This window comes from Undibacterium sp. GW821-FHT11H02 (assembly GCF_058808015.1).
This window is the reverse complement of record NZ_JBXARG010000025.1, coordinates 1-48,786: the sequence shown is the minus strand read 5'-3', so window position 1 is coordinate 48,786 and position 48,786 is coordinate 1. Positions and strand designations below refer to the sequence as shown.

At 46.3% G+C, this 48,786-nt stretch carries 36 protein-coding genes, 2 tRNA genes and 1 riboswitch; of the genes, 36 read left to right on the top strand and 2 right to left on the bottom strand.

Annotation, left to right across the window (positions count from 1 at the left end):
- The 8 genes from AC1RR2_RS19125 to AC1RR2_RS19090 form a co-directional block, all read left to right on the top strand.
- Window positions 1-227 (top strand): hypothetical protein (locus AC1RR2_RS19125; protein WP_493223874.1); only part of this gene is annotated, 227 nt, incomplete at its 5' end.
- 150 nt (window positions 228-377) lie between these two features.
- On the top strand, window positions 378-962 hold the full coding sequence (locus AC1RR2_RS19120; RefSeq protein ID WP_493223873.1) for a GspH/FimT family pseudopilin: 585 nt from the start codon (window positions 378-380) through the stop codon (window positions 960-962).
- A 140-nt stretch (window positions 963-1,102) separates the two neighbouring features.
- A complete protein-coding gene (locus AC1RR2_RS19115; protein ID WP_493223872.1) occupies window positions 1,103-1,669 on the top strand; it encodes a GspH/FimT family pseudopilin in 567 nt (188 codons plus the stop codon).
- Between the two features lie 15 nt (window positions 1,670-1,684).
- Window positions 1,685-2,251 carry a type IV pilus modification protein PilV gene (pilV, locus tag AC1RR2_RS19110; RefSeq protein WP_493223871.1) on the top strand — a complete coding sequence of 189 codons (567 nt, stop codon included), beginning with the start codon at window positions 1,685-1,687 and terminating at the stop codon, window positions 2,249-2,251.
- Between the two features lie 8 nt (window positions 2,252-2,259).
- Complete coding sequence (locus AC1RR2_RS19105) at window positions 2,260-3,237, top strand: PilW family protein (protein ID WP_493223870.1); 978 nt, start codon at window positions 2,260-2,262, stop codon at window positions 3,235-3,237.
- Entirely contained in the window at window positions 3,237-3,800 is a 564-nt protein-coding gene (locus AC1RR2_RS19100; RefSeq protein WP_493223869.1) for a pilus assembly PilX family protein, read from the top strand. Before AC1RR2_RS19105 ends, AC1RR2_RS19100 begins: the two co-directional genes overlap by 1 nt.
- 58 nt (window positions 3,801-3,858) lie before the next feature.
- Window positions 3,859-7,533, top strand: coding sequence for a pilus assembly protein (locus tag AC1RR2_RS19095; RefSeq protein ID WP_493223868.1), 3,675 nt, complete (start codon window positions 3,859-3,861; stop codon window positions 7,531-7,533).
- A gap of 88 nt (window positions 7,534-7,621) precedes the next feature.
- Window positions 7,622-8,086 (top strand): type IV pilin protein, encoded by a 465-nt coding sequence (locus AC1RR2_RS19090; protein WP_493223867.1) that lies wholly within the window; start codon window positions 7,622-7,624, stop codon window positions 8,084-8,086.
- A gap of 86 nt (window positions 8,087-8,172) precedes the next feature.
- Here the strand turns inward: AC1RR2_RS19090 and nrdR are convergent, their stop codons facing one another.
- Both nrdR and glyA read right to left on the bottom strand, forming a co-directional pair.
- Entirely contained in the window at window positions 8,173-8,625 is a 453-nt protein-coding gene (gene nrdR / locus AC1RR2_RS19085) for a transcriptional regulator NrdR (RefSeq protein WP_493223866.1), read from the bottom strand.
- 117 nt (window positions 8,626-8,742) lie between these two features.
- Complete coding sequence (glyA, locus tag AC1RR2_RS19080) at window positions 8,743-9,990, bottom strand: serine hydroxymethyltransferase (RefSeq protein ID WP_493223865.1); 1,248 nt, start codon at window positions 9,988-9,990, stop codon at window positions 8,743-8,745.
- Between the two features lie 101 nt (window positions 9,991-10,091).
- A riboswitch (ZMP/ZTP riboswitch) is annotated at window positions 10,092-10,226 on the bottom strand.
- 389 nt (window positions 10,227-10,615) lie between these two features.
- Here glyA and AC1RR2_RS19075 point away from each other — a divergent pair.
- The 28 genes from AC1RR2_RS19075 (at window position 10,616) to AC1RR2_RS18940 (ending at window position 48,677) form a co-directional block, all read left to right on the top strand.
- Window positions 10,616-11,362: an SDR family NAD(P)-dependent oxidoreductase gene (locus tag AC1RR2_RS19075; protein ID WP_493223864.1), complete on the top strand. Its 747-nt coding sequence runs from the start codon at window positions 10,616-10,618 to the stop codon at window positions 11,360-11,362.
- A gap of 72 nt (window positions 11,363-11,434) precedes the next feature.
- Entirely contained in the window at window positions 11,435-11,866 is a 432-nt protein-coding gene (gene ybgC / locus AC1RR2_RS19070) for a tol-pal system-associated acyl-CoA thioesterase (RefSeq protein WP_493223863.1), read from the top strand.
- A 136-nt stretch (window positions 11,867-12,002) separates the two neighbouring features.
- Window positions 12,003-12,698 carry a protein TolQ gene (tolQ, locus tag AC1RR2_RS19065; RefSeq protein WP_493223862.1) on the top strand — a complete coding sequence of 232 codons (696 nt, stop codon included), beginning with the start codon at window positions 12,003-12,005 and terminating at the stop codon, window positions 12,696-12,698.
- 14 nt (window positions 12,699-12,712) lie between these two features.
- A complete protein-coding gene (locus AC1RR2_RS19060; RefSeq protein ID WP_493223861.1) occupies window positions 12,713-13,156 on the top strand; it encodes an ExbD/TolR family protein in 444 nt (147 codons plus the stop codon).
- A gap of 215 nt (window positions 13,157-13,371) precedes the next feature.
- Entirely contained in the window at window positions 13,372-15,105 is a 1,734-nt protein-coding gene (locus AC1RR2_RS19055; RefSeq protein ID WP_493223860.1) for an autotransporter assembly complex protein TamA, read from the top strand.
- 15 nt (window positions 15,106-15,120) lie between these two features.
- Window positions 15,121-19,548: a translocation/assembly module TamB domain-containing protein gene (locus AC1RR2_RS19050; RefSeq protein ID WP_493223859.1), complete on the top strand. Its 4,428-nt coding sequence runs from the start codon at window positions 15,121-15,123 to the stop codon at window positions 19,546-19,548.
- A gap of 185 nt (window positions 19,549-19,733) precedes the next feature.
- Window positions 19,734-20,573 (top strand): cell envelope integrity protein TolA, encoded by an 840-nt coding sequence (tolA, locus tag AC1RR2_RS19045; RefSeq protein WP_493223858.1) that lies wholly within the window; start codon window positions 19,734-19,736, stop codon window positions 20,571-20,573.
- 5 nt (window positions 20,574-20,578) lie between these two features.
- Window positions 20,579-21,847: a Tol-Pal system beta propeller repeat protein TolB gene (gene tolB, locus AC1RR2_RS19040; RefSeq protein WP_493223857.1), complete on the top strand. Its 1,269-nt coding sequence runs from the start codon at window positions 20,579-20,581 to the stop codon at window positions 21,845-21,847.
- Window positions 21,848-21,925: 78 nt separating this feature from the next.
- Window positions 21,926-22,453: a peptidoglycan-associated lipoprotein Pal gene (gene pal, locus AC1RR2_RS19035; protein WP_493223856.1), complete on the top strand. Its 528-nt coding sequence runs from the start codon at window positions 21,926-21,928 to the stop codon at window positions 22,451-22,453.
- 145 nt (window positions 22,454-22,598) lie between these two features.
- Window positions 22,599-23,360, top strand: a complete 762-nt coding sequence (gene ybgF / locus AC1RR2_RS19030; protein WP_493223855.1) for a tol-pal system protein YbgF — start codon at window positions 22,599-22,601, stop codon at window positions 23,358-23,360.
- Between the two features lie 53 nt (window positions 23,361-23,413).
- Window positions 23,414-23,489: transfer RNA gene (locus AC1RR2_RS19025), tRNA-Lys, on the top strand.
- Window positions 23,490-23,593: 104 nt separating this feature from the next.
- Window positions 23,594-23,669, top strand: a tRNA-Lys gene (locus tag AC1RR2_RS19020).
- Window positions 23,670-23,839: 170 nt separating this feature from the next.
- Window positions 23,840-24,907 carry a LacI family DNA-binding transcriptional regulator gene (locus AC1RR2_RS19015; protein WP_493223854.1) on the top strand — a complete coding sequence of 356 codons (1,068 nt, stop codon included), beginning with the start codon at window positions 23,840-23,842 and terminating at the stop codon, window positions 24,905-24,907.
- Window positions 24,908-25,544: 637 nt separating this feature from the next.
- The gene (locus AC1RR2_RS19010) at window positions 25,545-27,863 is read left to right on the top strand and encodes a TonB-dependent siderophore receptor (RefSeq protein WP_493223853.1); all 2,319 of its coding nucleotides are present in this window, start codon (window positions 25,545-25,547) and stop codon (window positions 27,861-27,863) included.
- 106 nt (window positions 27,864-27,969) lie between these two features.
- Entirely contained in the window at window positions 27,970-29,901 is a 1,932-nt protein-coding gene (locus AC1RR2_RS19005) for an alpha-amylase family protein (RefSeq protein ID WP_493223852.1), read from the top strand.
- Window positions 29,902-29,991: 90 nt separating this feature from the next.
- Window positions 29,992-30,978 (top strand): PfkB family carbohydrate kinase, encoded by a 987-nt coding sequence (locus tag AC1RR2_RS19000; RefSeq protein ID WP_493223851.1) that lies wholly within the window; start codon window positions 29,992-29,994, stop codon window positions 30,976-30,978.
- A gap of 41 nt (window positions 30,979-31,019) precedes the next feature.
- Window positions 31,020-32,339 (top strand): MFS transporter, encoded by a 1,320-nt coding sequence (locus tag AC1RR2_RS18995; protein WP_493223850.1) that lies wholly within the window; start codon window positions 31,020-31,022, stop codon window positions 32,337-32,339.
- A gap of 126 nt (window positions 32,340-32,465) precedes the next feature.
- A complete protein-coding gene (locus AC1RR2_RS18990; protein ID WP_493223849.1) occupies window positions 32,466-33,350 on the top strand; it encodes a class I SAM-dependent methyltransferase in 885 nt (294 codons plus the stop codon).
- A 256-nt stretch (window positions 33,351-33,606) separates the two neighbouring features.
- The gene (locus AC1RR2_RS18985) at window positions 33,607-35,064 is read left to right on the top strand and encodes a Ppx/GppA phosphatase family protein (protein WP_493223848.1); all 1,458 of its coding nucleotides are present in this window, start codon (window positions 33,607-33,609) and stop codon (window positions 35,062-35,064) included.
- 195 nt (window positions 35,065-35,259) lie between these two features.
- A complete protein-coding gene (locus AC1RR2_RS18980; RefSeq protein ID WP_493223847.1) occupies window positions 35,260-35,856 on the top strand; it encodes a hypothetical protein in 597 nt (198 codons plus the stop codon).
- A 626-nt stretch (window positions 35,857-36,482) separates the two neighbouring features.
- Window positions 36,483-39,320 carry a TonB-dependent receptor gene (locus AC1RR2_RS18975; protein ID WP_493223846.1) on the top strand — a complete coding sequence of 946 codons (2,838 nt, stop codon included), beginning with the start codon at window positions 36,483-36,485 and terminating at the stop codon, window positions 39,318-39,320.
- A gap of 221 nt (window positions 39,321-39,541) precedes the next feature.
- A complete protein-coding gene (locus AC1RR2_RS18970) occupies window positions 39,542-41,053 on the top strand; it encodes a tryptophan halogenase family protein (protein WP_493223845.1) in 1,512 nt (503 codons plus the stop codon).
- A gap of 59 nt (window positions 41,054-41,112) precedes the next feature.
- Window positions 41,113-42,441: an MFS transporter gene (locus tag AC1RR2_RS18965; protein ID WP_493223844.1), complete on the top strand. Its 1,329-nt coding sequence runs from the start codon at window positions 41,113-41,115 to the stop codon at window positions 42,439-42,441.
- Window positions 42,442-42,545: 104 nt separating this feature from the next.
- Complete coding sequence (locus tag AC1RR2_RS18960; RefSeq protein ID WP_493223843.1) at window positions 42,546-44,249, top strand: alpha-amylase family glycosyl hydrolase; 1,704 nt, start codon at window positions 42,546-42,548, stop codon at window positions 44,247-44,249.
- An 11-nt stretch (window positions 44,250-44,260) separates the two neighbouring features.
- Window positions 44,261-46,747 carry a glycoside hydrolase family 31 protein gene (locus AC1RR2_RS18955; protein ID WP_493223842.1) on the top strand — a complete coding sequence of 829 codons (2,487 nt, stop codon included), beginning with the start codon at window positions 44,261-44,263 and terminating at the stop codon, window positions 46,745-46,747.
- Between the two features lie 146 nt (window positions 46,748-46,893).
- Window positions 46,894-47,892, top strand: a complete 999-nt coding sequence (locus AC1RR2_RS18950; RefSeq protein ID WP_493223841.1) for a substrate-binding domain-containing protein — start codon at window positions 46,894-46,896, stop codon at window positions 47,890-47,892.
- Between the two features lie 117 nt (window positions 47,893-48,009).
- Window positions 48,010-48,231, top strand: coding sequence for a DUF6500 family protein (locus AC1RR2_RS18945; protein WP_493223840.1), 222 nt, complete (start codon window positions 48,010-48,012; stop codon window positions 48,229-48,231).
- Entirely contained in the window at window positions 48,228-48,677 is a 450-nt protein-coding gene (locus tag AC1RR2_RS18940) for a hypothetical protein (protein WP_493223839.1), read from the top strand. Before AC1RR2_RS18945 ends, AC1RR2_RS18940 begins: the two co-directional genes overlap by 4 nt.
- Window positions 48,678-48,786: the final 109 nt, after the last annotated feature.

Here is a 48,786-nt window from a genome sequence, read left to right as displayed (position 1 = left end):
TCCCGAACAGGACCGTGAAACGACTTTGCGCCGATGATAGTGCTGCAACCAGTGTGAAAGTAGGTCATCGTCAGGCTCTTATTCCAGCAAGCCCCGTATTCTCCACAGAATACGGGGCTTTTGCTTTTTGCGATTCGCAACAAAATACACTACTCACTTATCTCTATGCCGGAGGTCGATACATCCATCGGGAACGAATAGTTGATGTTGCTTCTCCACAGGTATGACCTCCCATAACTAAATTTTTGTACATATTCAGGTACATGCAGTAGTTAATAGTCGAAAAAGAACAACAAAGTAATAATTAAAACTCCCTACATATCGATTTTTATTTATACTAAGTCTATATTTATTGGTATATTAAAATAGGTGCTACTATGCGGTGTACTTTGAAGCGTATTGAAGATGGTGTAACTTTGGTGGAACTTATGATAGTTACTACGATAGTCGCCTGCCTAGCTACAGTCGCTATCCCAGCTTTCGGAGACTTGCTTATTAAGTCTAGAATTTCGGCCGCAACCACCACCTTACAAGCGGCTTTCCTATTTGCTAGAGCGGAGGCGATCAAGCGCAATAAAAACGTAATCGTTTGCCGCAGTCTGAACTCGAATAGTTTGACGCCAACATGTGCTAGCAATGGAGGTAATGTAGGAAGTGACGCTGGTTGGGCAGATGGTTGGATTATTTTTGTCGATGAAGACTCAGATAAGAAATTCACAAAAAGAGACATACTGGTTCAAGTACAAGCTGCAATTTTTAGTAATTCTGCCGAAGGTGCCATTATTCCTACACCAAATCGCAGTTATTTATCATTTAACCCTACGGGTCAGACCTTTGGCAGCTACATTCGTTTCACAATTCGCAGGCCAGAAAACAATAATAATCCAACGCATGATAGATACCTTTGTCTCGCTTCAGGCGGGCGTGCGAGAGTCGACGATCACCTGTGTGTTACCAAATAACAGACTATATTTTTTAAAGTGATAAATCTCTATTTGGTGGCGCTCCGATTATCCAAAAATGAATTCCACTCATCTGAAAGAGATTGCAACTGCCTCATCTGTTACAGTAAGGTGTAACTTAACTGAAATGGGGAGTCAGAATGAAATACGATATGCCACGCACGAGACAATATGCTGGTGTGACCTTGATTGAATTAATGGTTGTGTTGGTACTTATTGGTTTGCTATCAAGTATAGCCATACCATCTTATCGACACATGATGGTGTCTAGTCGTACGTCGAATTTAGCTAGTGCTCTTCATTCCACTATTTTGTTGGCGAGATCTGAGGCTTTAAAGCGCGGTAATCGTTTAGTGCTTTGTAAAAGTTCTAATGCAGATAGCGCTACAGCTACTTGTGATTTTGGCGCAACAGCCATGGGCTGGGCTCAGGGATGGATATTATTTGTCGATCTAGACTCGAATAATAATAGAGACCCAGCAGAACTTTTAATACGCGCTCAAGGCCAGATGCTGAAAGACGTCGCCGAAGGCTCGATTTTGCCAAGTAATGGGATTAATTTCGTGGCTTTTAATGCGACGGGGCAAATTTCTACTCCAGTAAATTTTGTCGTTGCCGGACCGTCCGACTATTCGGCTATAGATCGTGCGGTTTGTATTGGCATTGGTGGTCGCGCTCGCATAGGCAATGCGCCAGCTTGTGGTTAAACCGGAGGAATAATGTTGAAATTGCAAAGGAAACAGGCAGGTACCAGCTTAATTGAGATCATGGTTTCAATTGTGGTTATCGCCATTGGTTTGTTAGGCTTGGCGAGTTTGCAGATGAATGCCTTAAAATTTCAAAAGACCGCCAGCCAACGCTCTGAAGCAGTGCAAGCCGCATATGACCTCGGAGATAGAATGCGGTCAAATTTCGTCTACACGTTGCCTGAGTTGTTTGCCGTTGAGCGTACAGCAAATGAAGCTAAATATACGTCAGTTGGCAATTACACGACCAAACAGGCTGCGACTTATGCTCCTGCGAGTAATTGTACTCTCGCCCCCCCTGCAGCGGCATGTGATACTAACCAAATTGCCGCTTATGATTTGGCGGATTGGCAGCGTAACTTGCAACGTCGCTTAGCAGGAGGTGCTGGTTATGTTGTACCTGTCGCTGGTGCCTCAAATTCAACTTTCGATGTGACGGTGATGTGGCAAGAGCCCTCGCTTAATGCGGTAGATGCAAATTGTCCAGCTGCAGTGGCAGCGCCTATTGGTATCAGATGCTTTACTGTGAGACTTACTGTATGAGGCAGATTATGCATGTTCCATTAAGGAATCTAAGGAAGAACGAAGGACGTTCCTTGGTTGAGGTGATGATTTCCTTAACTATAGGTTTAATGATTGTTTTGGCGCTTACATCGCTATTTGCGGTTAATCGTCAAACTTATCGTGCGACCGATGATAAAAGTCGCTTGGATGATGAAGGTCGGTTGGCACTTAACTTAATGGCTCATCACGTACGCATGGCTGGCTTTGGGAATTTATTGTCAACGAATGAGTCTGGTGTGAAGGAAAAATCTCCTGATAACTTGACATCAATTAATGAGACTTATTCTACACTTTATAGTGATTTTGCCGACGGTGCTGGTAAGAGTGATAATGCGATTCAGGGATGTGCAGGGGGATTTATTGATCCATCAAGTACAGTCTCACCGATTCCATGTGCTTCGGGTGCAGGTGCCGATGCATTTCGAGTTAGCTATGTCGTGGATGCAAATAGTGCAAATACAACAGCTGGCTCGATTCCGACGGACTGTTTAGGAGCTGCGTTAGTGATTACCACGACTCCAGCGGAAGGCAAGAAGCCAGCTGGCGCTGACAAGTATGTAGTGGATAACCGTTTTTTCGTGAAGATGAATAATGGTGTTCCTGAGTTGTATTGTCAAGGTAATGGAAATACCCCCCCTGGTGCACCTAATTTAGTGAATCCTGCGCAACCTGTTGCCGAGAATGTTGAGCAGATGAGAGTGACCTATGGCGTTTCTAGCACCGAAGGCCAAACGATAGATCGTTATATTCCGGCAAATTCGGTAACGGATTGGGCTTCTGTTATCTCTATAAAGATTTGCCTGATTATGCGATCCACCAACGATAAAGTTGCGTCTGAAAAGCAAACTTACCGGGATTGCAATGATACTTTGACGACAGCAACTGATTATCGTCTGCGTGGTGTCTTTTCCACTACGATCAGTATTCGTAGTCGTTCAACTGGCGCAACCTCGGGAGCAAGCTGATGTCTAATTATTTCCGCCACAAATCGCATCGTGAAAAAGGCTTCGTTTTAGCCATTAGTATGATTTTTCTGATTGTCATGACTTTACTTGCCGTTGCTGCAATAAAAAGGGCGACGCTCGATGAAAAAATTACGGCCAATTTACGTACTCAAAATTTGTCGTTTCAAGCAGCAGAAAAGGCTCTACGTTTTTGTGAGCGTTTTTTGGATCTGGCGGCGGGTTCAGTGACTATCTGCACTGCCAAACAACCATCTAAAGTCATACTAGACCCAGAGCCAGGAACTAAAAAACCTAATGCGTGGGAAAATGACAACAATTGGAAAGAGGGGGGCTTATCGCAACAGATTCCCGACGCCGGTCCAGATACTATCGCCGGCTTGGATGCTGCGAGCCAGCCACGTTGCATGGTGGAAGAGTGGCGTTTGAATCCTGCCAATGGCAATAAACAACCTTCTTGGATTATTACCGCGCGCGCCGGCCCCAAGATCGATGCAAGCCCTAGTGAAAAAAGTGAGAACGCTGTGATTTGGCTGCAAGAAGTGATTCGCTGCGGAAATTTTTAGTATTTTTAGCACTTGTAACTTAGCACAAGTTCATTGAACGTTTATTACGAGGTTTACCATGAAACGCATGTCTAATCACTTATTGCGTCCTTTAGCACTGCTACTCGCAACTGCTCAAATTTTGTTGCCTTTGAGTGCGAGTGCGGGTATTTCGCAATTGCCCCCCTTGGTAAAACCAAATGTGCCGCCCAATGTTTTTTATACTTTGGATGATTCTGGTTCGATGATGTTTGAAGTTTTGCCTGAGACTTTGACTCCGTATGGAGATGGTCGCGATTTGGCAAATGGCGGTGTTTCTGGGAAGACTTGGACCACCACAGATATTTCGAATTATTGTTCTTCAGGTAGCGCTTGTGCGGTTCGCTTCACTTTTCCGCCTCCGGCAAATGTATATTCCCCAAGTGGCGGTTACACTGGTCGCAACGGTGCTACAGTGGTGGGATTTAGTGATGTTATTACTGTTGCCAGATGGCGCTCTGCCTACACCAATAAAGCCTATTATGATCCTGCCATTCGTTATGATCCTTGGGTTGATACCACAAAAATTGATTCAAATAATCCTTATGGGCTGCCAATGCCAGCTGCCAATATCGCAGCAGCAAAATTTAATCCAGTAGCCCCAACTGGTGGTTCGAATTCAAGCTCGATTAATTTGACTGTCAACAACACAACTACTGCTTATTGGCTCAATGATGCGGCTACGAGTTCTTCATCGTCGTCCAAGACATATTATCCTGCAACGTATTATATATTTGTGCCACGCGCACCGGCCTTGGGCACCTCGCCAGCATGTACCGGAGCAAATGTATTAGCTAGTAATCTGAATTGTTTTACGCGCATAGAAATTCGTTCATCGACCTCGGCTTATACTCGAGCTTCGACTCGTACCGATTGCAAAACCAATGGCGTGACTTGTACCTACGAAGAAGAAATTCAGAATTTTGCAAATTGGTTTCAATATTATCGCTCACGTATCTTGATGGCACGTGGCGGCAGTGCCGCTGCATTCGCTAATCAACCTGGTAACTTGAGAGTTGGGTTTGGCACAATTAATACTGGTGGAACTGTCATTAATCGTATCTCTGATGATTTTTCAAATGCGAATAAAATCAGCTTTATTGATACATTGTATAAAACACCAATCAATACGAACGGTACGCCACTCGTTAAGGCGGTGGATGAAGTCGGCAAGTATTTTATGGATGGGCTCTCGCCTCATACGGGTAACAAATCGCCATGGCAAACGAAGTATGGCGTCGGTTTGGTGTCTGAGCAGGCTGCATGCCGTCAGAGCTTTAATATCTTAATGACCGATGGTTATTGGAATGGAAATCCTTCGGCTAATTATCCAGGAGATTGGGATGGCAAAGTTGCGCCCACAATTACCGGACCAGACGGAAAATCGTATACCTACTCACCAGTAAAGCCATACGCCGATGCGGCAAATGGCGACACCTTGGCGGATATTGCTTTCTATTATTGGTCAAGAGATTTACGAACTCTCGACAACATAGTGCCCACCTCGAAAGATGGAAAAGATGTTGCTTTCTGGCAGCACCTAGTTCAATTTACGGTTGGGCTGGGTGTCGATGGTGTCTTAAATTCTAAGACTGATCTACCAGCATTGACCAGCGGGGCTAAGGTTTGGCCTGATCCAGATACGAATGACAGGCATAAGGTCGATGACTTATGGCATGCCGCTGTGAATAGTCGTGGTAAATATTTTAATGCCAGCAACCCAACTGAATTTTCGGATGCATTAAAGCAAGCCTTGAACGAAATTGCTGCGCGGTCTGGTGATGCTGCTGCTATTGCGACCTCAAATACCACTTTAGGTGCGGGTGTCAAACTCTATACTGCGACTTATCGTACTGGTGATTGGTCCGGACGTTTGGAGCAAAAGTCGATTTTTTATAATACGTCGAATCCAACTGATCCAGCAAATGGAAGTGTATCGCAAACGAATGACTGGGATACGGATTCTCTTAAACCTGATTTTGGCTCTAGAAAAATCGTGACCAGCGCTGCCTCTGGGATTGGAGGATTAGACTTTTCTTACAGTAATCTCTTTGCTGCGGAAAAGTCGATATTTGATACTGCAGCAGCGACATATGGTACTGGTTCAGAAATAAGCGGTAACGACATCATTAATTACATAAAGGGAGACATCGGAAAAGAGGGCGATTTTTTTAGACGTCGCACTTACTGGCTAGGAGATCTGGTCAATTCTGATCCGCAATATGTTAAGGAGGGGCGTGATGATGGTTACTCCTTCCTGCCAACTGGTTCTTACGGCAAAACCGTGTACCAGACCTATTTGAATAACAAAAAGAATCGGGCGCCTACCGTTTATGTTGGTAGTAATGATGGGATGTTGCACGCATTTGATGCGTCTGGTGCCTCCGGCGCACCTGGCACTGGTGGTACTGAAAGATTTGCATTTATTCCAAAAGCTGTGATTGGTAATTTGCCGGAGTTAGCCAAACCAAACTACGTTCATCGTTTTTTTGTTGATGGTACGCCCAACATTGCTGATGCACCATTAGGTTCAAACCCTACTGATCCATGGCGTACTATTTTGGTCGGCACCACTGGGGCTGGGGCTAAATCTGTGTTCGCTTTGGATGTGACAGATCCTACCAGCTTCACAAAGGATAGCGTAAAGTGGGAAATTTCGGCAGCTGGCGATAATGATTTGGGTTACACGATAGGTGTTCCTCAGGTTGGCCGCTTGAAAGATGGCAGATGGGTAACCATTTTTGGGAATGGATTTTCTAGTATCAATGGTGCGGCGGTTCTGTACGTCGCCGATTTGAATAATGGCAATGTTTTATATCGCATATCTACTGGCGTTGGTAATTCTAGTTCACCGAATGGTTTGTCTACTCCCAAATTATTGATCGGCCCTGACGCGACGATTTTGTCGGCTTATGCTGGTGATATCCAAGGCAATTTGTGGAAGTTTGATTTTAAGACTGTGACTGGGATTACCACGCCAAGTCTCGCATTTGGTTCGACTAAGCCTTTGTTCACTGCAACTGATGCCGTTGACGGTAGCGGACGTAAGCAACCGATTACGACACAACCACAAATATATCAACATCCAATGAATGGTTATTTGATTATTTTTGGTACCGGAAAAATATTCGAGGATAATGACTCTACGACGGTAGACAATGAAACCTTATACGGTGTGTGGGATCAAGCGGCACCTACGCAAGTGAGCAAGTCACTATTGGTTCAGCAAAAATTGTCGACTTACGGTACTTCGTTCTATCAAGTGACCAAGAATGCGGTAGATTGGAATACTAAACGAGGTTGGTATTTAACCCTAGATAAGAAAGCAGGAGAACGTTTGGTAACGGATCCCAATGTGTTTGAAGATCAGGCTATTTTTACTACCTTGATTCCAGGAACAAGTACTGAATTGTGTGCTAATGATGGTCTATCCGCCACTATCCAGATTAGTGCATTAAACGGTGCGGCACTAGGTTATCAAACCATTGATACGAATGGCGATGGTGTCATCAACACATCTGATGTTGCGGTAAGTGGTCGATTGAGTTCGTCTACTTTGGGAACCACGGTGATTCGAACTGGCAATCGTAATTTGAAGTTGTACCAAGCTGCATCAAAGGATGGTGCACTGGTGAATACATCAGGTACACCAAGTAGGGGATCGAAGTTAATCCCTACCGTCCGCTTATGGCGTCAACTAGTTGGTCGCCAATAACTAAATTTTAGATGTTACAGGTTTAAATAGGAATTCATTTGAACTTTGTAATCGGCTCGCAAAACAATTTTTCTATAAAGGATGTGCAATGAAACAGCGACAAAGAAAGCTCAGCGGTGGCTTTACTCTGATAGAGGCGATGGTTACGGTCGCTATCTTAGGGATACTTTCAGCGCTTGCTTACCCGGGTATTGTTGAGTATATGAACCGGGGTAAACGGTCTGACGTCAGGGCGCTTCTAATGGAAAACGCTCAGTATATGGAGCGGTTTTATACCGAGAATAATTCGTACCTGATCTCACTTTCTGGTGCACAACCAGTGTTGCCCAATACGGTGTCACCAAGGAATTCCTCAGGCACGCAAGTTCAGTATCAATTGGAGTTTAGTCCAGCGGCACCAAGGACTGCGAGGACATATTCGTTGGATGCACGTCCAGTGAATAAAATGGCGAGTGACGAATGCGCTACTTATACCGTAAATAATCTGGGACAGCGTACAATTACGGGTACTTTGGGAGCAACCAAGACACAAGACTCTTGTTGGAACAAATAGCCTTGCAAATCCTTGAATGCAAAAAAGGGAAGACTTGCTCTTCCCTTTTTTGCATTCGAATTCTAATAACGACCAGCTCCTTGTGCTTATTTCTTCTTTACTTCCTGAATCGCCTCAACAAACTCAGAAACATCTTCGAAACTCTTATAAACCGATGCAAAACGGATATAGGCAATTTTGTCTAAGCGCTTGAGCTCACGCATGACTAATTCACCTAAGTGACCTGAAACCACTTCACGCTCACCGCTGGCTAATAATTTTTCCTCGATTCTTTGAATTGCTGTATCGACAGCTTCCGCTGACACCGGGCGTTTGCGCAAAGCAAGCATGAGACTGGCTCGTAGTTTTGATGATTCGTACTCTGAGCGACTACCATTTTTTTTGACGATGACCGGCATAGTTAGTTCTATGCGCTCATAGGTGGTAAAGCGTTTATCGCAACTGGCGCAACGTCTGCGGCGGCGAATGCTATCGCCTTCTTCGGAAATTCGAGTGTCTATGACCTGGGTATCTACGTGGTGGCAGTAAGGGCATTTCATGAAATATCTCCTGCCAATCCTAGGTTTGTCTTGTTAGGCATCAGTTTCGTATCTATTTTTATCGCTAAAGCATAGCGTAAAAAAAGCCACTCGTCTGAGTGGCTTTTTATGCACTAATTAATTGCCGTACACAGGGAAGGCAGAGGTCAGTTTTTTGACTTCTGCTTTCACACGTTCTATCGTCGCTGCATCATTTGGGTTATCCAAGACATCTGCAACCAAATGACCAATTTTGATTGCTTCTGCTTCTTTAAAACCACGTGTAGTCAAAGCTGGACTACCTAAACGAATACCGGAAGTGACGAATGGCTTTTCTGGATCGTTAGGAATTGAATTCTTATTGCACGTGATATGTGCAGAACCGAGTACCGCTTCAGCTGCTTTGCCAGTGATGTTCTTGGAGCGCAAATCGACCAACATGACGTGCGATTCAGTACGGCCAGAGATGATACGTAAGCCGCGTTCGATCAGTGTCTTCGCTAATGCATCTGCGTTCTTTACCACTTGCTCTTGGTAAGCTTTGAACTCTGGATTCAAGGCTTCTTTGAACGCTACTGCTTTACCTGCGATCACATGCATCAAAGGGCCACCTTGTAAGCCAGGGAAAATCGCAGAATTGATGATCTTCTCGTGCTCTGCCTTCATTAAAATAATACCGCCGCGTGGGCCGCGCAATGATTTGTGCGTCGTTGAAGTGACGAAGTCAGCAAAGGGTACTGGATTTGGATAAACGCCAGCAGCGATCAGACCTGCATAGTGCGCCATGTCGACCATGAAATAGGCGCCAACTTCTTTCGCGATTTTTGAGAAGCGTTCGAAATCAATACGCAAAGAATAAGCCGATGCGCCAGCAATGATCAATTTTGGCTTGCTTTCACGCGCCAAACGCTCCATTGCTTCGTAGTCGATTTCTTCTTTGTCGTTCAAACCGTAAGACACAACGTTAAACCATTTGCCCGACATATTCAAAGGCATACCGTGAGTCAGGTGACCACCTTCTGCCAAAGACATACCCATAATGGTATCGCCTGGTTTCAGGACGGCGAAGAACACACCTTGATTTGCTTGTGAACCGGAATTTGGCTGTACGTTTGCTGCTTCCGCGCCAAAAATTTGTTTCAAGCGGTCGATTGCTAATTGCTCAACCACGTCCACGTGCTCGCAACCACCATAGTAGCGCTTGCCTGGATAGCCTTCGGCGTACTTGTTGGTCAATTGGGAGCCTTGCGCTTCCATCACCGCTGGTGAGGTGTAATTTTCAGAAGCGATCAACTCGATATGTTCTTGTTGACGTACATTTTCGGCTTGAATCGCGGCGAGCAATTCTGGATCGATATTAGCGAGAGTATGATTCTTGGAGAACATGGGTTTCCTGTAGAAAAAAGCGTAAAAAATGAAAAATTAGATTGGGACTGATCTGTAAAAATGCGCCAACTTGTGGATACAAGTCTCAATCACTTTTACCATCGGGATACCCAGGCGTACGGCCAGAATCGACATCTTTGACTCTGCAAATCTCACGCTTCACGATGGAACTCCATCTTCTGCCAACAATCTTTGGATAAAAAATTGCTGCATTTTCGCCAGTTGCGTGAGACAAAATGGTGCCCGAATTTTACGTGAATAGGGGTGTTTCGGCAAGTTACGTAAAGGTAAACACTGCTTTCGAATAGAGTGTGAATATCCCTATTTGAGCCGCCATGTCTATATTCAGGTTCTTAGTTAAGACCTAAGGCTGGCAATGCTCTTGAGATGATTTCTTCGCGCTCTTGGAGGTGAGTTCTTTAGTTCGGGCGAGATCTGTAGGGCGCTTGTAAAAAGTGAAATGACAATAAACAGGCTTAGCTTGATAAGCGCATGCTTGTATTGGCAAGGAAACTTCGTAGGGAATCATGATTTGATCCCTACTCTAAAGCTATTTGATAAAGACTGGTAGGGCAAAAAAGCTTTAAAATGGCAGCTTTACCATTCAATCTTAGAGGCAAGGCACATGCTGGTACTGATTACGGGAGCAAGTTCGGGTTTTGGTGAGGCGATGGCGCGAAAGTTCGTGCAAACCGGCCATCGTGTAATCGCTGCCGCAAGGCGTATGGATAAGTTACAGCAATTGCAGACTGAGTTGGGCGAGGCCTTGTTAGGTGTTGAATTGGATGTGACGGATAAAGTTTCGATTGCATCAATGTTGGCTAATTTGCCAGCGAATTGGCGCGATATTGATGTTTTGGTCAATAACGCAGGATTGGCGCTTGGTATCGCAGCGGCTCAAAATGCAAATCTGGACGATTGGGAAACCATGATCGATACCAATAACAAGGGTTTAGTGCGTATGACCCATGCTTTGTTACCGCATTTTATCGATCGCAAAAATGGTGTGATTTTGAACATAGGATCAATTGCTGGCTCGACCGCCTATCCGGGTGGCAATGTGTACGGGGCAACTAAGGCGTTTGTCGATCAATTTACTTTGAATCTGCGAGCCGATTTGATAGGCACTGGGGTGCGTGCCAGCAATATTGCGCCAGGATTATGTGGCGGCACCGAATTTTCAAATGTACGCTTGAAGGGCGATGATGCGGCTGCGGCAAAAGTGTATCAAGGAACGCAGCCATTGACGGCCATAGATATTGCCGAAACTGCCTATTGGATCGCCACGCTGCCTCCGCACGTAAATATTAATTACATAGAGATGATGCCCATGTGTCAGGGTTTCGGACCTTTGGCGATCCAACGTAGTTAGCGCTTATCTTGGCGTTTAATGCAAAAATCGGCGAAATGATGCCTCAGTAAATATTAAGTTAATGAAAAAGTAATGATGATCAATGCGCCTAGTAAGCCTCATGTGTTCAGCTGGCCCGTTCGGGTGTATTACGAAGATACCGACGCAGGTGGTATTGTCTTTTATGCCAACTACTTGAAATTCTTCGAGCGTGCCCGCACCGAATGGTTGCGCGCAATTGGAGTCCATCAAAAGCAAATGGCTGATGAATTTCGTGCATTGTTTGTCGTCAAAGCGACGGCAGTCGAGTATCATGCATCCGCGCGTTTGGATGACGAACTTTTGGTGACGGTGCAGATCGAAAAGACGGGTCGTGCATCCATTGTTTTCTTGCAGGAAGTTTGGTGTGGTGAACGCCTATTGACCAGTGCCAAGGTCACCGCTTGTTGTGTCGATATGGATCAGTGGCGCCCGGTGCCGATTCCAAATCCGGTGTTAATGCTGATGAACCCTCAGGTTTCTTAAGAACGCCCAGTGCCGCTGAAAAAGTGAAGTAAGCGAAACAAGCCACAATTAATTAGTATGTTGCTCAATTAGCCCTGATATTGTTGAAAGACTTTGTCAGGCATTTATAGATAGTAGTGTTTTTGTAGAAATTACCATGACAGTTACCCACGATCTCTCATTTTCCGCCTTAATTTTAAATGCCTCGCCATTAGTGCAAATCGTGATGGCCATTTTATTGTTTGTGTCGCTGACCAGTTGGAATTATATTTTCAGCAAAATGTTTGCGATTAAAAAAGCGCGGGCGCAAACGGAAGACTTTGAACGACAGTTTTGGGCTGGTGGTAATTTGGTTGAGTTGTATCAGACAGCCGTCGCTAATCACCGCGGCAGCCGTGATAAAACCGGTGCCTTGGAACGTATCTTCGAAGCTGGCATGAACGAATACCATAAAGTGAAAGCCGCGAATAAGGCGAGTCTGGATGCCGGTGCGATGTTGGATGGTGCGCGTCGTGCCATGCGTGCTTCTTATCAGCGTGAAATGGATCATCTGGAATCACATTTATCTTTCCTGGCATCAGTTGGTTCGGTGTCACCTTACATCGGTTTGCTCGGTACAGTCTGGGGCATTATGAATTCCTTCCGCGGTTTGGCGAATGTGCAGCAAGCGACTTTGAGTGCGGTAGCGCCGGGTATTGCAGAAGCCCTGATTGCTACCGCGATTGGCTTGTTTGCAGCGATTCCTGCCGTGTTAGCCTATAACCGCTACTCACACGACATCGATCGTCTGGCAATTCGTTTTGAAACCTTTATTGAAGAATTCTCAAATATCTTGCAGAGACAATCTCGATAAGCGGATGATCAGAAATGAGTTCACTTCGTGGCGAACGTAAACGCAAATTTAAGGCAGAAATTAACGTTGTTCCTTACATCGATGTGATGTTGGTATTGTTGGTGATTTTCATGGTCGCGGCACCGATGACGAATCCTAGCGTGATTAACTTGCCAACCGCCGGACAATCGAAACAGCCGCCTTCAGACTATATAGAAATTGCCCTGAGTCCGAATGCTTCAGCGACAATTAGTATTACGACCAAGGGCAGCGCTAACGGTAATAGTAAACAAGAATCGAAAGAGACTGCGCTTGATCGTAAGCAATTGATGCAGAAGCTAAAAGAGTATCATGAGGCTAAACCTGAGTTGCCAGTCATGGTTTCCGCTGACAAAGAAATTAAATATGACGAGGTAATTCAAGTTATTTCCGAAGCCAAGAAGTTGGGAATTAATCGGGTAGGACTCGCCACCAAGTAATGTGCACCTAGCAAAATCTAATGCCTATCGTTTGTACGACCCTACAACCATTTTCTCATCAGCGAGTGCTACGCTCAAGTAGTAGGCTGAGCCGTATGGTCAGCGTGTTCGCACTGCTTGCTCTTAGCGCGACAACTGCCAATGCGAGGCAAGTACAGCAGGCGTTAAAAACTCCAATATCTCCAACCACAAGCAAGCCGGCGCTGCAAGAATTCATGCCGGCAACGCAGCTTGTAGCTGACTTGCCAACCACCACGGCCAGCTTGACGCGTGTGCGGTTGCAGCTCAATCAGAGCGAGCTGAGCGATTTGCTGGAGGAACATATCCCGGCATTAGCAAGAAATGCTGAGGCGCAAATTGTGACGCCAGGTTTTCTGCGTAAATTGCAAAACGATATTGCTGCCATTTTGGCGACAGAAGGCTATTTCTCCGCGCAGATTCAGCTCGAAAAGAGTATTGATGAAACCCGCCTCGATGTAAACGTTGATCCCGGCATTCGTACCCTGATTAAAGAGGTGATTTTTAATTTGAGCGGTAGTTTGATGACGGATGTTCAGGCAGAGAAACCAGCTGCAATGCAAAGGCATGAACGCTTAATCAAGGAATGGGGATTGCCGCGCGGCGCGCCGTTTCGGCAAAGCGATTGGGGTCAATCCAAGATAGCCACTTTGGAAAGCTTGCGCAGTCTTTCGTATGCGGGTGCCATTTTAGTCGATAGTCGAGCCAGTATTGATGCTGAAACCAATAGCGCAGTGTTGGAATTGGATATTGATAGTGGCGCTTCCTATTACTTCGGTGATTTGCAAGTGACGGGATTGGAACGTTATCCCCTGTGGTTAATCGATCGATTTAATCCGCCCAAAAAAGGCGACATTTATTCGAGTACACGTTTACTTGATTTTCAGCGAGCTTTGCAAAATTCTGCTTATTTTTCTACCGTGTCATTCAACGTAGAACCTGAGGAAAGTAAAGCCGAAGCACTTCCTATTGAGTTGTCTCTGACCGAGCGTCAAACCCGAGATCTGGGCTTTGGCGCAGGTTACAGCTCTAGCACCGGATTTAGATCAGAAGTGAGTTATCGTGACCGGAATATAGGGAATCGCGTTTGGGATTTACGCAGCGCGATTCGTCTCGAACAAAAACGGCAACTTTCCTACGCGGATATTTTTTTGCCGCCGCAAGATCAGAATCGACTTGATTCCTTTGGTTTTTTATTTGATCGTTTGAATGTCGAAGGTCTGTTGCAGACTCGTGCCGCCGTCGGCGTCAAACGAACCACCACGCATGGTAAGTTAGAGCAATCCTTAGGCCTTAACTACACTCAAGAGCAAGTGATAGAAAATGACGGAAGTAACAAGGAATTGCGCCGCAAGAGCCGCGCCTTGGTGGGTAGTGTGGGCTGGATCTGGCGCGATGTCGACGATATTTTTGCACCACGTAAAGGGCAAAGAGCGCAGTTGGATTTAGCGTTTTCTGATAAGGCTGTGATCTCGGATCAGCGTTTTGTACGCTTGTATTCTAAGTATCAATACTGGTTTCCGGTCGGTCAGCGAGATAGCATTTTGCTGCGTACAGAATTCGGTAAGGTGTTTAGTAATGGCGAGGGGGGAATTCCTGAAAATTATTTATTCCGCATCGGTGGTAGTACCTCGGTAAGGGGCTATGCCTATCAAAGCCTGGGTGTAAAAAGTGGCGAGGCGGTGCTTGGTGGTCAGGTGATGGCTGCGTCGAGTATTGAGTATGTGCATTGGCGTAATGGAAATTTGGGTGTCGCCGCGTTTATCGATACGGGCGATGCCGCGAAGGATTGGCGCTCAATGGATAGTAAGCAAGGGATAGGATTAGGGGCCAGGATTAAGACACCAGCTGGCCCTATCGCACTTGATGTCGCGTATGGGCGTCAGGTAAAAAAATTCCGTTTGGACATTTCAATCGCGATCGCATTTTAGTCGCATGCAAAAACTATGAGCCCAAACAATCCACCCGATCAAACGCCTGATTTGCCACAGACTGCTGTGACAGTAAAGGCAGGTCATTCATCTGAATTTGTGCCTGATGTGGCACCCCTAAAGACGACCTCAAAAAAATCGCGAGTAGCTTTTGGACGCGCTGTATTTATTATTTTATCGTTCGTGCTACTGACTATAGTTTTGCTGTTTGGATGGGTGTTGGCGACTAATTCTGGTAGTCGTTTTTTGCTGCAAAGCGTACAAAGTCTGAGTGGCGATCAATTGCGTTTTGCCGGCATTGAAGGGCGACTCGCTGATCATTTACAAATTGATGAAGTGAACTATCGCAGTGCCGCTCAGACCCTGAGCCTAAGTGGGGTGGATCTGGAATGGACGCCATTGGCTTTGTTGCGTAATCAATTGGCGATTAAGTCACTAAAAATCAGCGCCATACGTGTTGCGAGTGTGCCCGATAATAAGCCGCTGCTTATGCCGCAAAATTTGCAATTGCCGTTAGCAATAGAGATCCAAGATTTGGCCATAGGCCGATTGACGATAGCCCAATTGCTGACTGATAAAGCGAGTGAAAATGCGACTGAAAAGAAAGCGGAGTCCAAAGAGCAAATCAAGTTGGTGCTAAATGCGATCTCGGGAACTGTCAACAGCACACATAGCTTGCATCAACTTGGCTTGAAACTGAACTCTGAATGGGGCGGGCTCGCACTGAAGGGGGAGATACAAAGTAAAGCGCCGTATGCATTGAAAGCGGATTTTGACTATACAGGGCAAGCAAGAGCCGCAATGTCACCGATCGCTTTGCAAGGAAAACTATCGGGTGATTTGCAGACTCTGCGCCTACAAGCGCATACTTTGGCAGCTGTTACATCTAGCTCGACAGTTTCTAAAGAAATAGAACGCAATGCGCGTGCCGCTCTGGATTTGAGCGTGTCACCGTTTGCCAGCATGCCTTTACGTGGCGCGAAGGTGCAGATTGAACATCTTGATCCGCAATGGTTAAATGCTGCTGCGCCACACGCCATGCTTACCATGAATATTGATTTGCATGCTCCAAGCGAGATTCCTGCATCGCAGTTGACGACGCAGTCAATGGCAAAGATCAATGAAAAAAAATCTGGCCAACAAAAAAAATCAGCCCCCTCATCTGCAGCACCAAAAGAACCTCTTATCAAAGCGCATGCATCAAGAGTCAATTTGATTGGTCAAATAGACATTAAAAACAGTGCGCCACAAACCACGGACAAAAATGGAATTCCAATACGCGCTTTTCATGCGCAATTGCGTTGGCAAGATCAGCAATTGGAATTGAGTAAAACTTTACTCGAGCTAGGAAATGGGCGACTAGCGGGCAATGCTAATTTACTTCTTGCAAGCGGCAAAGCGCCACAATTTGACGCTAAATTTTTGTTGAGCGATATTGACCTAGTGCAAATCGATAGTCGTTTGCGTAACACAAAAATTCAAGGCAAGTTGGAATTGCAAAGCAAGCCCGATCACAGTATTGACTTTCAAGTGCGGCTAGTTGATCCAAGAGCCAGTTTAAACTCTGATGCAAGTTTTAAATGGAATCAAAGCGGTACTAGCGGCACATTGAACTTAAAACGTTTTGAGTTGCAGTCAGAGCAATCGCGTTTGTCTGGCAATGCAGAATTGAATCTGGAAGGCAAACAGGCTTATAAATTGCAGGCGAAGCTGGAGCAATTTAATCCTGCTCACTGGGCCAAATTGCCAGTTGGGCGCATTGATGCAGAATTCAACGCGAGCGGTAATCTACAGCCAAAACCGCAAGTGCAATTGCATATTCCAGTGCTATCCGGCGAGTTAGCGGGGCATAAACTGGGCGGTGTCGCCCATCTCGACTGGCGCCAGGATAGTAGTTTGAAAATAGACCAATTGAATTTGCATTGGGGAAGTAATGTATTGACGGCGCAGGGAGATTTGGGGAGTGAAAATGATAGCTTGCAAATAAAATTGCATGCCGAGAATTTGGCTTTATTCGAGACTTTTACCAATTTCACCTTAAGCGGTAAAGCGAGCTTGGAAGCTGATTTGCGCGGCAAATTTAATGCTCTGGCTGTCAAAGGCAAGCTCACCGCGGAACAATTAAAGCTGGCAGATGGCTTGCGCGTCGGGCAGTTAGACGGAGATTTTAACCTGGGCGCCGGCCACAGTGCGCCTTTGGAAATCGCCATGACAGCACGCCAAATTTCTACTAATGGCGTGAGCCAAGGCAAGCGTGGCAACGAAACGCAACTGAATTCAGAAGCCAAGCGGCGCAATTGGGTAGAACAGTTGAGCTTACGAGTGCAAGGTCAACGCGACGCACACAAGTTGCAGATGAGCGCGCAGTTCACTCAGGCGCGTCAATTAAAAATGCAAGCTAGCGGTGCATTGGATTTAGGTCGACTTGATGTGCCTTTGTGGCGCGGTCAATTGGAGCAAATGCAGGTCGCCGGTTTGATACGGCCAGCGAGCCACGACGCAAAAGCGGTGGATTCCGTATCGGCTAAGAATGACAGCAAGTCTGATATCGCTTTATTGACTGCCATCCCTTTGGAATTGAGTTTTGATAAAGTCAGTATAGGTTCAGGGAAGTTTGCGGGAAGCTTAGGCCAGATATCATTACAGAGTTTTGAATGGACGCCACACTCCTTGGTGAGTAAAGGGAGCGTCGATGGATTGCCTGTGCTGGAAGTGTTGCAGCTACTGCAGCCACAAGAACGTTTTGGCGGTGATTTAAAATTGGGTATGCAATGGGATTTGCAGTTAAAAGACCACCTTCGAGCCAGTCTTAATGTACAACGCCAACAAGGCGATTTATTTGTCGCTGATGCCGATGGCACGGGGCAGAGAATGCCTCTGGGCTTGAGTGACTTGCAGTTGACTTTGAATTCTGCTGGTTTGTTAGCGGGCACCGATGCGGAAAAAATTCGTATGCAATTGCAAGCAAACGGTACTCGATTGGGCAGCTGGAGTGCTAAGTTGGACACGCAAATACGTAAGCTTGGTGATAAATGGACTTATACCTCGGATGCCCCGTTGCAAGGCGAGTTGCACGCGAGCGTGCCGGAATTGCAATGGCTGGTTAGTCAGTTTAGTTCCGATTTTTCTTTAAAGGGCGCACTTCGTGCTGATGCCACGTTTGCCGGTAGTTTCGATCAACCTTTGTATAAGGCGAACATCGAAGGCAAGGGGCTAGAATTCGCTTTTGCGTCGGAGGGGCTGTTATTTCCAAACGGAGAATTAAAAGCGGAGTTGAATGAAAAAACTTTAAAACTGACACATTTACGTTTTTCGAATAAGGTGGCCTTCGTACCTAAGCAGGAACAATTTCAAGATTTGAATTGGACTGGTAAACAGGGTGAATTTAATGCCACTGGCGAAGTGAATTGGCATACCCAAGCGGGTGCGATTAAGGCTGATTGGGAAATGTTCCCACTGTTGCAAAGAAAAGATCGTTGGTTGCTCGTCACTGGTCAGGCGAATATTACTCAAGTGGATAATGTTTGGGCATTGGTCGGCAAACTAAAGGCGGATGCCGCTTACTTCAAATTGCCAAAAATGCCGCCGCCCAGTCTATCTGGTGATGTATTAGTGTCCAGAGGTCTTAAGTTAGAGGATGAAGATAGCGATAAGGATGCGGGAAAAAAAGCTTTGCGGTTCAAACTGGATTTGCAGATAGACATGGGGCCACGCTTCTTGTTCGTCGGTCGCGGCCTCAATACGGCTTTGTCAGGCGCCTTGCGCTTGCGTGGCACTGAAAGTTCACCTATCCATGCCAGTGGTTCGATTACGACCAATGGTGGACAGTACGAGGGCTATGGACAACAGTTAGAAATCGAGCGTGGCATACTCAATTTTCAAGGTGCACCCGGCAATCCTTCATTGAATATTCGCGCCTTGCGCAAAGGACTTGCGGTAGAAGCGGGGGTTGATGTTACTGGTACTGTTGCAAATCCTGTGGTGCGCCTGGTTTCAGAGCCGAATGTGCCGGATAGCGATAAAATTTCATGGCTAGTATTGGGACGTGAGGCCGATCAGGTTGGTAGTGCCGATGCTTCTCTATTACTGTCGGCGGCGGGCGCGATTTTCGGTGGTGATGGTAGTCGCAATATTCCTAAAGAATTGGTGCAAGGCTTAGGCTTTGATGAATTTAGCATAGGTCCTTCAGAAAATGGAGGCGCATCCAAATTACCTAGTCAAACCGTCGCGGGTGCCACAGATGTCGGTGCTTCGTCCAATGATAAAGTGGTGCGTATCGGTTGGCGTATGCGCCCTGGTTTGGTATTGGCAGTGGAGCGCGGCGTGTCAGACGCCAGTGCGGCTTTAAAATTGAGCTGGCAATTGACACGCAGAATACGGATGATAGGTAGTTTTGGTACTGATAATTCGCTGGATATGAAGTATAAGTTTTCGTTTAATTAGGCTTTGCTGTCGGTGTGGTACTGCCACAAGCTAGCTGTGGTAGCACTAATTTAGCTAGTTCAGCGTAAGTCCCGATTCTTTAGGAAGAGGGTTTATAATCACGCGAAAAATGTGCCTCCTAAATTGGATGTTCGGCAATGCAAAATCAGCGGAATGATCCGCGTACATATTTGTTTAAAGAAGTGATGACAGAATTTACCTACAATGCCATGCCAAGAATCGCGCAGACCGATGCTTCGACATGGAAGTCACTTGGCTTAGCCGCCACAGTGCATTTATTTCTATTGGCATTCCTATGGGTCGGGGTGCAATGGCAAAGTCAGGAATCGACTGCGGTTGTTGCTGAAGTGTGGGATATGACGACGCGTGAAGCCGCACCTTTGCCAGTTCCCGAAGTACCAGTCGAAGAACCAAAAGAAATCGAAGCGCCAAAACCAGTACAACAACAAGAAGAAGTCAGAGAAAATCCCGAGATCGCGCTAGAGCAAGAGAAAAAACGTCAATTAGAAGAAAAGAAAAAAATTGCAGAACTTGCACTAGCGAAGAAGAAAGAAGAAAAATTAGCTGAGGAAAAGTTGAAGAAAGAGAAGTTGGAGAAAGACTTACTCGACAAGAAAAAATTGGCGAAAGAAAAAGCCGCGCAAGACAAAATTTTCGAAGAGAATATGCGCCGTCTGAATGGTCAGGTGACTAAATCAGGTTCAGGCGGACTTGGTGATGCACTAAAGTCAACGGGCAATAATCGTGGCGACCCTAGCTATAACGCCAAAGTGGCAGCGAAGATCAAGGCCAATACGATCTATCTGGTGAATGACGCCTCGGCGAGTAATCCTACCGTTGAGTTTGTGATTAATTTATTTCCTGACGGCTCCTTAAAAGGACCGGTTAAGAAAACCAAATCCTCAGGTAATTTAGCGTTTGACGAGGCTGTGGAAAAAGCGATAGACAAATCGCAGCCATTTCCACGAGATAAGTCAGGCGAAGTTCCACCTAGTCTCACTATTGTTCACCGCATGAAAGATTAAAATCGATGAAATCCTTATTTAAAGCCTTGGTGCTTAGTATTGTTGTTCTTGTTTCTGCTGCTGCGCAAGCACAGATGCGGGTCGAGGTATCTGGTGTGGGGTCGACCCAAGTACCTATCGCCATCGCTGCATTTGCTGATGAAGAGTTGTCACCGCAATTGGTCACCAGCATTATTCGAGATGATTTGAATCGCAGTGGTTATTTCAAATTGATAGAAGTGGGGATGGCGATTTCAGAAACCGCGAGCATCAACTTTGATACTTGGAAATCACGTGGCGCAGAAGCTTTAGTGGTCGGTAGCGTACAAAAGCGTGGTGAAGGTCGTTACGAAGTACGTTATAAATTGTATGACATAGCAAAAGCCACGATGTTGTCAGGCTTTGCAATGGATACGCCGAACCCAAAAATGCGCCTGACTGCACATAAAATCGCCGATGATATTTATGAAAAATTATTAGGTTTGCCGGGCGTGTTTTCCACTCGCATTGCTTACGTGACCAAAGCAGGTCCAGAATATCGTTTGGAAATTTCTGATGCTGATGGTGAAGGCGTGCAAATAGCCTTGATTTCTAAAGAGCCGATTATCTCGCCCATCTGGTCACCCGATGGTACTAAGGTTGCGTACGTGTCTATGGAATTAAAAAAACCTATCGTCTACATTCAAAATCTGATCACAGGACAAAGGGTGACGGTTGCTAATTTTAAAGGAAATAATTCTTCACCCTCTTGGTCACCAGACGGTAGTAAGTTATTGGTTACCTTATCTAAAGGGGCGATTGCCCAAGTGTATTCAATTAACGCCGATGGCTCTGATGCGCAGCGTTTGAGTAATTCCAACGGCATTGATACTGAAGCGCGTTATTCTCCAGATGGGCAGTCCATTTATTTTGTCAGCGACCGTAGTGGTGGTGCGCAGATTTATCGTATGAGTGCGAATGGCGGTGAAGCGAAGCGCATTACGTTCAAAGGTAGTTATAACGTGTCACCGCGGATTTCACCGGACGGTAATACCTTGGTGTTTATCTCGCGTCGTGATGGCGGTGATCAGGTGTATGCAATGGACTTGGTCAATGGACAAGAATTAAGACTTTCTGATACGAATCGCGATGAGTCGCCTAGTATCGCGCCAAATGGTCGTTATGTTTTGTATGCGACTCAGGCCGGTCGTCGCGGTAGTTTAGGCATCGTCTCTACCGATGGTAAAGTTAAGCAAAAATTAACAATTCAGGCGGGTGAAATTCGTGAACCTACTTGGGGACCCTTTATGAAGTAGTGGAGATTTCCATGTTTTGATGTACAATTTCGCGTTAGATTTAAATTCCCGTTTTTTAATTATAGTCAGGAGAAAGAAATGCGTTTAATTTCAGCATCAAAAACCGTCGCTTTGTTGCTTGCCAGCGTAGCTTTGATCAGTGCTTGCAGCACACCAGTTAAGTTGGAAGAGCCAGCGAAGATCGTTGAAAAATCACCAGAGCCAGTGGCGAAAGTTGAGCAGCGTACAGTTACTCCAGTCAAAGCAGCTGAAGTTGATCCATTGACACAAGGCGCTTTAGCAAATCGTAGTATCTATTTTGACTATGACAGTTATGTCGTTAAAGACGAATTCAAAGCAACCGTTGAAGCACATGCTAAATACTTGGTCGCTAACAAAGGTCGTAAGATCTTGGTTCAAGGTAATACGGATGAACGCGGCAGCCGCGAATACAATATCGCTTTGGGTCAAAAACGTGCAGAAGCAGTGCGTAAAGCCTTGGCTTTGTTGGGCGTAGCGGAAGCACAAGTTGAAGCCGTTTCTTTGGGTGAAGAAAAGCCAAAAGCAACTGGCAGCGATGAAGCTTCTTGGTCTCAAAACCGTCGCTCCGACATCGTTTACCAATAATTAGCAGAAATAATCGAAGCTCGGTTATTTTGCTTATTTTTGTTGGTGCAGTAATTTAAAACGGACTTTGCAGTGTCATACTGCAAAGTCCGTTTTTTGTTCTAAGAGTGCTTACGTTTTCACTGTTTATGGAATGAGGTGGTATATGAAATTATGGAAAATGAATAAAGGCTTGCAGGCATTCTTGTTTGCTGCAATGTTGGTGCCATCGATTGCGTCCGCCGGTATTTTTGATGATGATGAAGCGCGCAAAGCGATCTTGGATTTGCGTACCAAACTCGCTGCGTTGAGCACTAAGCTGGACGCTAAACTGGACGATAAAGCGGATAAGACTAGCGTCCTGGAATTATCAAATCAAAATGAACAATTGCGCGCCGAAATCGCTGGTTTGCGCGGTCAGATTGAAGTCTTGATGAATGAATTGGCGAACGCGCAAAAACGTCAGCAAGATTTCTACGTTGATCTCGATAAGCGTTTGCGTGCATTGGAGCCGAAGAAGCTTACAGTGGACGGTCGTGAGGTGACGATAGAGCAAAGTGAGCAACGTAGTTTCGATGCAGCGATGAGTTTGTACAAAGCGGGACAATATGCCAATGCTGCTTCTGCTTTTACGGCATTTACTTTAAATTATGGCGATTCTGTATTTGCCAGTCAGGCGCAATACTGGCTGGGTAACTCGTATTATGCGCAACGTGACTGCAAGAATACCATCAGCGCTCTGCAGACTTTGTTGAAAAATTATCCTGAGAATGCCAAAGCGCCAGATGCAATGTTGAATATTGCGGCATGCCAATTGGAGCTTAAAGACAAGAAGGAAAGTCGCAAGACTTTGATGACTGTAATGGAGAAATACCCCGGGACAGAAGCTGCGCAAGCCGCCAAGAACCGCTTGCCATCGACAAAATAAACTTGCCGTGCAATTGACAGGGGATTAGAAACCCCCTATAATTTCGTTCTTTCGGGTCGTTAGCTCAGCTGGTAGAGCAGCGGACTTTTAATCCGTTGGTCGCAGGTTCGAATCCCGCACGGCCTACCACGAATACAGAAAAGGACTTAGGTGAAGACCTAAGTCCTTTTCATTTACTAGTAGTTCTTGTCTTTTTTAACTCAAGAATTTGCTAGTAGAACTTAGCAAGTTTTGGGTCGTTAGCTCAGCTGGTAGAGCAGCGGACTTTTAATCCGTTGGTCGCAGGTTCGAATCCCGCACGGCCTACCAAGACAAAAAAGACTCAGCTTAGGCTGGGTCTTTTTTTTCGCCTATTTTTTATTGTAGCTTCTTTGTTTCCGATGATTGCCGTCGTCATGTATTGTTGCGCTTGTTTTTCTTAGCGGTAGTATCCAATTCTGTGATACTTTTGGCGAATCTTTAATTCGAGCATTCAGTCAATGAGTAAGTCGCCTATTCCAACCACCTCAGCTCTATCCCATCCTGTATCAGCTTCTGAGCAAAAGCGCTTGCAAATGGCGGATATTGCGCGATTGGCGGGCGTGTCGACTTCGACGGTGTCGCGTGCCTTAAACAAGAGCCCACTGATTAACGAAGAAACTAGAAATCGCATCGAGCAATTGGCAAGATCTTTAAATTATTCGATCAATGTCGGCGCGCAAAATCTGCGTTTGAAACAAAATCGTACCGTTGCTGTAGTAGTGCCTTTTGATAGCACTTCGCGTCAGCATTTGTCTGATCCTTTCTTCTTGAGTATCTTAGGTAGTATTGCCGATGCTTTGACTGCGAAAGGCTTTGATATGCTGTTGACGCGTGTTGATGCGGAAGAATTGGATGCGGCAGCGCAGCTATTTGATACAGGGCGAGCGATAGGCGTGATTTTGATTGGTCAATGGCGACATCATGATCAGCTCAATCAAATGGCTGCAAGGCGTGTGCCTATTGTCGTGTGGGGCGCGCAAATTCCACAGCAACTGTATGTGACAGTAGGTAGTGACAATGTTGCTGGTGGATTTTTAGCGACCGAGCATCTTTTGCTGAATCAGCGTCGTCGCATCGCTTTTTTTGGTGATACCCAATTGCCGGAAGTCGCTGATCGTTTTCAAGGTTATCAGAAGGCGCTGCAACAATATCAAATTCCCTTCGATCCTGATTTGGTATTGCCTGCCGTTTTTACGGAAGAGGGTGGACGCGCTGCGGTTGCTGAGTTGCTGGCACGTGATGTGCGATTTGACGCTTTGTTTGCCTGTAGCGATTTATTGGCGATGACGGCAATTAATTCCTTCCGTGAACGAGGCTTGACGACGCCTCAAGATGTCGCCGTGGTCGGTTACGACGATATTGAGTTAGCGCGATATTTTCACCCCCCTTTAAGCACCATACGTCAGCCTTTAGTTGCGGCTGGTGAAGCATTGGTTGCCACTGTTCTAGCGATGGCCGATGGTCAGGTGCTGCCGCCAGTACTATTGTCGACTGAGCTCGTTGTTCGCCAATCTAGTACGACGTAAATCTGAGTTGAGATTTTTCTAGCTAAGTGGTGAACCACTCTGTAGTTTTTCGACGATTGTTCATCGAGAATAATTCTACTTCCTTCTTCTAAAAGATTTTTTAGAGCTTCTTATCTCTTTCCTTGTGCCGTGGCCTGCTTTATTTTTGTCAAGCCAGCTGTACTTTACGCATTCATTTGCAATCGTTTGCATTTATTCTTATTGAAATTCACTGATTGGTATTAATTTTCAACACTCCTTTGTTGCATAGCACCATACTGGTAGCAGTCGAGATCACTTGAAAATTCGTTTTAATATTGTAAGTATATGATTTTAAATATTAAAACTGCGTTTTTATGATCCTATTTTCTTACTGTCATTCACGATGCGCATTTAAAAACCTTTGCTGCTTCGCACAATAAATAATTTATGCAATCGATTGCATAAATTATTGTTGCGGCACATAATTCGACCATCGGTAAAGAAAAACTGTAATCGTCTTTCAATTGCACCTCGATCTGAAATAACGATGCCATATCCGTGCTGACGTAGCTGGATGGTCAAGTATCAAAAGTGCTTGCAAACGAGTTCTTACTGACACGAATATCGTTTTATGTATTGAGCATAAGGCGTTTAATTGAACACCAAGGAGACTAAGATGCGTGCACCAACACAACTAACACAAGAAATGACCAGTAAATTGAATCAGATGACCATTGCCGTATCGTTGGCAGTGATGGCGATGGCAAGTGCACAAGCACAGACAGCTGCACCAGCAAAGGACAAAGACGGATTGAATCTGGAAACCGTCGTGGTTACCGGAACGCCTATCGGTAAATCCAAAATGAAGGCCAGTGTCTCCGTGAGTACATTAGAGTCTGATCAGATCATGCAATCATCACCAACCAACGCCGCAGAAATTTTACGTTCTATTCCAGGTGTACGCGCTGAATCTTCCGGGGGGGAGGGAAACGCAAACTTGACCGTACGTGGTGTGCCGGTGTCGGCTGGTGGTGCGCGCTATGTGCAATTTCAGGAAGATGGCTTGCCAGTGTTGCAGTTTGGCGATATCGCTTTCGTTACGCCTGATATGTATTTGCGCGCCGATGGTGGCTTGAGTCATTTGGAAGTTGTGCGTGGCGGCTCTGCATCGACATTGGCGACGAATGCACCTGGCGGCATCATCAATTTCATTACTCGTAATGGCAAAGAGAAAGGTGGCAGCATAGGTCTCGCCAAAGGTTTAGATTTCAATCAAACCCGCTATGATTTCGACTATGGTGCTGCGATTTCTGAGAAAACCCGTTTCTTCATCGGTGGACATTATCGCGTTGGCGATAGCTCTCGTCCAGCAGGTGTGACCGCAGAAGATGGTGGACAATTGCGTGCGAATATCACCCATGAATTAGATCAGGGCTATGTGCGTTTGAGCTTCAAGCATCTGGATGATAAAACTCCGATGAATATGCCAGTGCCAGTGAAAACTACGAATGGTGTGATCGCAGAATTACCTGGTATCGATCCACGTACTGCCAGTTTTTATTCGCCATACTGGGTCAAAGATATTGTCCTCGACAAAAATAATCAACGTATCGCTACCAACATCAATGATGGTTTGCAGGTCAAGAATAATGCTTTCGGAGCAGAGGCATCTTTGAACTTAGGTCAAGGTTGGAAGCTGGATGAAAAATTCCGTAAGTCGAGCAATAGCGGGCGCTTCATTTCTATCTTTCCTGCTGATAATGCTAATCCGCAAAAGAACATGAGCTACGCAACCGGGCCGAATGCTGGTAAGGCATATACGGGGGCAGCGGTGACTGCTGCGGTCTTCAATACGTCTATCGACGATTTGGGAAGTACAGTCAATGATCTGCGTGTGTCGAATAGTTTTCAAATGGGTGATGGCAAGCTGGCGTTCACTGGTGGCTTGTTCACCTCTTTGCAAAATGTTTCATTGACGTGGAATTTTAATCACTATTTGCTGCAAGCGAGTGGTGATAAACCTGCCTTATTGAATTCAGCAGCGACGATTGCTGGCACATCTGGTTTGTTAGCGCAGGGTACGGATGTCTGGGGTGGTTGCTGTAATCGTGCAATTGACGCGCAATACAAAACGACTTCACCGTATGCAACACTAGGATATGAAAGCGGTGATTGGAATGTGGACGTTAGCATCCGACGCGACAGCCAAGATGCTTCCGGTACCTACAATCAAGCGGTCAACCAAAGCTATCAGCAAAAAAATTCAAAGACGATCGACTACTCGGTGAATCACACATCGTACTCAGCCGGCGTGAATTACAGCTTCGACAAAAACCTGGCGTTCTTCGCTCGCACTAGTGAGGGCATCGCATTTAATGCAGATCGCATCATGTTTGGTAATCCGCTCGATGGCTCGGTGCCAATCAGCACAAATATCGTCAAGCAGACAGAGGCCGGCTTTAAATGGAAATCCGGCGGATTCAATAGCTTCGTCACATTCTTCCAAGCGAAAACCGACGAATCAAATTTTGAAGCAACCACACAGAAATTTACTGCCAATAGCTACGATGCGAAGGGCACTGAAATTGAAGCGAGTTATCGCATGGGTGCATTTAACTTGAGTGGTGGTGCGACATTCACGGATGCTGAAATTGTGAATGCCAATGACAAATCCGTGATCGGCAAAACACCGCGCCGTCAGGCACGTACGGTTTATCAATTGACGCCAACTTGGACCGCTGGTGATCTGGTGCTTGGAGCGAGTGTGATCGGTACCTCCAAATCATGGGGCGATGATAACAACACGATTACGATGCCGGGATTTAAGGTCGTGAACGCTTTTATTAACTATCAAATAAATGAGCGTTTAAAGGCGTCTCTGAACGCGAACAATTTGTTCAACGCGATCGGCTATACCGAAGTGGAAGGCGATGGTCACGCAGCTCGATCAGTCAATGGCAGATCCGTACGCGCTACTCTGACGTATAGCTTCTAATCGAATTTCACACTATTTACTTCTTCAGTTGTTATGTTGAAGTGCAAGCAAAGTGCTCATCTCACTTTGCTTGCAATAACATCGCGTTTTCTTTGAGTCTTTTGCCATGAGTCTTACACCTTCCCTAAACCAGCCGAACGCGTCGCAGGCGGCACTGTTGCAACAGCGCTTGCTGCGGTTCTCACCGGCTTTGCGTCAAAAGCTGGCGCAGGTCTATGGACAACACGAAAACTTCGATGCTTGGATCACGCAGTTGATCGGCGAAATCAGTGAATTAGCACAGCAACGTAGCGCCGATTTAGTCGAGCTAGATAATGAGCGTTTACAAAATCCGAATTGGTTTTTGCAGCAAGATATGCTGGGATATTGTACTTACGTTGATCGTTTCGCTGGCGATTTGCAAGGCGTTAAAAAGCAGATTCCGCATTTGGTTAAATTAGGCGTGCGCTATCTGCATTTGCTGCCATTCTTTCAGGCGCGACGCGGTGAAAATGACGGTGGCTTTGCTGTCTCGAGTTTCGATAAAATTCAAGATGGTTTGGGCGATATCGAAGATCTGCGCGAACTAACTTGGGCATTGCGTCAGAAGAAAATTTCTCTTTGTGCGGACTTTGTTTTAAATCACGTTGCAGATGATCATCCTTGGGCGCTCGCTGCGAAGCGTGGTGATGCCGCTTATCAAGCATATTTCCACACCTTTCCCGATCGCGACTTACCTGAGCAATATGAGCAAACACTAGGACAAATTTTTCCGCAAGCCGCGCCAGGTAACTTTAGCTTCAATCCTGAATTGCAAAAATGGGTCTGGACCACGTTTTACCCTTATCAGTGGGATCTGAATTACAGTAATCCTGAAGTGTTTGCACAGATAGCATTAGCGATGTTGCGCATGGCGAATTTGGGGATTGAGGCGTTTCGTTTAGATTCGACCGCTTTTTTATGGAAGCGACTCGGCACCAGTTGCATGAATCAACCCGAAGCACATCTCTTGCTGCAAGCGCTGCGCGATATTATCGAGATTGCAGCGCCGGGCGTGCTCCTGAAAGCAGAGGCGATTGTTGCTACCGCGGACTTACCCGCCTATCTGGGGAATGAAGCCCAAGGAATTAAAGAGTGTCATATCGCTTACCACAGTAGTTTGATGGCCTCGTCATGGGTTGCTTTGGCCGAGCAAAAAGTTGATCTGATCGAGGCTGTGATTGCTGCGACGCCAAATTTACCAACACAGACAAGTTGGCTTAACTATGTACGCTGCCATGATGATATCGGGTGGAACGTATTGCGTGCCGAGGCGGCTGGTGTGAATAATGACACACAGTTAGCAAAGCAACGTTTGAAACATGCCGCCTATTTTTTCTCTGATGAGAGTAGTAGCTATGCCGACGGTTTGCGCTTCCAAGCGAGTGATCCTGACGCTGTGCATGGCACTGTGGGTATGGCGGCCTCGCTTTGCGGCCTCGCACATTCGACAGAAGGACAAGATACTATCGCTGCCCAATTGGCGATCCGCCGTGTTCTGTTGATGTATGGCCTAAGCCTGAGTTTTGGTGGTATTCCTTTGATTTATATGGGCGATGAACTTGCGCAGACCAATGATCGTTCTTACTTAGCGGATCCTGCGCGGAGCATGGATGGTCGCTGGTTGCAACGCCCGTACTTTGATCAAGATGCACAAACAAATTTGCAGGATATGTCACGCCATTCCAGTCAGGTGTTTACACAGCTTTGTGAGTTGATTAGACAGCGACAACAATTACCCGCTTTGGCGGCAAATGTAGCGCGTCAACTATTGGCGACAGATTGTGCGCAAGTCTTGAGTTTTGTTCGGGGTAATGTGCATAGCGATGCGCACCTCATTTATTTGTCGAACTTTAGTGAATTGCCGCAAGCCTTGGTAAGTACTGAAATCTTTGAACAAATTCCATATTCGACATCCAACTATGTTCAATATGTGGATGTGTTGAGTGGAGAAGTTATGGAATCACACATCAATCTGGCGGCGTATTCGCAGCGTTGGTTGCGCGTGATTGGGGGATAATGGCAGCTTGCGATTGCAGACTATGCACCTTAAACGCTGGTTTGCCAATTTCAAATCAACTTATGCATATCCCATGAAAGTGAAACGGTAATGAACCAGACAACGATAGATAAAAAGCCTAACTTGTTGATTTACGGCGAGGCTTTAATTGACGAATTCCCACAAGAAAAAGCGATCGGTGGCGCACCGTTTAATGTTGCGCGTAGCTTATCCTTGTTGGGGGCTAGACCATTGATGTTGAGTCGGCTTGGACAAGATGCTAATGCGGATTTGATCCGTGCCGAAGCTGCGCGCACTGGATTACTTTTAGATGGTTTGCAGCTTGATGAAGAACATCCTACAGGTCGCGTTGTCGTGCATATGGATGAGCAAGGGAATAATAGTTCGCATCGCTTTGAGATTTTGCCAGATCAAGCCTATGACTATATCGATGCCTCATTAGTTGAAGACGTATTGCGCAAGGTTTTTCAAGAGACGCCGCCGGATTTGATTTATTACGGTTCTCTAATTCAAAGAACAGCGGTGTCGCAACAGACTTTGATCACGATCTTAGAATCGGATTTAACGGAAGGTGCGAGTAAGTTTTTGGATTTGAATTTACGTGATGGGCAAACTACCGTTGAGACCATCAGTTCTTCTCTGAACTATTGCGATATGGTGAAGTTGAATGAAGATGAACTGCAATTCGTGATTCAGCATTGTTGTCCCGCAGCCTCAGACATGAAGATCGAGCACGAGCCAGTCAGCCTAAGACAAGCATGTGAAGCGCTGATGGCCGAGTTTTATATGCAGGCTGTGATCGTCACGCTAGGAGCGAAAGGGTATTTCTACTTCGATGCGAATGGTGAATGCCTACATAGCTTTGAACAAACGCCAGCTGCTGTGCAGGTGGTAGATACAGTTGGTGCTGGTGATGCCTTTACTGCGATGTTCATCTATGGTTGGCAAAGTAATTGGCCGATAGAAAAAACCTTAGCCATGGCAAATCATTTTGCTGCGGCGATTTGTACGGTGCGCGGTGCCGTTGCCGAGCATCTTGATTTTTACAAAGACATTCTGGCGCATTCTACGAGCTAAATTTAGCGCGCGACGGAATGACAATCATTGGAGACAAAGAAATGCAAATAAAGAAACCACTTCTGTCCTTCTGGCAGATCGTGAATATGAATTTTGGATTTTTTGGTATCCAATTTAGTTTTGGCTTGCAGCAAAGCAGCATGAGCCCGATTTATAGTTATCTCGGTGCAGACGAAGCGAGTTTGCCTTACTTGTGGTTGGCGGGGCCGGTCACGGGTTTGCTGGTGCAGCCGATTATTGGTGCGATGAGTGACCGCACCACTAGCCGTTGGGGCAGACGCACGCCGTATTTCTTGATCGGCGCGATACTTTGTAGTCTTGGCTTATTGGCGATGCCGTTTAGCCCAACGCTGTGGATGGCAGCGAGTTTGTTGTGGATTTTGGATGCGGCAAACAATGTCACGATGGAACCGTATCGTGCTTATGTCAGCGATCGATTGGATAAGAGTCAGCATTCGATAGGTTTTCTGACGCAGAGCGCGTTCACTGGATTGGGGCAAACACTGGCGTATCTCACGCCATCGATACTGGTGTTCGCGGGCATGAATAAAAATGCCGTCAATTCCAGCAACATACCGCATATTGTGATTGCCGCCTTTTTGATTGGCGCAGTGTTTTCTTTGGGCTCAGTACTGTGGACTTTGAAAACGACGCCAGAGCTACCGATGACAGAAGAGGAAGTCGCCGTAATTCGCAGTCAGCCACATGGCTTTCAACACACTTTGGGTGAAATTTTTTCAGCGATCAAAGACATGCCGACGACCATGAAGCAGCTGGCCTGGATGAAGTTGTTTCAATGGTATGCGATGTTCTGCTACTGGCAGTACATTATGTTGTGTCTGGCAAAGACGATTTTCGCTACCAATGATCCGGCATCAGAAGGCTTTCGTGATGCAGGATTGCTGAATGGGCAACTCGGTGCTTTTTACAATTTCATCGCCTTTATTGCTGCCTTTGCTTTGGTGCCGTTCGCTAAACGCCTAGGGCCAAAAATTGTGCATAGTGTTTGCTTGGTGTTGGCGGGCATAGGCATGTTATTGATTCCCGAAATTCAGAACAAACAATGGCTGTGGCTGCCTATGTTGGGTATCGGTTTGGCGTGGGCAAGTATTATGGGAAATCCTTACATCATGTTGGCGGGCAGTATTCCTAAAGAGCGTACTGGCGTGTATATGGGAATCTTCAATATGTTTATTGTGATTCCGATGATTATTCAGATCTTCACGCTACCCCTGTTTTATCGTAGTCTGCTTGGTGGCAATCCAGAGAATGTGATCCGTCTCGCCGGCATACTTTTATTATTTGCCGCGGCGAGTGTTGGGTTTGTTAAATTGCAAAACTCGAACGCTAACGACAATTAATTTTCTGTTGGTGAAATTTCGAGGCGATGAAGTGAATTCATCGCCTTTTTTGTTTTGTGCACATGCATCAAGTAAAATAGCGGCTTACGCAAGATCAGCGCAGTCTCCGCCGCATAAGGTTCCAGCATGAAATCCACATCCCCGAAAAAAAATATCGACAACAACGACAAACACGACATTCGTCCGGGGCAATCATTGGAGTTGCTGAAAGAGTTACACATTTTGACGCGTGACGGCAAAATGAATCAGGATAGCCGCCGCAAGCTCAAGCAGGTTTATCACCTATATCAATTTATTGAACCCTTGATGCAGCAAGTCTTGGAAAAAAAAGGACAGGTCAGTTTGGTCGATCACGGTGCAGGTAAATCGTATTTGGGATTTATCTTGTATGACTTGTTTTTTAAGGCTTTAGGTAAAGAGAACGCCTCGTGCATTTATGGCATAGAGACGCGTGATGAGTTGGTTGCCAAATCGACCGAATTGGCGCAGCGACTTGGGTTTGGTGGTATGCAGTTTTTGAATTTGTCGGTTGCTGAATCGACTAAATCTGCAGCTTTACCCGAACAAATTGATATTGTCACTGCGCTGCATGCGTGTAACACGGCGACCGATGATGCCATCGATTTCGCGCTGAAGAAGCAGGCAAAATTCATGGTGCTAGTGCCTTGCTGTCAAGCGGAAGTCGCCGCTGAATTGCGTAAGACTAAGGGCGATGCAGTAAAAAATAATCCGCTCTCAGAAATGTGGCGCCATCCTATCCATACCCGCGAATTTGGCAGTCAGATCACCAATGTCTTGCGTTGCTTGCAGTTGGAGTCGCACGGTTATCAAGTCCGCGTGACGGAGCTGGTAGGCTGGGAGCACTCGATGAAAAACGAATTGATCGTGGCGGAATTTAAAGGCGGTCGCAACACAAAATCAGCGCAACGCTTGAGTGAAATTTTGAACTCTACTGGCCTGGAAAATCTGCAGCCGCGTTTCTTTTTACCCGAAGCACGATTACAAAACTAAACTGCTTGCGCGAGTTTGGCTAGGCTAAGGTGTTTGGTAATTCGCGCCGCTTTGATGGGCCTGCAGCGCTAGCATGTTCACATTGCCTTCGCATCACGCCGCTGTCACATTCGCGTCACAATTAATGATTAATATCATTTATCCTTTTGCATACGCGACATAAATTGTTGCTCTCATACGCTATGATTTATGTCGTTCGTATGTGGGCACAGACAATTGTGTTTTTGCGTGCACCTTTAATCTGAAGGAAATCCCCATGTTTGCAGCGGTTGATCTTGGTTCGAATAGTTTTCGCTTGCATATAGGAAGTTATGAAGGAAATGCGATACGCGTGATCAAAAGCGCTCGTGATCCTATACGACTGGCGGCTGGTTTAGATCAAAATGGTAACTTGACTGCAGAAGCCATGCAGCGCGCGCTGGCCTGCCTGGCGCGCTTTAAAGAAGTGCTGGCCGAGTTTCCTATCGATGCGGTGCGTGTGGTTGCTACCAACACGATACGTATTGCAAAAAATGCGGCTGAATTCTTACCTGCCGCAGAGGCGGCGATTGGCTTACCTATAGAGGTGATTTCAGGCGAGGAAGAGGGGCGCTTGATTTATCTTGGCGTGTCCAATTCCTTGGCGATTCCAGCGGAACGTCGCCTGGTAATCGATATTGGCGGTGGATCGACTGAGATAATTTTGGGACGCGGCCATGAAATTGCTAAGGTCGAATCCTTTCCTATGGGGACAGTGAAACATAGCGCCAGTTTCTTTCCCTCGGGGCGGATTACAACAGAAGGATTTGAAGCGGCGGTGCTCTCGGTACGCTCACTCTTGGAAGACGCGACACCGGCCTATCAACCTGAATTCTGGCGCAACGCCTACGGCTCTTCCGGTACGGTGCGCGCTATTTCCGATGCCTTATATAAGAATGGCTTTGGTGACGCCGAAGTCACACTTGATAAGTTATTGGCGCTGCGCGAATACTGCATACAAAAGGGTGAGATCGATGCCCTGAATTTGTCGGGTATCAAACCTGAGCGTGTGGCGATGGTAATTGGTGGTTTGGCGATCTTAATCGGATTATTTCAAGAATTGAACATCAAGATACTGCATCCTATCGAAGCGGGTTTGCGCATGGGCGTGATGTGGGACTTGTATTTGCGATCTACTAAGCGTGATAGACGCGAACAATCCGTGCTGGATTTTCTGAGCGTTTTTCGTGCCGATGTCGGGCGGGCTAATCTCGCCGCAGATATGGCTCATTCCTTGTTTCTGCAATTAAAGCCTGCAAATGAAAATCTGAGTAATTACGTCTATTGGAGTGCTTTATTGCACGAAGTTGGTATGGTGGTGTCGCATACCTCCTACCACAAGCACGGTAGCTATTTGCTTGAGCATGCTGACATACCCGGATTTACCACGCGCGAGCAAAAGCTGATGAGCCGTTTGGTACTAAGTCAAAAGGGCAATTTGCGAAAAATTGGTGATGCATTTTCTGATCTGGATTTTGCTAAGGCAGTGCTGGCGCTGCGTTTGTCAGTCAGTTTTATGCATTCACGCGTCGAATTGGACTATAAAGATTTCAGTTTGAAGATGAAGAACAAGATAGAGCTAGAGCTCAAACAGGATTGGGTCAGCTTACATCCTACCGTGGCGTTTTGGCTGCGTAAGGAAATTGATTGTTGGCGTGAAATCGGGGTTGAATTTATTGTTCTGGCCAGAGTCTGATCGCTGACCCAGTATCTCATTTAGTTGAAATTTCGAATTGTTATTGAATTAATGGTGTAAATTGTTTATATTATTTATGTTGTTTAGTTAAATCGCTTAAATAAGCCGCGCGCTTGGTATGAAGTTATGCTCTAAGTACGGTCTGCAGTCATGTACTAAATGAGTTCGCGAAATCAATTGCAAAAGGAGTTTTACATGGTTACTACAGTAAAAAAGAAAGCGCCAACAACGGCAAAAGCTCAGGTTGTTCCTGCTAAGGCCATTGCCAGTGCCGCAGCGAAAGTTGAAGTTATCAAGGCACCCGCAGTCAAATCGACCGTAAAGGCTGCTGCTAAGCCAGTCGCTAAGGCCGCAAAAAAAGTCGTAGTAAAGCCTGTTGTGTCAGCAACGCCAGCGACGGAAAAGAAGGCAGTAACAAAAGCTAAACCTGCGAATAGTGTTACAACTAAGCTTGCCAATAAGACTGCAACTAAGTCTGCAACTAAGTCTGCAAATAAGCCGGTAGTCAAAGCAGCCAAGTCAAGCGTGACAAAACCGGAACTTGCCCTGGCGCCTAAAGAGAAGCATAAAAAGCCAAAGTTGGTGCGCGATAGCTTCACGATGCCTGAGGCTGAATATGCGGTGTTAAGCGAAGTGAAAAAGGCTTGCATCGCTGCGGGCGTCGAGGTGAAAAAGAGTCAATTGTTGCGAGTTGGCTTGGTGCTCTTGAAAACAACCTCAGTCAGTGCTTTAAAAACCATGATAGAGGCTTTGCCCGCCCTAAAGGCAGGGCGACCCAAAGTCGAAAAATAAGTCTAGGGTCAAATTACAAAAAACCGCGATCGAAGAAACGATGGCGGTTTTTTTTCGCCCTCAGGTTTTGGAAAATCTGAGTTGAACGAAAATTATCGATTGCGCTTGGTTTGAACCTAAAACCTAGGTGGCATTGAAAGTAGTGGTGTTACAGCTTGAACTTAAAAATGTGGATAGAGCGCTAGTTGAATTGCGGTTTCAGTCATCGGATATTTTCATTTGTATAAGTTATGCCTGAATTCTGTTTGAATTTGAGATTTTAATTTCAAAAAACTTAAAGCGCTTTGAGAAAAAAGCGAAAAAAAATACAAAGCGCTTTGAATTTTCAGGTGAAATGTTGATAACTAAACTTAATAAATGTAGTTTGACTACATAAAAAACCTAAGTTATTTGTGGTTTTCAAGCCACGCAATAGGATAAATCTTCATAGGAGAGGCAAAAAACTTCAGTAAATCTACCGATTTTGCGGTTGACACGCAATTTAGTTTTGGTACAAACTTGCTTCAAGAATTTAATTAGGACAGAACTTAACCAATTCGAATTCTGATGCAGAAACTAGAGCAGTATTTTGTGATTTCCTCCCCCCCTAGATTAAAGTGTTACCAAAAAAATATTTGGAGATTTGAATGGAACAGAACTTAAACAAGCGCCAACAGGTATCAAGCCTGAACCGCACCATGATGAAGTTGACCCCGATCGCTGCCGGTTGCACCGTGATGCTGGCCTTGGCATCTGGTTCCGCGTATGCGCAACAAGCCGAGCCGGCAAAAGCTGAAGCGGCCAAAGCAGAAGCTCAGCAAGGCGTTGAAACCGTTGTCGTGACGGGTATCCGCCGTGGTATTGAAGCGGCAATTTCATTGAAGAAAAATTCCAGTTCTATCGTTGAAGCGATTTCTGCAGAAGACATCGGTAAATTGCCTGATTCTAGCGTCGCGGAATCTATCGCCCGTTTGCCAGGCGTCACTGCGCAGCGCAGTCGCTCTTCTGGTAAAGCAGCTGACATCAGCGTGCGTGGTCTGTCTCCTTCTTTCAACGGCTCCCTGTTGAATGGTCGTGAGCAAGCATCAACTGGTAATGCACGTGCGCCAGAGTTTGATTTGTTTCCTGCGGAATTGATGGGTTCGGTTCTGATTTACAAGACACCTGACGCATCTCTGATCGGCCAAGGTTTGGCAGCAACTATCGATTTGAATACCTTAAAGCCACTCGACTTCGGTAAGCAAGTAATCTCTGCTGCCTATCGCAAGCAGCGTACTGGTGTGCAAACTGCATCCGAAGGTAGCGGCGATCGCATGTCCTTCTCTTATGTAGACCAATTTGCGGACCGCACCATAGGTTTGTCCTTAGGCTTTACTAAATTTAAAGAAGACGGCGGCGCTCAACAGCGTTTCAATACTTGGGGTGGTTGGTCGCCAGAAGTTACCTACAACGGTGCTAAAGTAAAAACCATCGGTGGTTTCGGTGCTGATACTGAAACCAGCAAGAGCGATCGTGATGGCGCCTCCATGACTTTGCAATTTAAGCCAAACAAGAACTTCAAATCGACTGTGGATTTGTTTTACTCAGCAGGCAGTTCCAGCTTGAAGAAAACAGGCTTGGAAGGCGCGATTGCAGGTTCTGCTGGTGGCTATGATCCTGACGGTGTCTTGTCCAATGCGACTATCGTGAATGGTGTTGTCACTGCAGGTACTTTCAGTAACTACAAAGGTGTAGTACGTAACCACAAAGAATCTGCTAAAGATAAATTTACGTCCATAGGTTGGAATAGTGATTTGAAAGTCGATGAATGGACTTTGAACGCCGATTTGGCTTATTCCAAAGCGAAAAAAGATGCTTCCCGCTATGAAACAACGGCGGGTCAGCCCGGTAATGCAACTAATCTGGCATCGATCAGTTACACCGGCTTTAACGGTGGCAATTTCAATGACGTAAAGTACACCACAAGCTTGAATTTTGGTGACCGTGCAGTGGCTTTGTTGACGGACGTCAATGGCTGGGGCGGTGGTGTTAATTCTCCTCAAGCGGGTTATGTAGCCTTGCCAACGGTAGACGATAAAGTGACTAGCTTCCGTTTGACCGCTAGCCGTGATGTAGATTTTGGTCCTATCCAAGGCGCGCGTTTTGGTTTGAATGGTACAGATCGTGAAAAAATCCGTTCTGGTCAAGAAGGTCGCTTGGTCGTTAAAGGCGCCAATGGCTATGCAACAGCAGCTGTTCCAGGTACGGCAGTAGGTACTGCTGGTACAACTGGTTTGCCTATCGTTTCTTTCGATCCTGAAGGTTCTTTAGGTACTATCTACGACTTAGCGCGTTGGGTTGATGCCTCCGTGTTGGCGAAAGACTGGTCGGTACATGAGAAGGTCACAACCGCTTATGCCATGGGTGATTTGGACGGCCAGATGATGGGCTTGAACTACCGTGGTAACGTTGGTGTGCAGTTCGTGCATACTGATCAATCTTCTACCGGTAATCAAGTTGATTTGGCAAACTGTACTGGTATTACAGCGGCAACTTGCCCATCTAGCGTGGTGACTGGCGGTACCAAGTATTCCAATATTTTGCCAAGCTTGAATGTTTCCTTTGACTTAGGTCGCGAGCAATTCTTCCGTATAGGCGCAGCAAAAATCATGTCCCGCGCCAATATGGACGATATGCGTGCAAGTCAGGCGTTTGGTGTAACGACGCAAGGTAATAATCCTATTTTGACAGGTAGTGGTGGTAACCCTAACCTGAAGCCTTTCCTGGCGAAATCTTTAGATTTGTCCTATGAAAAATATTTCGGTAACAAGGGCTACTTCAGTGTTGCTGGTTTCTACAAATCTTTAGATACGTATATCTTCCGCTCACCAACGACATTTGATTTTGCTCCCTATGTCAGCGCTAATACACCATTGCCTTTGACTGGTGCTTATAAGGGTTCTACGGTTGGTCTGTTGACCTCGCCACGTAATGGCGAAGGTGGCAGTATCTCTGGTTTTGAAATGGCATTGAATGTACCGTTGAATATGATCACGCCTTACCTCGATGGTTTTGGTGTGATGGTCAATCATTCTGATACGTCTAGCCAAATTACTTTGCCAGGCTTCGGCTTTAGCAATGTGGCAGTGAGCTCTTTGAATATTCCATTGCCAGGTTTGTCGAAAAAAGTCAGCAACTTGCGTTTGTACTACGAGAAAAATGGCTTCCAAGTGGCATGGGCTGCTCGTAAGCGTTCTGATTTCTTAGGTCAAGTCAGTGACTACCAAGACAACATGCAGTTGACGATGGTCAAAGGTGAAACGTTGGTCGATTTGCAAGCGTCCTATGAGTTCCAATCTGGCTGGTTGAAAGGTTTGTCTCTGTTGATTCAAGCGAATAACTGGAATAACACACCGTTCCAAGAGTACAACACCGATCCTAACGTGATCACGAATAAAGTGACTTACGGTAGAACTTACTTGTTCGGCGCTAACTACAAGTTCTAATTTGAACTGACATCAGACCCCTGCGCAGCATGGCAGGGGTCTTTTTTTTACCTGCCGCTTTGTACGCAGGTTTATCGAACTGGATGGCCATAAAGAATTGATGAAAAATTTCTCTATCTTGCTCAGTCGTCAGGCGCGCTACAGTACACTAAGCTGTGTAGTCGGGCGATGAGATTGAAAAGTAATTTTCCATCAATTTTTTTAAGAGTGAGAACTCAAAAATGAATAATGTATTGATTAAAGACGTGGTGATTGTCGGTGGTGGCACTTCGGGTTGGATGACGGCCGCGGCTTTGGCAAAAGTCCTGCAAGGACAATATAAAATACGTGTCGTTGAATCCGATGAAATTGGTATCGTCGGCGTGGGTGAAGCGACGATACCTATGATACAGCGCTTTAATCAGGTCTTAGGCATCGATGAAAATGAGTTCTTGCGCGAGACGCAAGGGACCTTCAAATTAGGCATAGAATTTGTCAACTGGGGCAAACTCGGCGATCGCTACATGCATGGTTTTGGCACCATAGGTCAAGACACCTATACTGTGCGTTTTGATCAGTACTGGCAGAAATATCACCAACAAGGCAAGGCCGCGCCACTGGAAGAATATTCCATCACGCGCATGGCGTCTAAGGCCAATAAGTTCATGCCAGCCAATCATGAAGTCCCGAATTCGCCGCTGAATCAAATTGCGCACGCTTATCATTTTGATGCCAGTTTGTACGCCAAGTTTTTGCGTAAATTCGCTGAAAAAATGGGTGTGGTTCGCACTGAAGGAAAAATTACCCAAGTCAAACAAAGAGAGAGCGATGGCTTTGTCGAATCCGTGGTTTTAGAGAATGGTGAAACCGTCACCGGCGATTTGTTTATCGATTGCTCGGGCTTCCGCGGCTTATTGATAGAGCAGACTTTGAAAACCGGCTATGAAGACTGGACACATTATTTACCATGTGACCGCGCTCTGGCAGTGCCTTGCGAATCGGCGCCAGTACTAACACCTTACACGCGGTCTACTGCACATAAAGCCGGCTGGCAATGGCGTATTCCACTACAACATCGCATCGGCAATGGTCATGTTTTTTGCAGTCAGTTCACTAGTGAAGATGAAGCTGCTGCGACCCTATTGGCGAACCTCGATGGTAAGCCTTTAGCTGATCCGCGTTTGCTCAAATTTAATACGGGCATGCGTAAAAAATGCTGGAATAAAAACGTGGTGGCGATAGGCTTGTCTAGTGGTTTTCTAGAGCCGCTGGAATCGACCAGTATCCATTTAATCCAAACAGCGATCGCCCGTTTGATCAGTTTCTTTCCCACTCAGGCATTTAATCAAGTGGAGATGGATGAATACAATCGTCAAAGTAAATTCGAATACGAACGGATACGTGATTTTGTGATTTTGCATTACAAATTGAATCAACGCGAAGACTCCGTTTTCTGGAAAAATTGTGCACAGATGGCAGTACCTGAAAGCTTGACGCACAAGATGGAGATGTATCGAGCCAGTGGTCGTTTGTTACGTGTTGCAGATGAACTGTTTGCTGAGGTCGGTTGGTTGCAAGTCTTGGAAGGACAAAATATGCCTGTCGAAAGCTACCATGCTTTGGTTGATTTACAGACTGAGGCCGATACCTTGGAATACCTGGAAAGCGTACGCGAAGTGATCGCCAAATGCGTCAATGTGATGCCCGATCACGCTGCCTATATCGCAAAAAATTGCGCCGCGCCCAAGATGTAGTTGGTGAAAGTAAAAAACGCTGTAACAGAGACTAATAGTAAGAATTTTGAGGGGACACTATGCAACAATTAACAAAACCCAAGCTGTCGTTCTGGCAGATCTGGCATATGAGCTTTGGCTTCTTTGGTATTCAATTTGGCTTTGCGCTGCAAAATACCAATACCAGCCGTATCTTCGCCACCTTGGGTGCAGATATCGACAACTTGTCGATACTCTGGTTGGCAGCACCGATTACTGGTTTGCTGGTACAACCCATCATTGGCTATCTCAGCGATAACACCTGGCATCCTGTATGGGGGCGCCGCCGTCCATTTTTCTTCATCGGCTCTGTGCTGGCATCGATTGCTATGTTTCTGATGCCTAACTCCAGTGTGTTGTGGATGGCTGTTTTTGTATTGTGGTTAATGGATGCCTCTATCAATGTGTCGATGGAACCTTTCCGCGCTTTCGTCGGCGACAAACTCGATGCCAGCCAGCAGACTGGCGGGTTTGCTATGCAGACCTTTTTTATCGGTTGTGGTGGCGTCATCGCCTCTTTATTGCCCACCATTTTTACTGATTATCTAGGCGTCAGTAATGTGCCGGTGAATGGCGCGATTCCTGATACCGTGCGTTACTCATTTTATGTCGGTGGCAGTGTCTACTTTTTGGCCGTATTGTGGACCGTGCTGTTGAGTAAAGAAGATGCCCCGGCCGACATGGAAAAATTCCTGGCAGAACGAGCAGTGAACAAGGGTATGCTCAATGCGATCAAAGAAATTCTGGGCGGATTTTTGAAAATGCCCAAAACCATGGTGCAACTCGCTATCGTGCAGTTCTTTACCTGGGTTGCTTTGTTCGCGATGTGGGTCTACACCACACCTTCAATTGCCGCAGGTGTTTTTCATTCCACCGACGCACAGTCTAGTGCTTATCAAGAAGCCGGTAATTGGGTAGGGATCATGTTTGCGATGTATGGCGGTGTGTCTGCCATCGCCGCTTTCTTGTTGCCTATGCTGGCAAAAATCACCAGTCGCAAAATGGTGCATTTGATTTGCCTGGCGATTGGCGGTGTCAGTCTGATCAGTATCTTTGCGATTAGTAGCAAAGAAATGTTATTGCTGCCTATGGTAGGAGTTGGTATTGCTTGGGCCAGTGTATTGACCATGCCTTATGCGATTTTGGCTGGTGCTTTACCTGCCAATAAAATGGGGTACTACATGGGACTATTTAATTTCTTTGTCGTGATCCCGCAGATTGTCGCGGGTGTGGTGCTCGGTGCGATTTTGAAACACTTCTTTGCCAATCAATCGGTCAAAGTATTGATGTTGGGTGGTGCATGCATGGTGCTGGCTGGTGTCTTGACACTGTTTGTGCAGGACGAGGTTGAGGCGAAGATAGCGAAGTGATTTTCTCATATCGCGCTTTGCGCCAGCAGATGAGGAAGCCGGATGTCCAGGCTTCATGTTTAGTATTTCTGCATCCCCGATCAACCCGTCTAAAGGAATCATCGATGTTAGGTAAGACTTTGATTAGCTTGTCGCTACTGAGCCTGGGCTTAGGTTTGGGCTTGAGCCCGAGCGCTGCCAACGCGGTACCTGTGCAAAAAAAATCCCACGCAAAGCCCTTCTTGTGGAATAACGCGACCGTTTATTTCTTACTCACAGATCGTTTCAATAACGCCGATAAGAAAAATGATTTTGCCTATGGGCGCAAAGCCGATGCCGCGCCCTTGCGTGGATTTATGGGCGGTGATTTGAAGGGTGTGACGGCCAAGATTAAAGATGGCTACTTTGACCGCCTAGGGGTGAATGCGCTATGGATTACACCACCGGTAGAACAGATCCATGCTGGCACCGACGAGGGGACAGGAAAGTCTTACGGCTTTCATGGATATTGGGCAAAAGACTTTACTAAGGTCGATGCCAATCTCGGTACAGAACAGGATTTTAAGACCTTGGTTGACACCGCGCATCAACACGGCATACGCATTTTGCTCGATGTGGTGATGAATCATACGGGTCCGGTCACTGAGGCTGATCCGGTATGGCCAGCCGATTGGGTAAGGACTGGCCCGCCTTGCGATTACAAGAATGCTGATGGTGCGATCAAGTGTACTTTGGTTAAAAATCTGCCTGATTTCTTGACCGAGAGTGATAAGCCGGTAGCACTGCCAGCGCAGTTAGTGAGTAAGTGGAAGCAAGAAGGGCGTTACGAAAAAGAAGTCAAAGAGCTCGATGATTATTTCGCTCGAACCGGCTTTCCGCGTGCACCGCGTTACTATCTAATGAAGTGGCACACTGATTGGATTCGACAATATGGGATAGATGGCTTTCGTGTCGATACCGTCAAGCATGTAGAAGAATCCGTTTGGAAAGAGCTCAAGCAAGAAGCTAGCATTGCATTTGAAGCATGGAAGCAAGCCCATCCTAAGAAGAAACTCGGTGATGATGCCTTTTTCATGACGGCTGAAGCTTACAACTATCCTATCAGTGATGGATTGCAGTTCCGTATGGATGGCGGCAGCCGGATTAATTATTATGCACACGGCTTTGATAGCATGATTAATTTTGGTTTTAAATCAGACGCGCGGCAAAACTACGAGACTCTATTTAGCAGCTACGCCAATTACTTGGCGCGAGATCTCAAAGGCTATTCCGTGTTGAATTATATTAGTTCACATGATGATGGCAGTCCGTTTGATCCAGCCCGTTTGCAAGCCTTCGACTCGGCGACCAAATTGATGTTAAGCCCAGGCTCAGTACAGATTTATTATGGCGATGAAATTGCACGTTTGTTGAATGTGGCAGAGGCACAAGGCGACGCCAAACTGCGCTCCATGATGGATTGGACGCTTTTGAAAAAGAAGTTAGCCATCCCATCACTTTCGACTGGTCAGACTTATCAGGATTTGCTCAAGCACTGGCAAAAGTTAGGACAGTTCCGTCAGACGCATATCGCGGTCGGTGCCGGTGAACATCAACAGCTATCGGCGCAGCCCTACGTGTTTAAGCGTAGCTATGAAAAAGATGGAGTGAGCGATGTCGTTGTCGTTGCTTTAGATTTGCCAGTATCTAGCAAGCACAGCATCGCTGTGGGTGCCGTGTTTAAAGATGGCGAGACAGTCAAAGATTACTACTCAGGTCAGACCATGGTGGTGAAAGCAGGTAAAGTTGAATTGCCGGGTAAGTACACGATAGTGTTGTTGGCGAAGTGATTAGGTAAGCTATGAATAAGTATTTCCCTCTATCTGTCTTCGCTAGCGCGATTGCGACAGGGTTTTTATCCGCATTAAGTGGGCAAGCACAGGCGCAAAATGCACAGCGCCATATTGAACAAGTCAAACATACCAAATCCTATTTGGAAATACGTACCAATGACGGTCAGTATCGCATCACGCCGTATTCGACCGAGGTGTTTGAGACTAGTTTCATTCCTAAGGGGGAAGTCCTTAGCGAATTGCTTCAGCACTCGCATGCGGTAGTGGCAAAGCCCAATGCGGTAAAAATTCGTTACAGCGACACGGCGGATAAGTTGGAATATGCCAGTGCAGGATTGACGGTTACGGTTCAAAAGTCGCCATTCCAAATTAGCTATAGTTACCACGGTAAATTACTTACTTCGGAAAAGCTGGGCTACGAAAAAATAGAAACGGCAAGCGGCGCTAACGCAGAAAAAAATAAAGAACGTATCAGCTTCAATCTGGACGGGCAAGAAGCACTGTATGGTGCAGGTGCCCGTGCGCTAGGTATGAATCGTCGCGGCCATCGCCTGCCTTTGTACAACAAAGCCCATTATGGTTACGAGGAAAAATCTTCGCAGATGAATTTTGCGATTCCTCTGGTGTATTCTTCAAAAATGTATGGCATACATTTTGATAATGCGGCGATTGGCACACTCGATCTCGACGGCAAGAAAGACAATTCACTAGCCTACGAAACCATCGGTGGCCGTAAGACCTATCAAATCATCGCGGGCAAAGATTGGGCCAGTGTTGTCGGCAATTACACTCAGCTAACAGGGCGCCAGCCCTTGCCACCACGCTGGGCCTTCGGTAATTTTGCCAGCCGTTTTGGTTATCATTCCGAAGCCGAAGCACGCAAAGTGCTTGCCCAATATCGTGCAGAAAATATTCCCGTCGATGCGATTATTTTTGACCTGTACTGGTTCGGTAAAGAAGTCAAAGGCACGATGGGTAATCTGGCGTTTGATAAAGATAATTTCGCCAATCCTAAAAAAATGATCGCCGATTTTAATCAACAAGGTGTCAAGACCGTGTTGATCACGGAGCCTTTTATTTTGACGACGTCGAACCGTTGGCAAGAAGCCGTGCGTGAAAATATCTTGGCGACCGATAAAGCAGGTAAGCCATTCACTTATGATTTTTATTTTGGGAATACCGGTCTGATCGATTTGTTCCAACCAAAAGCACGCGACTGGTTTTGGACTATCTATAAAGACCTGGCAGATATGGGTGTGGCAGGGGTTTGGGGCGATTTGGGCGAACCGGAAGTTCATCCTTCCGATTTGTTGCATGCAAAGGGCAAGCTCGGCGCAGATCAGGTTCACAATATTTACGGTCATGAATGGGCAAAATTGGTGGCGCAGGGTTATCAGAGATATCTTCCAAATCAACGTCCCTTTATTTTGATGCGCGCTGGTTACTCAGGTTCGCAGCGTTTTGGTTTGATTCCATGGTCTGGTGATGTGAATCGCACTTGGGGTGGCCTGCGCTCACAACCAGAAATCGCGTTGCAAATGGGCATGCAAGGTTTGGCCTATATGCACTCCGATTTAGGTGGATTTGCCGGTGCGAATCTGGATGACGAGTTATACGCACGCTGGTTGCAATACGGCGTGTTCCAGCCGATATTCCGTCCCCATGCGCAAGAAGAAGTTGCATCCGAAGCGATCTTCCGTGCAGAGAAGCCCAAGCAATTAGCCAAGGCGGCGATAGAGTTACGTTATCGCTTGCTGCCTTATAACTATACTTTGGCATTCGACAATCAACAACAGGGCTTGCCTTTGATGCGCCCCTTGTTTTTCGCTGATAGCGGCAATGAACTCAATAGTGCTAAGTTGGCAGCCCATTCCGCTTCGTATTTGTGGGGCAATGATTTCTTAGTGCAGCCGATCATGAATCCGGGGCAGCAACAGGCCGATGTCCTGTTTCCCCAAGGCGCTTGGTTTGATTTTTATACTGGCGAGGTCTATCAAGGTGGCGCTAGTCATACTGTCCAAGTGAGTGAGCAGCATATTCCTGTTTTTGTTCGCGCAGGTGCATTTATTCCTATGGCTGCGCCTATGCAAAGCACGCAGTATTATCAGGATAATTCGCTCGACCTGCATTACTACCATGATGTCAGCGTGGCACAGGGCAGTGGCAAGATGTACGAAGATGATGGACAAACGCCGGATGCCTATGCCAAAGCGGCCTATCGTTTGACACAATTTGACAGTAGCTATGATGCGAAGCTCGCACAATTACAGATCCAGATTGCGCAGCATCAAGGCAAGAAAATGAAAGCGCAGGACAAGCAAATTGTATTGTATATACACAATGTGCTTCAGGCGCCGCAGCAAGTCAAGCTACTAAACTCGAATGGTCAAACTGGCGCGTCGTTCAAATTTGAATGGGATGCCAGTAAAAAAATATTGAAAACACAGTTGACGAATAAGGCGAATTCGTCGAATTTAATTCGTGTGAAATGGTAATCCAAGCGCAGTAATTTGGCATGCAGTTTGAGCATAGCATGCAAGGGTGAAAACGCTTGTACAGTGAACCGCATAGCATTACACTTCATTTTTTTTGAAATTGCTTTTCGCTATTCGCTCTTTAGCGATGTAAATTGATAGGCACCATGAATCTTAAGAACCTGGCACAGAATCTCGGCATTTCGGAAACGACGGTGAGCCGTGCCTTAAACGGTTATCCAGAAGTGAGTGAACGCACGCGGCAGCGCGTGCTGGCTGCCGCTGAGCAGTTTGGTTATCGCCCGAATCCCATGGCACGTAGCCTGGCTTCCGGCCGCACTAATGTGGTCGGAATTATTCATCCTTTGGTGGCGAATGATCTGGCTGATCCTATGTTCATGCAAATCATAGGTGGCATGGTGGAAGCGCTGGAAGAACGCCAGATGGATTTGGTGATGGCGCCAGTGTCGCCGACGAATGAGTTGCGTGCCTATGCGCATATGGTCAAAGAACGCCGTGTCGATGGCTTGATTGTGGGACGGACTAAACTCTACGACGAGCGCGTTGCTTATCTCGCCAAACATGGTTTGCCTTTCGTCGCGCATGGCCGCACCCGCGTGAATGAACCGCATGCCTGGTTTGACTACGATAATGAAAGCGGTATGCGTGTCGCAGTTGAACACTTGCTCGCGCATGGACATCAACGCATCGCCTTGATGAGTGCCCCGTTGGAAATGAATTTTGCGCGTCAACGTTATGACAGTTTTCAAAATGTGATGCGGGCGGCCGGCTTGAATCCTAATCCCGATTATCTCAAAGATAATTCCAATGACAGACGCGGTGGCTACGCCGCCATGCAACAATTACTAGCCAGTGCCACACCACCCAGCGCCGTCATCGTTGATAACCACATGGCAGGTGTCGGTGCGATGCGAGCCTTGCTCGATGCCGGCGTCGCAATCGGTAAGCAAATGTCCATTATCGTTTGGGGCAAAATGGAAGACTCACTGGCGGGCTATAACGTCACGACTATAGAACAACCGAATCCTGATTTAGCCGGTAAGAAAATGGTCGAGATGCTGTTAGCCCTACAAAACGGTGCCGCACCATCTGAATTACAAGTGCTATGGCAGCCAGTGTTGATTGCTGGTGAGACGGTCAGTTAAAAAAAGCAGGCGATTCATGCGAACTAGGCTGTGTGAGCAACGCAGGCTTTAAAAAGTCACTTGGGTGCTGCATGTCGCTCCAAAATAAAACCTTAATCTATACCTCAGGTCGTCTCAATGAGAGCAGCGCTACAACAAAAAATTATAGACGTGTGTAATGCAAAAATCGCACAAAAAGGCGAAAGTGTCGGCCTCTCGTTTTACGCTTTTTTTGCGAATAAGAACGATGACCCTGAGCTCCTCATGGAAGCCGCGACGTGGTGGATCATCACGCATCGCCTCGATCATTTTGAGAAGGCTCTGAAAATCAAACACTTGGTGACCGCAGAAATGATATGAACTCGCTCTGCGACACACCTGAAAAAGCCCTGAACTTTGTGTACGAACATGGCATCGTTTTGGTATCTGCAAAAGGCAATGCGCCGCGTCTTACGGAAGCGATTATTGGCGAGCCTATCAAGGGGAGTTGGTGGGGACATCCGCAGAGTCATGCTATTTTCAGAATATTGGAGGAGATCACCGAGTCGGATCAAATCTTAGTTTGCCGCCTGATCAAAGCTAAGCTGACCTTAATACACCGTCGTTTGTGGCCTGCACTGGCGAGCATTTCCGCACGGTTTACGCCAGCACAACTTGCGCAGGTGCGTGAAGAACACAGTGCGTCAGGCCGTCATATTACGCATGAAATTCCATTTCCAATCTGGGTGCCTGAGCAGGTGTTGAGTGAGGCTAAGACAGTTGACGAGGCGATCGCGTTGTCAGTTTTTTCTGATTTCCTGATGTGACGGCGCTAAAATGAGAGATACTTAGTTTTATTTTTCGCGAGTTCAATTTTGAAGTGCAAGCGTATTTTTGAAGAATACCTGATTGGGTGTCAGGTATCCTAGTCTTTTT

Coding starts and splice junctions, on each gene's coding strand:
- AC1RR2_RS18960 (WP_493223843.1), top strand. CDS start 42,546: ATGTTAGGTAAGACTTTGATTAGCTTGTCGCTACTGAGCCTGGGCTTA.
- AC1RR2_RS19090 (WP_493223867.1), top strand. CDS start 7,622: ATGAAACAGCGACAAAGAAAGCTCAGCGGTGGCTTTACTCTGATAGAG.
- AC1RR2_RS18975 (WP_493223846.1), top strand. CDS start 36,483: ATGGAACAGAACTTAAACAAGCGCCAACAGGTATCAAGCCTGAACCGC.
- tolB (WP_493223857.1), top strand. CDS start 20,579: ATGAAATCCTTATTTAAAGCCTTGGTGCTTAGTATTGTTGTTCTTGTT.
- AC1RR2_RS19115 (WP_493223872.1), top strand. CDS start 1,103: ATGAAATACGATATGCCACGCACGAGACAATATGCTGGTGTGACCTTG.
- tolQ (WP_493223862.1), top strand. CDS start 12,003: ATGACAGTTACCCACGATCTCTCATTTTCCGCCTTAATTTTAAATGCC.
- AC1RR2_RS19005 (WP_493223852.1), top strand. CDS start 27,970: ATGAGTCTTACACCTTCCCTAAACCAGCCGAACGCGTCGCAGGCGGCA.
- AC1RR2_RS19015 (WP_493223854.1), top strand. CDS start 23,840: ATGAGTAAGTCGCCTATTCCAACCACCTCAGCTCTATCCCATCCTGTA.
- AC1RR2_RS18980 (WP_493223847.1), top strand. CDS start 35,260: ATGGTTACTACAGTAAAAAAGAAAGCGCCAACAACGGCAAAAGCTCAG.
- AC1RR2_RS18940 (WP_493223839.1), top strand. CDS start 48,228: ATGAACTCGCTCTGCGACACACCTGAAAAAGCCCTGAACTTTGTGTAC.
- pal (WP_493223856.1), top strand. CDS start 21,926: ATGCGTTTAATTTCAGCATCAAAAACCGTCGCTTTGTTGCTTGCCAGC.
- AC1RR2_RS19000 (WP_493223851.1), top strand. CDS start 29,992: ATGAACCAGACAACGATAGATAAAAAGCCTAACTTGTTGATTTACGGC.
- AC1RR2_RS19100 (WP_493223869.1), top strand. CDS start 3,237: ATGTCTAATTATTTCCGCCACAAATCGCATCGTGAAAAAGGCTTCGTT.
- AC1RR2_RS18970 (WP_493223845.1), top strand. CDS start 39,542: ATGAATAATGTATTGATTAAAGACGTGGTGATTGTCGGTGGTGGCACT.
- ybgC (WP_493223863.1), top strand. CDS start 11,435: ATGATGATCAATGCGCCTAGTAAGCCTCATGTGTTCAGCTGGCCCGTT.
- AC1RR2_RS19095 (WP_493223868.1), top strand. CDS start 3,859: ATGAAACGCATGTCTAATCACTTATTGCGTCCTTTAGCACTGCTACTC.
- AC1RR2_RS19010 (WP_493223853.1), top strand. CDS start 25,545: ATGCGTGCACCAACACAACTAACACAAGAAATGACCAGTAAATTGAAT.
- AC1RR2_RS19050 (WP_493223859.1), top strand. CDS start 15,121: ATGAGCCCAAACAATCCACCCGATCAAACGCCTGATTTGCCACAGACT.
- nrdR (WP_493223866.1), bottom strand. CDS start 8,625: ATGAAATGCCCTTACTGCCACCACGTAGATACCCAGGTCATAGACACT.
- AC1RR2_RS19055 (WP_493223860.1), top strand. CDS start 13,372: ATGCCGGCAACGCAGCTTGTAGCTGACTTGCCAACCACCACGGCCAGC.
- AC1RR2_RS18995 (WP_493223850.1), top strand. CDS start 31,020: ATGCAAATAAAGAAACCACTTCTGTCCTTCTGGCAGATCGTGAATATG.
- AC1RR2_RS18985 (WP_493223848.1), top strand. CDS start 33,607: ATGTTTGCAGCGGTTGATCTTGGTTCGAATAGTTTTCGCTTGCATATA.
- AC1RR2_RS18955 (WP_493223842.1), top strand. CDS start 44,261: ATGAATAAGTATTTCCCTCTATCTGTCTTCGCTAGCGCGATTGCGACA.
- AC1RR2_RS19075 (WP_493223864.1), top strand. CDS start 10,616: ATGCTGGTACTGATTACGGGAGCAAGTTCGGGTTTTGGTGAGGCGATG.
- glyA (WP_493223865.1), bottom strand. CDS start 9,990: ATGTTCTCCAAGAATCATACTCTCGCTAATATCGATCCAGAATTGCTC.
- AC1RR2_RS19120 (WP_493223873.1), top strand. CDS start 378: ATGCGGTGTACTTTGAAGCGTATTGAAGATGGTGTAACTTTGGTGGAA.
- tolA (WP_493223858.1), top strand. CDS start 19,734: ATGACAGAATTTACCTACAATGCCATGCCAAGAATCGCGCAGACCGAT.
- AC1RR2_RS19105 (WP_493223870.1), top strand. CDS start 2,260: ATGCATGTTCCATTAAGGAATCTAAGGAAGAACGAAGGACGTTCCTTG.
- AC1RR2_RS18990 (WP_493223849.1), top strand. CDS start 32,466: ATGAAATCCACATCCCCGAAAAAAAATATCGACAACAACGACAAACAC.
- ybgF (WP_493223855.1), top strand. CDS start 22,599: ATGAAATTATGGAAAATGAATAAAGGCTTGCAGGCATTCTTGTTTGCT.
- AC1RR2_RS19060 (WP_493223861.1), top strand. CDS start 12,713: ATGAGTTCACTTCGTGGCGAACGTAAACGCAAATTTAAGGCAGAAATT.
- AC1RR2_RS18965 (WP_493223844.1), top strand. CDS start 41,113: ATGCAACAATTAACAAAACCCAAGCTGTCGTTCTGGCAGATCTGGCAT.
- AC1RR2_RS18945 (WP_493223840.1), top strand. CDS start 48,010: ATGAGAGCAGCGCTACAACAAAAAATTATAGACGTGTGTAATGCAAAA.
- AC1RR2_RS18950 (WP_493223841.1), top strand. CDS start 46,894: ATGAATCTTAAGAACCTGGCACAGAATCTCGGCATTTCGGAAACGACG.